We start from the raw sequence: 57671 nt of genomic DNA, 5'->3' as shown, positions 1-57671 counted from the left end.
GGATACTCATCACTGTGAAGACGTATCCCAACCCATCGCTGAAATGCGACGAGACCGTGTGCGTTGCGGGCGTTCGCATCGATCGTGGTGTACCGGAGTGGATACGGCTGTATCCGGTGCGGTTCCGCAATGTCGATGAAGGTGCGCAGTTTGAGAAGTACGAAGTCATTGAGGTCGACGTGGTGCCACATGGCGCGACTGATTCGCGCATCGAGTCTTACCGACCTGACCAGCAAAGCATCGAGCACATCAGAAAGATCGGGACGAAAAACGACTGGGCCGAACGCCGGGAGCTGATCGGACAGCTACGCGGCGCCACCACGACGTGCGCGCTGGCGGCGGCAGCCACAAAGAACTCGATGAATGTTCCGGCCCCGTCGCTGGGTCTCATCAAGCCGATCGTCTCAGCGGTGAAGGTCAGTCCCGGCAAGCCGTGGGATGAAGATCAGCAACGCAAGATCGAAAGGGCAAGCCAGCCCGACCTATTCGGAGAAGGACTGCGTCCACTTGAACCGATGCCGTTCGAGGTCCGCTACGACTACCGATGCACTGAACCGAAGTGTCGTGGTCACCTTCAGAAGGTCCTCGACTGGGAGCTCGGCCAAGCCGGCCGCAGTTGGCAACGCAAATACGGCCCGCAGGCGATCAACCACATTCGCAAGCGGTGGGCTGAGGAGATGACGGCGGCTGAGCGCGACTTGTACTTTTTTGTTGGCAACCAGCACCAGCACCGTGGTTCATTCTCGGTTCTCGGCACATGGTGGCCTAGACGAAATACCGAGCAGCTCAGCTTGTTTCGTGCCTCACATGTGAATCACGCAGGCGTCCGGCCGGACCTCGAGTAAGCGTCGGGCGAGGATGGCGCGGTGGCATTCGGTGTGATCGCGCTCGAAGCACAGCAGCGCAACGACTCCATCGTCGAGTAGTTCGGCGACGTGCTCGAGGGCGGCACTTGCTGCATCGCCGTTAAGCACCTTGCAGTAGCGCTGGATCGCCGCAGGGTTTCCTGCACGGAATCCAGCGCGGTTGTCCTTGGGATTGCCGAGCGCACGGTGGTGGATGTAGCTGATGCCGGCGGCCGCGAGCGCGTGGGCGAGCTTGGTCTTCGAGAACCCGGGCTTGCGGCTTAGCGGCGTCAGGCGTACATCAACGAGAATCTGCACATGTTGGGCGACAAGCCGTTCAACGAGGTCGTCGATTGACTTGCCTTGATACCCAACGCTGACAAGAGAAGGTGTCTGCGTGCGCATGGCGAATATCATGCCTCATCAGAAGGTTGGGCGTGAACCGGTTCCGCGGGATTAATGTCAGGAACGCCTTGGCATGACGACGATTAGAGGCGCCACCCGACCGGGGTTAGCGCAGCGGAAGCCATGCAACCCAAGGTCATCACACCGACCGTTAAGTCTGCGACTACCCGGAATAAGCGCTGGCACTTAGTGTCTGGACCTGCCTGGTCATCGTTCGAGCGGCTGGGATGCCCAGTACTCGCGCAGGCTGGCGATGCGATCGCCGTCGAATTCGAGGATGGCGACCTCGCGCATGAGCTTGCGGTGGCCTTTGACGAGGTCGTCGAATCGCGCTTCCCACTCGGCGATGGCGGTAGTGCCATCGAGATAGAGGTTGAGTAGGCGGGCGTCGATGTTGGCTTGCTCTTTGACGACCTTGGTCTGCCAGTACTCGCGGATGCCGGCGTGTTCGCGGATCGGCTCGCCGAGGACGCGTTCATGGTAGGTGGCGGTGGGGGTGAAGACGGTCAGGATCAGTTCGGGGTCTTGGCTGGTCCATGCCCGCAGATAGGTGTCGATGACCTGCTGCACCTGGTGTTTGGACAGACTCACCGATTAGTCCTCCGTTAGTTGGTCGAGCGGGATCGCCCCGTCGAAGCGGGTGTGTGCGGCAATCGCATCGTAGAGCCGGCGCGGGTCGGCGAGTTTGACGGTAGCCAGGTCGACGCCTTGGGTGGAGCGCGGATCGACGCGCACCCATCGCCACGGTTCGGCCACGACCTGGGTGTCGGAGACGAAGGCGGTGCAGTAGCCGTCGAGCACCGTTTCTCCGGGCAGCACTGCCAGATGGATGCAGCCGTAGAAGTAGGAATCGTTGATGTTGCGCCAGTGCCCGATCACGTGGCGGCCGAACACGCCTGCCTCGATGTCGTTGCGGAACCCCGAGGAGTGGTTTTCCGCGCGGGGCTCGGGCGGGTAATTGCGTGCGGTCAGGCCATTATCGGTGACCGTGATGGCCGACAAGTCGATGTGGCGCTGGTTGGCATCGAAGATGAAGCCGGTGACCCACAGGCCCTCGAGGATCGCGGGGGCCACGCTCGGCGCGACCGAGGCCAATAGTCCGGCGCCGGCTGGGGGCGCTTGGTCGTTGTCGGGGCAGGGGGCGAACAGCTGCCGGGCTGTCCAGCCGGGAAACATCTTCTCCAGCACCTGGCAATGGTCGCCGCGCGGAAGGTGGTGAATCTGGCCGCCCACCCAGCGGTAGTACTGGGCTTTGGTCGGCGGGGCCGGGCGGCGGGGCAGGTCCAGTTCTTTTGCCCGGCGCTGGTATTCGGCAACGAACGCCGGGTAGGCGTGCAGGTGGCGCTGCTGCAGCAGGGCTTTGAGCGCGATGGCCACCCCACGACCCTAACCGAAAGTGAGACCAAACGAGACTTGAGTGAGTGCGAAACGATACCTCGATGGGGTCGCAACGCGACGCGGATTCCGCGCAGGATTGGTGTCAAAGTCTCAGCCGCCAGGAGGGCTGCGATGCAGACCGGGGGAAGCCGGGGTCAGCGAACCCGCGGCAAACGCTGTGTGCATGCGCAAAGCCTTGGTGACCAGCGTATTTCAACCACTGGTGATGAATTGGGATGAATTTCGGGCAATGTTGGCGCTAGTGGTTGGCGGGCTGCAATGAGCGGTTTACGCTCTTATTTGACGTACGCCGATACGGGAGGGTGATGGCAATGTTATTTGTGGATGCACCGCTGGTTGCGGCTCAGGGCGCTACCGAGGCTGCGGGTGCGGCGGTGACCGGGGCGACGCTGGCCGGCTCGGCTCCGGCGATGGCGGTGCCGGTGCCGATGGGTGGGGAAGAGGTGTCGGCGATGTTCGCTGAGGCGATCACCGCGCACGCCGCCCAGTATCTGGCGGCCACCGGGATCGGTGTGACCCAGCGGGGTTTGTTCGCCGCGACCGCGGGTGCGTCGTCGGCGGCCTACGCTGCCATGGACACCGCGGCGGCCGCGCAGCTGGCTCTGTAAGCACCAGGGCGAGGCGACGAGGGACACCGGGCATGTATTGGGGGATCCCGCCGGAGGTCAACGCTTTTCGGTTGACGCTGGCCGGGGCGGGCCCGACGGCGCATGTTCCTCATGTGACGGGGTTTGAGACTGCCGCCGCGACCCATATGAGCCAGGCCACGCAAATGGCGGCGACCGCCGTGAGTACGGCGACATCGTTTGTGGGTTTGGGCGGTGCGGCGATGATGGAGGCCGCGCTGGGGCACACGGCGTGGATGATGACCGCCGCGGCGCACGCCGAGAAGGCGGCGGCGACGATCGGGGCCGGTATCAACGCTTACGGGGCGGCGGTCGCGGCCACGATCCCGTTTCCCACGGTGGTGGCCAACCGGATGCGGGAAGCGGTGTTGGAGGCCACGAACATTCTGGGCCAGAACACCCCGGCGATCGCGGAGACGAACGCCGAGTACGGCGAGTTTTGGGCGCAAAACGCCGGTTCGATGATGGGCTATTTGACTGCGGTGACCGGACTGTTGGGGTCGTTGTCGATGCCGCTGCCGGTGATGCCGACCGCGGCGAATCCGGCTGCGGCGATGGCCGCCGGCGCGGCGGCGATGGGAATGTCGCTGGGCCTGCAAGGCGCGGGGATGGCGCTTGGTGCCGGTACTCAGGCAGGTACCTCGGTGGCCTCGACGGGGGCGGGTGTTGCGACGACCGGGGCCGGGGTGGCGGCCGCGTCGGCGGCCTCGGCGGGTCAAGGCGCGCAGGCCGGCCAGGCCGGTTCGAGCCCGGCGCCAGCGGCTGGGGCGCCCGGGCCGGGCGGCGGCCAGCAGCTCGATGCGGGGCAGGCGTTGGGGCCGGCGCAGGCGATGATGGGGTCGGTGATGTCGGCGCCGTCGATGGCGTCGTCAAGCGCGGGATCGATGCTGTCGCAAGCCCAGTCGCTGCCTTCGGCGATGGGTGGGCAGCTCAGTGGTCTGATGTCGCCGGCGTTGTCGGCGGCCAGCGGTGGTTTCGGCGGCGGCGGCACGCCTGGGCTGGGGGCGTGGCCGATCTCGGCGGCGGGCTCGCCGTGGTCGGGTTTGAGCGGGGCCAACGGCGGGTTCGCCGGCGGCGGTTCTGCGGTGAGCGCGATGCTGACCAAACCCTCGGCCGGGGCAGGGATGGCCGGTCCGATGGGCGTGCCCTCGTCCTGGTGGTCGAACACCGGCGCGAGCGATAAGGCCGTGGCCGGGGTGCGCGGTGCCGGGAGCGCGCCGGGGGCGGGGCCGATGGGAAGCGGCATGTACGGCATGCCTTTTGGGGCCGGCGGCTCGCAGCAGCGCAAGAACCGCGACCCGGGGCAGGCGGATAAGAGTGTGCTCGTCGACGACGGCGTCGGCGACGCAGTTCCGGTGTACACCGACGGCGGAGTCGTCTACGTGCAAGGGCAGGAGGTGTGATCCTCGGCGGGGGTTTTTCAGCGCAGCAACACGGCTGCTTACCAAACAGCGGAATACGCAAGTTGTCCACGGTGGCGAAGTGACATTCCCACGGTGGCGAAGTGACAGAAGGAGATCTTAGCAATGGCTTTGTCCACTGATACCGAACGGATGCTGGAGGCGGCCGCACGGCTGGAAGGCATCCGCGACGAGGTGGTGTCCTCGTTGGGCCGGTACATGCAGATGAATCAGGATCTGACGAGCGGCCCGTTTTCCGGGGCGGCTGCGTTGGCGTCGATGCGCACCACCGAGGACATCGCGGTGACCGGCAAGCAGGTGTCGGCGCGCTTTCAGGCGTGCATCGACCAGATCCGCGCTTCGGCGCATCAGTACGCGCAGATGAACGAGCAGAACGCCGCCCAGCTGGGCAGCATCGCCTCGACCTAAGCGCAGCTGCCCCAATCCAATTCGACAATTGAGGAGAACACTGCAATATGTCCGGAATGATGCGCTATGACCATCTGCGCATGGTTGACCACGCGACCCAGCAGGCCAGCCTTGTCACCCACATGCAGGGCTTGCAGCAGGATTCGCAAAACCAGATCGCGAGCATCGCCGAGATCTGGACCCAGCACGGCTCGAATGCGGCCCAGGAGTGCCACGCCCAGATCGGGTTGGCGTTCAACCAGGTTTTCGACACCATCAATCGGCACGGCACCGCGATCGCGGGCGCGTCGCAGCATGGGGAGATGACCGACCTGGGGGCCGCGGCCGGTTTCCGCTCGATTTGAGCATGTCGGTCGACAGCCCAGCGCGGCTGTCAACCACTTCTGAAGGGTTGTGGTTGACAGCCGCGCTTGCTGGGGTTACCCGGCTGCCGGCGGTGTTGAAGATCCGCCCGGTGGGCGGTGTCGAGGACCTCGGCGGGCATCCCGGCCTGGAAGTACTGCAGCAGGTCGGGGTGTGCAGTGTGGCCGGTGTGCTCGATCCCGACGTCGCCGACTGGGTAATGACCTTGGGCCGCCCCGACATTGAAGTCGACATCACCATCAGCGCCCCCACCGCCAGCAGCGCCGGGCGGCTGTCCGGCCCGCCGCCGGCCTTTGTGCCGCCAGATGACCCCATCGAAGCCTACGAGGCGCTGGCGCGCTGGCGGGCCCGTCAACCGGTGCAGCGCGCGGCCGCGTTGTGTCGCCGCGACGGCTGGTGGATAGGTGCCGCGCGGGTGTGGCAGATCGACAACCCCGACGAAACCGACGAGCAGGCAGAACAACTGGATGAGGTTGTGGTCTCCCCTCTGGGACAAACACCGATCAGCTCGGCCGTAACCGACTTGCTGGGCGCGGTGGAGCCGGCCCAGTTCCATGGGGTGAGCATCGAAGCCGACGTGCTGGATTCGATTGTGACCCAATGGCAATCCCACCCGGATTTGAACGTGGTGGCGATGCTTACCGAGACCGGGATGAGCGTTGAGCAAGCCCGCATCGTGGAGGTGGTCGGGGATGCCACCGCGGCGCGGGCCGCGGTGAGCGCGATCGAACACCGCGTCGAGGGGCCCGCGATCTCGTCGCGGGCGCTGATGGTGGCCGACACAGTGCTTGGCCGCGTGCTGATTTCGTCGAACGCCGGCCCGGACGGGCGGGTGTGGACGATGTTGACCTCGGGCACCGAGCAACGCATCGCCGCCGCACTAGATGACGTGCTCGAATCGCTGCCCAGCGGGGCGGATTGGCACACCCACCAAAGACTCCGTAAATAAATTACGCATGAAGTTGGCCAGCGTTGTAGACGTAAAAAACACGAGGTTGTTAGGCTCTCGGCGTGACTAGGAACCCTCGCTTCGCCAGTGCTCAACACCCAGGGCCGGGGCACCAAAAATAGGGGGCAGCAGATGAGCGAACGCGATTTCTTCAACCAGCTCGGCGCAGCCGAACCTGCGTCACCCGATCGACAACAAACCGACTATCCACCGGCACACGATGCGCAACCCAATGGCGCGTCGGGAGCGCACCACCGTAGCCCCGAATCGCGCGAGGAGAGCGCAGCATCCGACGCCGGCGCGGCGGCGCCCGAATTTCCAGCACCGGCACCTGGACTGAATGGCAGTGAGGGTCCATCATCGGGGCCGCCCGCGCCGCCGCAACCGGCGCCGCCGCCGGTGTATGACGGCCGCACCGAAGAAATCCGCATCACGCCCGAAATCCGTGCCGCCGCAAAGGCATATGAGGCGCGTCGCGACCAAAACCGAGTCCGGTTCGACAGCGCGGCGCGACGGCCCGACAATAGCGAGGGCCAGCATTGGCGCGCGCCTGCGCGGGCGCCACAACACGACACGCCCGGCGGCTATCCGGGCGGGCAGCCGCAAGGTACGGGTGGGTTCGTGCCCTCGGCGGGCAGCGGGGAGCTGCTCGGCGAGCAGCTGCGCGCCACCGACCTTGTTGCGGCCAAAAAGATTCCGTCCTCGCGGGGGTGGCGCAAATGGCTTTATCGGTGCACATTTGGGGCGATCAATACCGGCGAGTCCGGCGACGAGCAGGCGGTGCGCTGGATGCGCGATCAGGTCGCCGCCCCGATGGCGGGCACGTTCTCGGTCGTCGTCCTGGGCGGAAAAGGCGGGGTCGGTAAAACCACGGCGACGGTGGCGCTCGGGTCGACCTTCGCTGCGCTGCGGCCCCGCGAGCAGGTGATCGCCATCGACGCCGACCCGGGCCAGGGCGCCAATCTGGCCGCGCGCATCGACCGGGCCGCGGCCTCGTCGTACACCGACATCGTTGCCGCAAATGATCTGGTGCGGTATTCGGATATGCGGGCGCGGGTGGGCCACAACAAGATTGGGCTTGACGTGCTGGCCTCTCCCGCGCACCGGGCGGCCACCGCCCAGGGCATCGTGGACGCGCAGTTGTATCAGCGGACCCGGGCGCGGCTGGAACAGTTCTACAACATTTTGCTGACCGACTGTGGGGTCGACATTGCGCATCCGGTGATGGAGGGGGTTTTCGCCCAGGCCAATGCCGTGGTGTTGGTGACCTCAGCGATCCCGGATGGGGCCGAAGGCGCGGCCAAGCAGATGGACTGGCTTTCGAACCATCCCAGCCACCGGCACGTGTTGTCGCGAATGGTGTTGGTGATTAACCACATTCGCCAGCCCAGCGGGCGCAAGGACCGCAAGGAAACCGACAAGCTGGTCTCGACGCTGGTGGAGCGGTTCGGCCGGTGGGTGCCCGAGGAACGCATCTTCGAGGTGCCGTTTGACCGCCATATCGCCGCAGCCGGTGTGATCGACCTCGACGAGTTGCGGGCCGATACGCAGCGGCGGTTTTTGGAGGTGTCGGCGTCGCTGGCGACGAACTTCGCGGCGGGCCGGCCATGACGCGCGCCGATGCCGCGTCCGCGGCCGGGGTGCGGTTGACGAGGGTGGCGGTGTTCGTCGGCGACGATACCGAGGTCGACTATGTGTTGCCGGCCGGGGTGGCGTTGATCGCGGTCGTGGAGGACCTGATTTCACGCATCAACGAGCTGCTGCGCCACAAGGGCCGCCCCTTGCTGGATGCCGACCAGACCTATCAGCTGTGCCGCGCCGATGCCCGGCCGTTGGATCCGCAGAAGTCGCTGGATGAATCCGGTGTGCTCGACGGTGATGCGTTGTGGCTGTTGCCCGCGCAGGCCAGCGAGAAGTTCGAGCCGGTGACCGAGAATGTGTCGACGGCGATCGCGCGGGCGGCCGAGCAGCAGTTCACCCGTGTCGACCACGACACTGCGCGCCGCGTGGCGGGCTGGCTGTGCGCGGGCCTCATCGGCTGGGGCGAGCTGATCGTGGTGCGGCTGTGGTGGCATGGCGGCGGCTGGGCGCCGGCCGCGGTGTCGTGGTCGATCGCGGCGGCGCTCATCGTTGCGGCGTGGATGGCCGCGCGGTCAGCCGATCGGCAGTGGCGCGCGGCCAGCGACGTGCTGGCGTGGACGGCGCTGATCCCGCTCGCGGCTGGCGCGGCGGTGTCGATCCCGGGCAAGCCGAGTGGCTGGCACGCGGTAGCGGCGATCGCCGCGGCGCTGGCGTGGCTGGTGGTGCTGGTAGTGCTCACTGATCGCCACCACTGCGCGGTGGCGGCGCTGTTGACGGCCGGGGTGTTCGCGGCCGCGGCGATGCTGGTTGCCGCGTCAGGCTGGCAGGTTCGCCCGGAGCGGGTTGCGGTGGTAGCGCTGCTGGCCGTGCTGGTGATCGTCACCTTCGCCACCAGCATCGGCGTGATCGGCTCAGGGGTGCCCGGGCCGTGGTTTCCGTCGGTGACCGGCGCGGGGGTGTTCGAAACCGTCCCGGGCAGCCCGCGCGACACGGTGTCGCCGGTTTTTCCGGCCGGCACCGAAAAACCGGAGCAGATCGCGGCGTGGGCGCGCCGCGGCAACAACATTGTCACCGGAGTGCTGCTGGGCGCCGGGGTGGTAGAGGTGGGCGCCGCACGCTACGCGGTGGTGCCCAGCCAGCCTGGCGGGTGGAAGTTTGTGGTGTTCACGTTGGGGATCGCCGCCATTTTGCTGCTGCGTGGCCGCTCGTTTGTCGACCGCTGGCAGTCGGTGACGTTGACGGTGGCCTCGGTCGCGGCCGTGGCGGTGGTGATTGGGCGCTACGCCGCGGCGTCCACACCACCTGCGCTGGCCACAACTCTGGTCTGCACCGCCGCCACCCTTGCGTTGGTGGTGCTCGCCCTGGTGGGGGCGCTGGTGGTTCCGGGCGCCAAGATCAGCGCACCGGTGCGGCGAGCGGTGGAAGTCAGTGAGTACGTCCTGCTGGTGTTCGTGGTGCCGTGGGCGGCGTGGCTGCTCAATTTGTACTCGGTGGCCCGCAACCTGGTCAGCGGGGGCTAACGATGAGGCGCCACATACGGGGATCGGCGGCGGTGCTGGTGGCCGTGAGCGCGCTGGTGTGGTCGTCGGCGGGCTGGGCTCAGGCGATCGATCCCCCGGCCGTGCCGCCCGGGCCCGCCCCGGCCGACGGGGAACCGGGCCCTGACATGCCGATGAAGCAGGTCGCGGGCTGTGTGCAGACGACGGTGATGCCGGGCAGCGACCTGCGCGAGCTGCCCTCGGCGCTGCAGACGATGGACATGCGGGCGGCCTGGAAGGAATCAACCGGTGCTGGGGTGGTGGTCGGCATTATCGACACCGGTGTGGCGCCGCAACCACGGCTGCCGCATCTGATCGCCGGCGGCGACTACGTGATGGGCCGCTACGGCGACGGATTGTCCGATTGCGACGCGCACGGCACCGTGATCGCCTCGCTGATCGGGGCGGCTCCGTCGGGTGCGCCGTTGCCGACCCGGCCGCGGTGGGCGGTGGCCCCGCCGCTGCCGCAAGCCGCACCGGCGCCGGCCCCGATCCCGCCACCTCCGCCGCCGCCGACCGTGACGGTGACGGCCACAGCCACGGTCGCCCCACCGCCGCCACCGCCGCCGCCTGCGCCGGAGGACGCGCCGGCGTGGGGGCCGCCGGGCGGGCCGCAGGTGCCAGTGCCGGCCGCGCCTCCGCCCGGGGGTGGCCCGGATGGGCTGATCGGGATCGCCCCGGATGCGGTGTTGGTGTCGATTCGCCAGTCGGCGCAAACATTCGGGTTCGCCGAACCACCGTTGGGCGACAACCCGCAGGATGTGCGCCGCGCCGGCGATATCCATTCGCTGGCGCGCGCGGTCGTGCACATGGCCAATCTCGGCGCGAAGGTGATCAACATCAGTGTGGTGTCCTGTATTGCGGTGGGTAAACCGAGCGATCAGGCCGAGTTGGGGGCTGCGCTGCGGTTCGCCGCTGTGGACCGCGACGCGTTGATCGTCACGGCCGCCGGCAACGCCGGCACAGAAGGATGCTCACAAAACCCCGATCCCGCTCCCGCTGACTGGGCCGATCCGCTGGGCTGGAAAACGGTGCAAACGATCGCCACCCCGGCGTGGTTTAGCGACTACGTGCTGGCGGTCTCGGCCACCGATGCCGCCGGCGTTCCGTTGACGGGGCAGGCAGCCTCACTTCACGGGCCGTGGGTCGGTCTGGCCGCCCCGGGCACTGACATCATGGGATTGTCGACCGACGGCAAGGTGATCAACGCCTCGGTGGATAACGACAAACTCAAGCCGATCGCGGGAAGCTCGTTCGCTTCGGCGTTCGTCGCCGGCACCGCCGCCCTAGTGCGCGCGAAATACCCCGAACTGTCGGCGCATCAGGTGATCCGCCGCCTGGAGGCGACCGCGCACCCACCCGCGGCGGGCCGCGACCCAGTAGTCGGGTTTGGGGTGGTTGACCCGGTTGCCGCGTTGACATGGGATGTGCCGCCAGGTGATTGGCTGGCCCCCGGTGTGCAGATGCCGCTGCATCGCGCGCCGGTGCCGCCGCAACCTGATCAGCGCCCGAAGTGGGGCGCGGCAGCGGTCACCGGCGCGGCCGCCGTTCTGGTCGGTGCGGTGATCTGGATCGCCACGGTGATGCGGCGGCGAGGACGGTCGGCATGAAACACCTTGTGGTGCAACACCCGTGGTCAGTTGGTGGCGTGGTGGCCGCCGAGCTCGTCGCGGCCGCCGTGGCTTGGGTGCTGGTGGCGGCCGGCGTTGGGCTATGGCCTGCTGTCGGGGTCGGCGCCGTACTGGGTGTGCTGGCGTGCGTGGTCACGGTGCGCGGGTTGTGGATCTGGCAGTGGGCTGCCCGCATGCTGGTGTGGGCGCGGCATCGCCAACGCCGGCTGGAACTCGGCGAATTCGGCGATGTCCAGATCGACGGGACGACAATGGGTGTGCTCATCGACGGGCACACCGTGGTGACGATGGTCAGTGTGTGGGGCAAGCCCTACATGCCCACACTGGTCAAGCCGCAACACACGCAGACACCAAATACTTTGCCCATCAGCGTTATTGCCAACGAGATGCGCCGGGCCGGGTTGGGTGTCGATGTCGATGTGATCTGCGAGGGCAGGCGCAGCTCGTCGGATAGCTACGCCGGGGTGTATGCGTCGTTTCTGGCCAACCGCGCGGCGGTCGGGCAGCGCAGCGCCACACTGGTGGTGCGGTTAGACACCCGCGCCGCGGACACCACGGCGGGCCTGCTGTGGCGGGCCAACACGGTGATGGCAGCGGCGGCGGCCACCGCGCGGATCGTCAAGGCGCTGCGCCAAGCCAACTGCCGCGCCAAGATTTTGACGGCCGGGCAGATGCGGGAAGCCGCCGCAGCCAGTGTCGGAGGGTCGGAGGTCGCCGCAGCCACCTACGACGACCAGTGGAGCTCGCTGCATCAACCCGGCCACGGCTACGCCAGCGGCTACTACTTCACCGGCGACATGACGCCGGCAACGTTGGAAAACATGTGGGCCTACCCCGCCGAGCACACCACGTTGGTAGTGGCGTTGCGGCGCAGCTCATCTGGCGTGAACGCATCTGCGGCGGTGTGGTTCACCACGGTTCAGCCGATCACCACCACACCCGCACCGATGCTGAACCGCTTCACGGGCCGCCAGTGGCACGCGCTCGCGGCCACACTGCCGGGTGCGGCCCGGCTGACCGGGCTGCCGTCCGCGCCGGTCAGCAGCGACCTCGATAACGCGGTTGCGGTCGGGCCTTCGGGAATTCTGGTCGGTGGTGTTCGGGACGGCATGGTGCTCATGCCGCTCTCAGATCCGGCCCAGCCCACCCGCGTCACTCTCAATGCCGAATCCGACGTGCTGGTACGCCAATTGATTCGCCGCGCTGCCGCGACCGGTGAACAGGTCGCAGTCTACGACCGGACCGGTCGCTGGGAGATGAGTGCCGCATCGTCACGAATCTGGACCACCCGCGACCTGGGCAGCCAGCCACCGCGACCGCCGACGATGGTCGTGCACAACGGTCAAACCAACCCCTACCCGGGGGCGTGGATCTCGGTCGCCGTGGGCGCCAACTCGTCGTATGACCCCGACGTCACCATCGAGCAGTGCGGCAACGAAATCCGCTTAAGCACCAAGCGATTCTCCGCGGTCCTCGAGCCCGTCAGCGTCCGCAACGAACAGCCATTCCTCAACTGAGACCAACGAACACGGGTTGAACAATTCACGAGTTATCCGGGCCGTTCGTCCACCTGGGGCGGGGCGGTTGATTCATACCGGGATCGTGGCTGATGTGGGCGTAGTGTTGGACGAACTCGGTTGAGGCCATGCACGATTACTGCGTGTCTGAATCGCTGATTAACGCCGATTTCGAAGCGGCGGCCGCCGAGGACGATCACAACCGGCGCGCGGCACTGTTCTTCCGAGCCGTATTGATTGTGGCCAGTTCGGCGTCGATCGCTGGCAACGCCGCCCACGCAGTGGTGGCAGCAAATCTCGGTGTGCCAGCGCCATTGGCCGCTGCGGTCGCTGTGGCGCCTCCGATCATCCTGATGAGTTCGATTGAGGGGTTGTCCCTGCTGATCCGTACGAGCCGTCGATCGAAGGCTACGTTTTGGTGCGCGTTGGCGATGACCGCGCTGCTCGCCAGCTGTGCTTTCATATTGTCGTTTGAAGCATTGCGGGACTTGGCGATCCGCTCGGGTATTCCCCAGGAACTGGCCTGGCTTTGGCCGGTAGTCGTTGATGTGACGATCGCCCAGGCCACGATGGCATTGCTTGCCCTTTCGCGCTCACGCAGCGCAATTACGTTCTTGCCGAGCTTATTCGATGATGAGAGCGACGTAGAAGACGTGGAGTCCGACATCGCCGCCGGCGCGCAGGATCGCTGGGTCGGGCCCGGCGCGATCACCGACGACCATGCCCAGCGCGCCCTTGCCATCGTGCAATCGGGCCGTATCCGACAAACACCGGAAACGGTCAAAACGGTGCTCGAACTGGAGGCTTCGGGAGCCAAGGCCAACGAGATCGCAACACAAACCCGTCTACACCACAGCACTGTGCGGCGGATCCTTGTCACCGCCGCGCGCTCACGCGCCGTCGATGAAACACCATCTAACGGTGTTGAGCGACACCAACGGCAGGAGCTAAGGCTTGCACGTTCGAATTAGCTCGTCTGATCCACTTATGTCGCTTAGGTGGCCTGAGATGGCGGTGTACGGCCGTAGTTCGGTGATACGGCACAAACGCTTCGATCCAAGGGGCAAGGATGCATCGAAGCTGGAAAGGCCGTGCGGCCGAATTGTTGTGCTCGTATACGCATTCTTGGTGATGTAGAGGAGGCAAACCGTGGCGCTGCTCGACGTGGTGCTCTTTCCGTTCAGCTTGCCGTATTCACGGCTCGCATCTTCACCGGAACCTTCGCCCGTGTACTGGTTCTTCACGTGGATCTGTGGCGCTCTTTTCTATCTGCTGTTGCTGATCATTGCGCACCTCACCGTCTTCTACGCTTGTGAACGAATCGCCGACGCAATCGTCAAGGTGCGCGTTATCGCGGATCAGGGCGCGACGCTTGAGCAGCGGCGACGCAACGCTTGCTGGCTTATTCGTGTCGACAGGTGGCGGCGTGTAGTTAAGAGCCGCACTTGGGTGCACTACGGTTTCGGCGACGAACCAAACAGAACTGAACGCCTCACTCGCGGCACGCGACGATCAGCCGTGTCCCGGTTTCTTATCGGTGTGGGATTCGGGGTTGGTGAGGTGGCCAACTCGGCGAAGACCGCTGTCCTTTCCTGGCTGGGTGCATTGAGCGCTCTTGCCGCCACGTGGGTGGTGTACGAATCGCAGGTGCGGCACGCGTGGGCAGCGATCGCCGCTTGGCTTGACAACCTTGATCTCCCACAGTTGGCGCTGGCTTTCACAATCGTGACGTTTTTCGTGGTTAATGCGGTGAATTGGAGGCGGCGAGGATTGAGTAAGTGGCGTTCCGATCACTCCTCCGGGGCTTACGCAGACCTCGCCCGCATCCGAGTAATTGTGTTGGGGGCATTGAAGGTGATCAGCCCGGCGCTCACCGCGTGGCATTCCAGCATGGCGCGCTCGTGGGATATCGCAGCCTCGCCTGCGCGGATGTGCCCCTCCCTAGTCGGGCCGCCCTATCGTGGGCCGTGGCGGTCTCAGTTCGACTGCGCTCATAAAGCGTGCGAAGACGCCCTGCGTGACATCGAGGCCATCACGGGCGACCCCGATCGGCGCGACGGGATTTGGGCCGCCGTTCCCTGGTATGTCCGCGGCCCCCTGTTTCTCCCCGCCGACTACCTCGAGCTGAAGATGTTCGCACCGGCGGTTCACCAGCGGGTTGATGAGTTCCTCGCTGGTGCCACAGATCGGCAACGGCTCTACTGCCAAATCGTCGAAGCCGCGGCCAGCGCAGCCGCACACCAAGCGCAAGCCGCGCTGCACCAACACCTTGACCGCCCGGTACTGGAGCTGCTTGCAGGCGGCGAAGACGACCCGCCTAATCGTTACCCGGAAGTCGTCGAAGCGGCGGCCAGCGCAGCTGCACATCAAGCGCAAGCCGCGCTGCACGAAAACCTTGACCGCCCGGTGCTGGAGCTGCTGGCAGCCGGCGAAGACCAGGCGCCGCAGCATTACCGGGAAATCCTCGACAGCGCCGCCAGCGCAGCGGCAGGCCGAATACAGGCTGCAGTCCACCAAAACGTTGACGAGCGCTGCCTTCGTCAACTTCATCGAGGTGACCAAAAGACACATGAGGAGCTCTGGGCGCCGCTTGGCTTAAGCGATGATCCGCCACAGCGTCCGGAGTGAGTCCGCAACATCGCGATTGGCCGCGCGGCCAGAGCCATCGAGCACAGCGCGCAAGCCGAACTCCACCAACACTTGGACACACTGATCGCCGACGGCAAAGACGCTCTGCACTACCACCAGCTACTCGACAAGGTTCTGCGCGACGGATGCCGGGCAGAAGCCGAGCTACGCGAGTTCTTCGACATCGTTGAACAAGGCGCTGTTTCCACAAGGGTTATGGCAACGCGTCCTAGCCGCGTTCGGCCGCTAAACGGTTAACGCGTGGTCGGGATCGGCGAGGTGTGCTACCTCGCCGTGACGGCGACCAGATCGGCATTCGGGCACACTTGGGGGACACTCGGCGCGCTACCGCGCCGCGTCAACGGCTGGGATGTGGATGTCGTGGGCGGTCAGAACCTCGTCGATGGCTGAGCGCATGTCCTCGATGGTGACCAGCCGCAGGGTGGCGGGGTCGGCGGTGAGCATGTCGATGGTGGGGTCGGATGCGATGCGTGACTTCATTTTTTTGGCGCATGCGGATAGGACGTTGCGTGCATAGCGGCCGTTGGCGGCGATGTCGATGAGCAGACTGTCGTCGCCGTGGGTTTGTCCGTGTTGGGGGCCGGTTACGGGTGTGGTACAAAGCCATTTGGCAACCTTCGCGAAGTAGTGGCGGGCCTCTTGGGCGATTGTGACGTGTGATTTGGCGGCGAAGAGGTCTGCAATGCCGATGATTTCGTCGGGTGTGTTTGAGGTGAATTCGAGCTTGTGAGGGAAGCGGGAGCGTAGGCCGGGGTTGGCGGAGAGCATTCGGCTCATGGGGGTGGCGTAGCCGGCGAGGCAGATCATCATGTCGCGGCGGTGGTCTTCGGCGTATTTCATGATGGTGTCGAGGGCGATGCGGCCGAAGTCGCGGTCGAGGTCCTCTTTGTAGAGGGTGGGGGCTTCGTCGATGAATAAAGCGCGCCCGTAGGCGCTTTCGAGGATCTTGGTGGTCTTTGCTTCGGTTTCGCCGATGTGTTCGCCGAGCAGTTGTTCGCGGGAGACTTCGATGAATTCGGGGGATTGCAGGATGCCCAGGCCGAAGTACATTTGGCAGATGATGCGGGCGATGGAGGTTTTGGCGGTTCCGGGTGGTCCGACGAGGATCATGTGCAGTGAGCCGTCTTGGTCGCCGCCCAGCCCGCGTTGGGCCATGATCTGGTCGTAGTGTTGGACGTTTTTCAGTTCGGTGACGTGTTCTTTGACTCGTTGCAGGCCGACGAATTCGGTGAGGGCGCCTTCGGCGGCTTGAAGGACTTGTTGGGCTTTTTCGCGGTCGTGTTGGCGTTGCAGTTCGTCTGTGCTGGGGCCGGAGTCGGGGTTCCAGCGGTCGGTGCGGGCGGCGATGGCTTCGGCGGTGGTGACGATGGGTCCGTAGGTGGGGTCGGCGAGGGCGGTGGCGGCGGCGGGCCGCAGTTGCCCGTCGATGGTGGCGGCCCGGAATTGGGTGCGGGCTGCGGGTTCGTCGCCTTGGGCGCGGTGGCATAGACCGCGGTAGAGGGCTGCGTCGGCGGCGATGGTTTCCGGCACGCGCGGCGGGGTCAGCGGTTGTAGCACTGAGAGTGCGGTGTCGAATTGGCCGAGTCCGGTGTGGGCGATGCCGGCCAGCAGCGTGGTGGCGTCTTCAATGATCGGCGCGGTGTGTGCGGCGGGCCGGGATGTCCAGGACAGGACGTCGGGCCAGCGGTGGGTGACGAAGTGCAGGGAGGCGCCGATGAAACGGTGCAGGGCCTGTTGGGCGGGTTCGCGGGTGATGTCGATGTCGTCGAGCGCTTTTTCGGCGCTGTCGTAGTCGTTGGCGGTGATCAGGCCCGCGACGTGAGCAAGGGCAAGCCCGATGGGGGTGGTGGGGTAGAGGGCAAGGTAGCCGCTGGGTGCGGGGATGACGGGGCGTAGGTCGTCGTCGGCTAGGCCCAAACGGCGTGTTTCGCGGTGCAGGGTGGCGCTGGTGTGGTGCGCGTTGCGCAGGGTGGTGACGCTGGTGTCGCCGGCGGCGGCCAGTCCGACCCAGGCATCGCACATGGTGGCGTCGAGGTCGATGGCCCGGCGGAACGCGATGCGGGCTTGGTCGGGGTCGGCGGGCTGGCCGTCGAGCAGGCCGAGCGCGGTGATGCCGGTGTCGAGGTAGTCGCGTGCGTTCACTGTTCGCCTTCGCGGGTCGCTGGGGTGCCGGGCCGGCGCACTGACCCAAATTCTAGGGGCGCACCATCATCGTCGCGGGCGCTCCGGGATCTGCGGTTGTCGCCGTCAAGGGGTGGGGCTTCGATTCCGGTTGGTGCGACGTCCGTGGCGGTGGGTGTGACGTCGCGTCCGTGTCCCCGGTCGGTAGCGGGGCGGGGGGAGAAGGTGCTGTGGCCGATGTCGGCCGCAGGCTGATCGGTGCGCTCGGGCGAACGGTTGTTGTTGCGCCGCGAGCGTGATGACGTGTCGGTGCCGGGGTGGTTGTCGGTGGCTGGTGTGTGGTGTTGGCGGTGTTTGTGTGCGGCGTGGCCGGCGGCGGCGACAGCGGCGGCGGGGATGGCGATTTCGGGGGCTGCGACGTCGGCGGCGGCGCGGGCGGCGGTTCCGGCAGCGGTGCGGGTGGCAGCGGCGGCGGTGGCCTCGGCGGTCTGGGCGGCACCGGTTTTCGCGGTGGCCCGGGCGCCATCGCGGGTGGCGGTGCCCGGTTTGGCGATGGTGGAGGCGCCTGGGGTGGGTTGGGTTTTTCGGGTGGAGCTGCGGGGTTTGAAGGTGTCGAAGCCGGGCGTGGTGGTGCTCGACGTGTCGTCGGTGTCGTTGTCGTCGCTGTCGCGGTTGCGCCGGTAGCGGTCACGCAGGCGCCCGGACAGGGTGCGGGCTTGGTCGATGTGGGCGCGTGCCTCGTTGTATTGGCGGCGGCCTCGTCGGGCGGTGTCGCCGGCGGCGGTGTGGATGGTGCGGGCAATGGTGCCGATGCCGTCGGCGTGGAATTGCTTGTCGATGTAGCGGAATAACAGCAGTGCTGCGATGGAGGCGAGCATCATGATGAGCATGCGTGGGGCGACGGTGATGGTGCCGGTGCCGAGCATCGGGGTGGTCAGGGTCCAGGCCAGCCACACCACGACGATGCCTAGAAATGCTGTGTAGACGGCCATTTCGACGGCGTGGATGAGGAGTTGCCAGCCGCAGTGTTTGGCGTAGGCCAGGGAGCGTTCGGCCAGACCGGTCATGCCGACCATGAATGAGGGCGCCAGGACGGTGCCGTAGTAGCCGGCTTTGAGTCCGACGAGGAAGGTGCTGATGGCCACGTACCAGATGAACAGCGAGAACACCGCGCCTGCGAGCAGGAAGACGATCGCCAGTACCGCGTCGCCGCCGCCGAGCTGTTGGGCGTGAGCGAGTGCTTGGGGCGCACCGCAATTGGCCATGGCGTGCGCGGGTCCGGGTCCTTGACCGTTGGCGGCGCTGATGGCTCGCGACCAGGCGCCTGCACAGGTGCCGACGTCGTCGACGACGAAGCCGAAGTTGACGACTTGCAGTGGGTGGCGCACGCCGGCGGTGACGAGTTGGGCCAGCATGGCGCCCAGTTGGGCATCGAGCGGTTGGCTGGGGGCGTAGGGTCCGCCGCGGGTGGCTTGGGCGATGGAAAATCCGGTGGCGCGCCCGATCGCCAGGAGCCCGTGGTCGCTGTAGAGGTCGGTGATGGGGTCGGCGAACACGGTCAGCAGCAACACGGTGAACAGCACGCCGGTGCCGATGATGGCCCAGCCGCGGCCGCGGTGGCCGCGCAGGATGTTGATTCCGCCGATGATCGCGCACAAGGTGATGGTGATGGGTCCCAGGTAGAGCTGGTTGGCCACGGTGGTGACGGCGTTGTAGACGGGCCGGGTGATTTGGGCGACCGTGACCAGCCAGGTGCCGGACAGGGCGAAACGCAGCAGCCACAGCGCGACGCCGACGATGAAGATGTAGAAGCCGGTGGTGGTGGTGAGCCACCATGCGGCGGTGGAGTGGGTGATGCCGGTCTGGATTGCTTGGCCGGCCCACTTGAGCACGGAGGACGGTTCGAGCAGCGATACCCCTTGTCCGTTGTTGGTGACGGCTTCGGGGGTGTCGACGACGGACAGGAAGTAGTCCTTGAGCGGCACACCGTAGCTGTCTTTGAGCCCGGTCCAGCCCAGGGCGGCACCTCCGGTCGCGGCGGCGGCTGACGGCGCGCTGACCACCGCCCACAACGCCAGGGCATGCATGGTGGTCACGAGGGTGACGAGTTGGCGGGCGCGGGGGTGTTCGGCCAGCCATGCGGCGAGCAAATCGGTGCGGGCGGGCTGGCTCATGCCGCCACCGGCGGGGTGCTGTCGAGGTCGGCGGCGAGCTGGGGTGTGGGGGCGCCGAAGAATTTGGCGCGGGCGTGGCGGCGGAATTCGTCGACGATGAATCCTTCGCCGCGCCGGTGTGGTTCGACGTAGCCGATCTCGTCCTCGTCGCCGGCGGTCAGGGAGGTGTTGGCGGGGCTGGTGTCTTCGACGTAGGACTGCACGACGTCGGGGTAGAGCTCGGGATCGATGCCGGCCCATTCCAGCGTTTGTTCGGCCAGGGTTTCATTGGTGATACGGAATAACCATTTCTGGGTGATGAACTCGCTGCCCATGCGCTGTAGGTGATGAAAGTCTTGGGTGATGAGCCAAATGCCGGTGTTGTGCTTGCGTCCTTGGGTGGTGACGCGGTGGGCGGCGCGGGCACCGGGTGGGTATGCCAATAGTTCGGCGCACTCTTCAAAGATGATGGTGCCGAACTGGTCTGGGCGCGCAAACAGTTGCTGTTGCTCGAGGTCGACGAGTAAGCCATAGATGGCCATGGCCGCTAGTTGGCGGGGTTGCAGATCTAATCCGCCGTTGACCGCGGCGCGGATGTCGTCGGCGTCGGGCAGGGCTAGGTTGCGGGTCAGCCAGATGGTGACCTGGGAGTCGGCCGTTAAATAGGGTTTGCGGTGCGGATCGAAGAGTGCCTGGGTGTAGTGGGAGGCGGCCGCGGCCTCGAGCCGCAGCAGCAGCTCGTTGTCGTGTGGGTTGGGTTGGGCTCGCAGGTATTCGATGAGGTCGCGCATGCGCCGGATTCCGTTGCGTTCGCGGTTATCTGGGCGCAGTGCGACTTCGAATTGGGCGCGCATGACGCTAAGTGGGTTGACGCCGATGAGGGGCAGGATGTGGTCGGCGGCTTTGCTGGCTGCTTCCTCGTCGGGGAAGATCACCAGCGGGTCCAGGGATATGTCGGCCTGGGTGGGGTCGAACGCGTGCGCGTCGGGGATGGTTCGCAGTGCCTTGGCCCATTCGGCGTGCTTGCCGGGATCGAACACTCTGACTTGGGCGCCGCGCAGGGCGAGTTCGGCGGCGGAGAGTTTGGCGCGGTTGGATTTGCCGCCGCCTGGCTCGCCGACAATGCCTAGGCCTGTGTTGTGGTTGCGTCGAGCGGTGCCTTCGGGATCGTGCAGGATGATGCGCGGGCGCATGGTGTTTTGGTTGACCGCGAGGGGGCTTCCGGTGGAGTTGCCGCATTCGTCGGAGGTCAGCGGCATGAAGCGGGCCCACCGGTGTGCGGTTGTGGGGTTGCGGTATTCGTCGAGGGGGCTGGTGGTTTCGCTTCCGGGGTTGAAGGCTTTCCACAGCGCCCGGTGTGATCCGCGGCGGCGGCTGAATGCGATGGCAACCGAGTCGAGTTCTTGGCGGATCTGTTTGACCGCGTCTTCGATCACCTCGATGGAGGCCGCGCCGACGGCGATGACGGGGGTGCCGTCGAGTTCGCGTTCGGTGGGGTTGGCGTTGAGTTCGCTGGAGTAGTCCAGGGTGGCATCGAGCTTGTTGGCGAGGTCTTCAGCGTCGGCGGCGTCGCGTTTGGCTGCGCGTTGGCGCTGCTGGTCTTCGATGTTTTTGGCGTTGCGGCGATTGGCGGCCAGGGCTTGGTCGGGGGTGCGCAGGTTCAGATGCTGAACCCAGTCGATGGTGGCGAGGGTGTCGACGTTGTCGAGGGCGCGCAGATATGCGGCTTTGGGGAAGCGCACACCGCGGGCGGGGAATTGGTCGACGGCCAGCATTGCTTGGTAGCTGACCGGGCCGACAAGGTTGGCGTGTTCGTCGAGTTCTTGAATGCGCACCACCGAGTGGCGGCTGGGCCACCAGCGCAGCTGGCGATCGAGGTTGGCGCCTTCGTCGAAATGCCAGCGCCCAAATGCGCTGCCGGGCAGGGTGTGTGGGCCTTCGAAGGGGTGGGGCAGGGGCGCGGTGAATACGCCGCGCAGTGCGATGTGGCGGTGGTGCCAGCGGATCTGGGCGGGGGTGGCGGCGGTGGTGTGAAATTCGTCGGGCAGTGCGGCGATGATTTCGTGGGCCAGTTGTGTGTAGGCGGCCACGGAGGCCTCGGAGTCGGGGTCGCGGCCGATGATCCATTTCCCGAGTTTTTCGGCTTTACCGGTGACGGTGCGGCCGAGCCGGCCGGAGTCCACCGGGATGGTCAGCCAGTGCACTCGCTGTTGGGGTCCGGTGTGGTGTCCGGTCTGCAGCGGGTCGGCGACCATGGGTTCCCAGCGGCGGCAGTGTGAAACCCATGCGGGCTTGTCGTCGTGACGGCCGAGGATGTTGGACAGGATGCGGTCTTGGTCTTCGCAGGCCAGCAGCCCGAATAGCTGTGACCCAGAAGGAAGGTTGCGGCCGAGGTTGCGGGTGAGCCGGGCCCCGCGTTCCCATACGGGCAGTGGTCGCATGGTCAGCGGCAGGCCATGGATCAGATAGTCGGCGTAGACGCCGGTGCGGGTGTAGCGCAGGTTACCGATCACCTTCTGTGGCGGGTCGAATGAACGGTCAACGCGGGGCGGCATGGGGTGTCCTTGGCATAGTCGCGGAACCAACTGGCTTTGGCCTGGCCGTGGGTGTGGGCGGGGCAGAAGTGATCACCGCTCGCGGTAGCCAGGCGTTGTAAAGGAATTGGGCTCGGGTGGATAGCCGGGGGCGGGCCTTGGGAAGCAGCACCCTCATGGCCAAGACGATGGCCGCAGTGAGCAGGGGCGCTCCCAGCAGCACGATCAACACGTGCGGTGATTGGGTGTGATGGGTGACCCAGAAGATCGCCGGCACGTTGATGGTGCCGATCGCGACGAGTTCTGGTGTGCGGTAAGGGCCGAGTGGCAGTTGGTTGCCCGTGGATGACTCGCCAGCCCAGATCGGGATGTCACGAATTCCGGTCCAGACCTTGGCGTTATCGCCAGTGTGGACCGGTGCGTTTTGCTGGGTCATCGCCCGGAGTAGATGCCTGGCGAGTAGCCGGTGCGGTCGCGCAGCTCGTGCACGCCCATGTCGCGGAATCCGACGGCGTTGAGGATGCACACCGACAGCCCCACCCCCATGAAGAAAACAGCGATCGCCGTGCCGAACCCAAGTTTTACGGCCGTCTTAAGAGAGACAAGGATTCCGGCGGCGAGTGCGCCCAGCCCACCGAGGCCGGCGATGAGCAAATACATTTCTTGGCCCATGCCCATGAGGCCGGATGCCGCCATCACGGATGTGTTCATTGCGTTGGTTCTCCTTTACCTGGGTTCGGTTGGGGCATTGAGGCTTTCGCGCCTAGTGCTTTGGCGGTGCGGGGGTTGGTGGTTCGGGGTCGGCGTCGGCGAGTGCGGGAACCGGTTGGATGGCGGCGACGAACCAGTTGCCGCCGGTGGCTCGGATGGTGAGGGGATAGGACAGGTCGTAGGGGGTGTATTGGGCTGATCGGGCCGAAACCGTCACTCGCGCCGACAAGGTGAAGTTTTCCGCCGGTATGTCGGGAGGGTTGGCGATCGATTGCACACCGGTCACCGTGACGCTGGCGTAGGGGTGTTTGACGGGTTTGATCCGCGAGTCGGTGGTGATGTAGCGATCCAAGCTACCGACGGGCTGGCACGCCGCGGCTTGGCCCTGGCCGGTTCCTGAGATGCAGGGACTGTTGGTCAGGTAGGCGGTGATGAATCCCGATAACAGGGTGGCGATCGGGTGGTTGGCGGGGATGGTGGCAGGGTAGCCGAGTTCGACGTCGACGCCAGCGGGTGGTTCGTCGAGGCGGGCCAGGTTGTCCAGTGCGCGCACGGCGTCGCCGCCGTAGACGCCGAGCGGGATTTGGTAGTAGTTGCGTTCGGGAGTGGCTGTGGCGTAGGGCTGTTCGGTGACGCCCACCAGCACTCCGTAGGTGCGAAGATTCGCGCGGTCCGGGCCGGTGCGTTTGGCGTAGGCGGCGGGTGCGGTGACGATCAGCCCGGGGGTGGATGGCACGGTCAGCCTCGAGGCGTTGGGAAAGCATCGCGAGAGGTCTGTGCCTTGAGCGCTGGCTGCGGTCAGGTAGGTGGTGACGCAGTCGATGGCGAAAGCTTTGACCAGGTCGGTTTGGTTGATGGTGTCAAACGAGATGTCGGCGATGGGCGGGGGCGGGTCGGGCAACAGCCATCGTTTGAGCGTTCCCGCGCCGCTGACCGATGAGGTGACGACGAGGACGGCCAGGATGACTCGGCCGGTGCCGTGTGTTGCGGCCTTGATGCGCCTACGCCAGACGTTGCTGAGTTTGGGCATTATTTCACCTGGTGGCCAATGACTTTGATGCTGGTGATGGCGAAGGTGCCGTCGCTGGGGTCGGGTCGATCGGGTTGGCCGGGCAGCACCGGCGCGGTTGAGGCGTCACCGCCGGAGGGGCCGCCGAGGATGGGGCCGAGGATGCCGTCGCCGGAAGGGGCAGAGGTGGTGCTGGTCGGCGCGGCTACCAACGGTGGGCGGCTTGTTTCCTGGATGATGATGGTGATTTCGGAGGCCAGCACGCTGGGCACCGCCTGCACCGCTTCTCCGTGCACGTTGCCGGTCTTTTGCGGTTTGATCGTGTTGGCGGTGTCGTTGAACTGCCATTGCAGCCGGGTGACGACGCGGTGCAGCGGCCAGGGGTCGCCTTGGTCTGTGGTGCTGGTCTTGTTGACCGCGCCCGGCACGATCGAAACCGCGGTGATGATTTCGGGCCGATCAAGGTAGATATGCAGTACTTCTCCGGCGGCCGAGCTGGCGCAAATCCAGGGAGCTTTGGCCTGGGGGTCGGCCAGCAGTTGGGCCGGGGTGGAACCGGGCAGCCTGTCGCAGTCGGAAGTGGCGGTGAAGCGCAGCGGCTCGTCGGTGACCGCCGGCGAAGTCGAGGCAGGAGCCGGAGGCTGTGGCGGCCGGGCCACCACGCTGGGCGGAGCCGGGGGTGCAGGATCGTCGTGTGAGGTGATGGCACCGGCCGCGAACGTGACGACGGTGGCAACCACGGCTACTGCGCCGAAACCCGCTGCGACCCAAGGGTTAAAGCGGCGCCGGGCTGCTGGCTTGTCGTCGGGATCAGCGGGATTGCCGGAACACTCGCGATCGTCGTCAAGGTCGACCATTGGTCGATCACCGGTCGCGTCGCCGCCAAACGGTTCGGGCCATGAAGCGCCGTCCAGACCCGATGCTTCGCCCCTGGCCTCTTCGTCGTCAGGTTCGACCGTGTTAGCCGCATCGATATCGCCGGTTGCACTGTTGGTGTCGTTTCCTGCGCGGATGCGTGCCACCCACGCGGCGTCCTCGTCGGCGAGTTTGGCCGTGCTCATGGCCGCACCCGACCTCGGTGGCGCCGCTGCGCGGCCGGGAGAGCGGCCGGTGTGCGCACCAATCGATGGCTCGAGAACACGGCGCTGTCCGTGTCGAGTGGAGTGAGCGGGGGGCGTAGCCCGCGGTGATCGCCAGCGACCAAGTACACATCGGGGTAGCGGTCAGCGAGGGTGGGGGCTGGCAGGGGCCGCGGTTCGGGGACCAGCACAACAGGAGCGGCACCGTGTGCCGTGCGTCGGCGGGCGCGCCACACCCGCCAGCCAGCCCAGAGCAGCCCAGCGATGATGAGCAGCGGCAGGCATCGCGCGACCAGCTCGACGACGGCGACCACCGCCAGGCACATCATCGCGCAACTCATACCGATCAGGGCCAGTAGCGCCTTCATCCCAGCCTCCCTGCACAGACGATCAGCTTTAGTCGTCACGGTAGCCATCTGCGCCCGATTCTGTCGACATGTATAGACGTTTTTGGTTGATTATGCTTAATTTTGTGAGCGTGAACGCATCCCAGGGCGCCTTGGCGGAGGTTCCGGACTCGGGGCCGGCCCGGCTGGACTACTTCGTGCGGAAGCGGATCAGCCAGATGCGCATCAGCGGCTATGAGGTAGCGCGCCGCGGCGGGCCCAACCGCACGACGCTGTACAAGGCGATCAACGGGACGGGCCGGCTGCGGGAATCCACGTTGGCGCGCATCGACTTGCCGCTGGGGTGGGCGGCCGGATCGTCGGCGGCGATCCTGGCCGGCGGGGTGCCGCACACTCGGATGGCGTCACGTCCCGAGGATGAGCACGCGCTCACGGTGCTGCGCGCTGCGAGCACGCTGCTGGATGAGGCAACGGAGTTGATCAGCACCGTCAAGGGTTTGGTACGTGAGCTGGTCGACGACGGCGCCGACGGGACGGTGGCCGGCGTGACCGAGGGGAAGGGTCAGTGATGGCGGCCGCGGTCGATATTTTTGCTGAGGAGCGCCGGGCCTGGATCGCCGCGCATGCCGGGGTCTTGCTGTTTCAGAAGCGGCGCGCCGAGCTGCTGGGTAAACGGATCCGGGCCCGCGACCGCGCCCGTGTGGGTGTTCGGCCCGATCCGCACGACGATGACGTGACACCGCCGTTGATGTTTCGGAAAACCTCCACTGCGACAGGAGGTTTCGAGACGGCGATTGTTGCGGCGTGCGCGGTGACCGCCCCGATCGGTTGGCCGATCGGGCGGTTGCTGTATGGGTGGATTACCACGTTGATCCCGGATCGCTTGTTGGGCTACCCGATTCCGGCGCTACTGGGCACGGCGGTGCTGTGCGGGATTCCGCTGCCGCTGCTGTATGACCCGTCAGCCAGTGTGTGGTCAGTTGTGGTGGCGCCGTGGCTGTTGGCCCAGATTCCGGCGATGTTTCTCGCCGCCGGGATTTACGGGATTCTTGAGGGCTGGCTTGCCATCGAGGGATCCAGCCACTGGTGGCCGCTCACACCAGTGGCCGCGGAGTTGGACGACGAGCTGTTCCTGGGTGGCCGCGACGTTTCGATGCCCACCATTCTTGATCGGCCGGCGCAGGAACCCGAACCGTTAGCAGTGCCGCGGGTCAGTTCGGCGACGATCCGGTGGATTCCCCTACTCTGCAGTGGCGTCCCGGCCGCGCTGGGGATTCTCTGGTTGTGCTGGCTGATCTTCGCGGCGCTAATGCAGTTGCCCAGCGAGTGGCTCAACCAGACGGGAACTGGATCGGGATACTCGCAGCCCGTTGTCGGCTGAAAATGTTTCGTTAGGTGGTTCCGGGTGTGGGCCAAAAGAGTCAGTCGATGCAGGTCTGCTCGTCGCTGCACACGTGGTGCGTCCAGGCTTGCCCGTCCCACCAGCGATAAGGGAATCGGTGGGAGGGATCGGGATACCAGCCTCGAGTCGGCGCAGAATGTATCGCTGCCGGATATTTGGATAGGTGGCGCTGTGCTCGGTTGAGGGTGCGTGCGTCGATGGTGGCGTCGATGCCTGTCTGGCCGGTATGTGGGTCGCCGATGTAGAGCACGTTGGGGCGGTTGCTGTGTGGACCCCATCCTTCGTTGAGGATGCTTACGGCGACAACCGAACCGTTCTGGACCCAGGTCCACCAGAACCAGGCGTCACGTCGCTCCGTCGGGGTATCGCCGTTGTAGAAAGAGACGTAGGCTTTGCTGCCCCTTCGGTCGTGCTCGTAGACATCGTGAATGTAAAGCACGTCCAGATGGTGGGCATCGGCGTCGCGACGTAAAGCCAGCCAGGCTTGGGCTGCCGCCGCGTCACGTTGTGGTTGTTGCTGCCGATCCACTAGCCAGCCCACGCCAGCCAGCGCGATAAACCCCAGCACGATGAGGGTGGTCACACCCCGGAGCCTAACTGCGGGGCCTGACGCTTCCCACCCGCACCGCTAGCCTGGCGTGGCGGTGTTGCGGTGTTCGGCAGGGTTATTTGACCGCTTTGAGGCGGTGACTGTTTTTGTGGATGCGTTGTCGAACGACGCGATCCCAGATGGACAGGAAGTCGCTCCAGTCGGGGATATGGACTCGTTCTCCGGCCGTGCCTCGGCGCAAGAGTTGGGCTTCTTCCCGGTTTCGGGGTAGAAGGTCTTGCCAGTAGATGGCGGGGCCGAATTGTGAGGATTGCGAGCGGCTTCCGCTGTTGGGTTCATAGGATTCGGTGCGTCGGGTGGCCAGTCCGTGCCAGTCGGAGGCTTGCTCGAGTAGGTGGCGTTCGTGCGCGCCGTACATGACGAGGGTGCCGGGGAAGACGTCGCGCAGCGCGTCGGCGTATTTAGGTCCGTAGACGACGTCGAAATGGCTGGATGCCTGCACGGTGGCCATGATGTTGACTCCGAGGCCGGCAGATTCGCCGACGTAGTTGAGCAGTGCGGGAAGTGGGCATGAGTTGCACACTTCGTCGAGCTCGAGCAACAGCCGGTGGGTCAGGAGGTGGTTGGCGGTTTTCTTGCGGAAGTACTGCACGATCGAGTCGATGAGAGCCACCGCGGCCCCGGCGACCGTGCCGGTGTTGGGGGCGATGACAAACAGTGTCGCTTCGGGATCGTCGAGCATAGTGACGTCGAACGATTCGATGCTCAGGCAGTCGATGGTGCTCAGCTGCGTTTCGGGGTCACTAGCCATCAGTCCCAGACGAATCCACGGCGTGATGGCCTTTTTCATCGTGACGGCCACACTGTCACGTAAGCGTCCGTCCATGGCTGTCAGCTCGATCAGCGGCTCGCGGAGATCGGCATGCGGGCACAGGCCGTACGCGGTTTTCCATGAGGGGTAATCGATTTTGCCGGCATGGTTGTCGTCGTCCTGTTTGTCTCCGCGGGTGCCGACGGCGCGCAGCACCCAGGGCATTCCTTGGCGGTTGCCCAGGGGGCTGGCCGCATACAGCAGGCACGCCAGTGGGGCGGATGCGCTGTTTTCCCACAGGCCGCCGGCGGCGACGGTTTGCCCGCTGGACGCGCCTCCGAAACCGACGCCGGACGTGGCGAGCATCGTTTCGGCGACGGTGAGGGCTTCGTCGGCGGTGGTGATTGCCGCGGTCGGGTCCGTGACCATTCGACGCACGTTGGCCGGCCAGACCAGGGTCTTCTGCGGCCGCAGGTCGATCACCCCGGTGGCGCCGTTGTAGCGGCGAGTCAAGACCAGCTCAGCCAGATCCTCCTTCGAGGACACGCACACGACCGGACCGGGGTGCACTACTGCGGCAGGCGCCAGGATGCGGCGGGTCTTTCCGGTACGGGTAGGGGCGCTGATCGCCAAATGCGGTGCGCTCTCAGGCATGTACGGCTGATCGTTGCGGTATGCCAGGCCACAGTAGGGCGTGTAGGGCACATGGACAGGCACACCGATGATGATCGGCGTGATGCGAGGTCGAAGTCCAACAGTAGGCGCAGATTTCGTGTTGAAGTAAAAGGACCGTCCATTAGCGCCGGGTGGGTGTCACGTCGACCCCAGGTGGTCGTTAGTGATGGAGTGCTTTCATCTGCTCCCAGTTGCCGTGGCTGTCTTTGATGTCGTCTTCGCTTAGCAGTAGGTAGGTCCAGGGTCCGTCAACCTTGCCTGAGTTGGTTACGGTGTTCGACCAGGTGATCGCTGCGCTCCTCTTGGCGGCCACGTCCTCGGCCTGCAGTTCCCTATTCATTTTGACTTCGACCAGCCAGTAGTGTCGCTTGCCGTTGATCTCCTCGACTACCACGAGATCCGGGTTGTATTGACGTCCGCTGGATGTCCACGTGATCGGGATGTCGTTGCGATGTACTCGCGCCCACACGACGACGTTTGGCGCGTCGTCGATTGCTTTTGCTGCGACATATTCGGGCGCGCTGTCAAACCAGGCATACTCGTAGAGGTTTCGTTTCCAGCCGTTGTACGGGATGTATTTCTCGAACGTCTCCACGCGCTCCTTTTGGTGGGAGCGGGAACTTTTTCGAACCTTGGTGAGCGGCTCCAGCTTCACGTCATCGAGGTAGGTGATTCCGCCCTTAGTCACCGACGCGAGCTTGGCAGCGATCAGTTGCGAAAGGCGACGTTTCGCGGTGTCGAGATACGCCGACAGCCACAGACCGGCATTGTCGCCCATGGTCGTAATGATGGTGTTGACTATGGCGTTAGCGGCGTTCACCTCGCTGATGCGCCGGTTAACGCCGGGAGCATCTAGTACTGCATCGACAAGGGCCTCGCGGGACTGTTCGAGAGGAATATCGAGCCTGGCGGCCTTTACATGGTCCTCGGCGGCCACGCCGGTGATCTTGGTTCCGTTGGCTTTGAGCAGTGTGCGTTTGAGTTCTTCGTCGGCTTCGACCGCTAGGCCCTGAGCCAGCTTCACGAAATCGGCGTCTTCGTGGATCTGATTGAGTGACACCACGATCGGCACCGGAATATGTTCGATGTAGGGCAGCATGATCGGCTCACGGCCGGGTAGCGGTTGATGCTCTCGGGTATCCCCTTTGGCCTTCTCGGCCTCCGCCGCCGCTTTGGCGGCCACCTGGTCCATGTCTTGCACCGGCATCGCCGATGGTTCGGCGTCCTCGCTCTCGGGCAGCGAGGTGAACCCGCTCAGTTCAGGGGGCAGGAACACGGGTGCCGGAGCGGGATCGCTGACGTGTTTCTCCGCTACGGTCTGTCCGGATTCGGTGACATGGGTCTGCATCCACACCCCGTAGTCGACAAACTTTTCGTTGAGCGCCTCTCGTTTCTTGAGCAACTCCTCATACCGTTCATGTGCCAGCACCTCGACGGTGTCTAGCATCTGGATGCCGGTGTAGCCGCCGAACGGCAATCGCATCCCGCGTCCCAGCGTCTGCTCGGTCAGCACGTCGGAGACCGAGGCGCGCATGGAAGCGATCACGTAAACGTTCTTGACGTCCCAGCCTTCCTTGAGCATCCCGACGCTAATGATGATGCGCACCGGGCAGTCGGGATGCTCCACCGCATCGAGGTCGGCAAGTGCCTTCTCCTTTTCCTCACCGGTCAGATTGGAGTGCACAAGAAGTGTTCTGCCGACCCACGCGCCGCCATCGAAGCCCTCGGAATCGAGGATGTCGCGAAAGGCGTTGGCCTCCGTGGTGTCCTTGGCGATCACCAGCATCACCGGATTTACCGGCGGCAGATCGTTCTCCTCACAGTAGGCATGAGCGATCTGCTCTTTGTACTTAAGTAGCGTCACGCCGTCGAGCAGCTTGGTGTGGTCATCTTTTCGGTCGTCCTTGCGCGCGACGAGCACGGGAGTTTTGACGTATTGGTCGCGGATCGCATAGGACAGCGGATAGCGGTAGACGACGAGCGCCTCATCTCTGCGGTCAGGGGTCGCCGTCAAGCCGACGACCACTGAAGGGTTGAGATCGGCGATCGTCCGCGAAAACGCCTGCCCCCGGTAGCAATGGTGCTCGTCGGCGAGGATCACCAAGTCTTGGCGCTTGGCGAGCCACTCGAAGAACGAACCACCCAGTGTCTCTTGGAATTCGTGGGTGGCGCGTCCCTCACCGGTTGCTGAGGTCAACGCCTGCACCGTGAAGATGTACAGCTTGGTTTTCGAGTCGTCCTCCATGATGGCGTGAGTCGACTGGTGTTCGAAGTTTTCCGCGGTGACCACGGCGGGGCGCGACTTCATTGCTGCTGTCAGCGATTTGCGGTGTCCAGACGTGAAGTTGTTGATCGACTTGTCTCGAATCGTGCGGCCAGGTGCGAGCAGTAGGAAATTGCGCGCAGGGCTCTCTCGCCCAGCGAAGTATTCGATCAGCCCTGCGAGCACGTAGGTCTTTCCGACTCCGGTGGCGGAATCGACGATGCATTCAAATGGTGGGGGGTTCTCCTCCACATCGAAGTGCTGGCTAACAACCTTCGCCACCGAATCGATTGCTTCCGCATTTGGCTTGCGTAACTCCAGACGGTGAGTGATCTCGGCCAGAAGATTGGTGTCGATGTTCAGGTCGGCCATCAGCTCTGCTTTCCGGTGGCCGCAAAGGGGGTGAATGGGGATCGGGATTGAACTTTTCGTCGGTAGGAATCGAGTACTGATGCGGGGATCGCCGCCAGCTTTGAGCCTGGGCATGCCTTGCGAAGTGCTTCGGCGGCAGCCGGATCGACCTGCGTGGCCCACACTTCGACGATCTGGCCGTCGGGGAGCTGATCGAGGATTGCGTCTACGGTTGATGGTGTGACCATGCCGTCGAGAATCACGTAACGCACCCGGCCGCGCTTACCCGCGAAGATGCCGTCAGGGCGGTGGCGGATGCCGAGTTGCGCGCACATGGCAGTGGCTAGCGCGCTGTTGGTGGCCCAGTCGGCGAGGAATACCCTGCCGCCGGCCTCTACGAACATGGAGTCTCCAACTCGCAAGTGGGTGAATCCGCCGCCGCCGTGCCAGGTGACCGTGGTCTCGTCTCGGGTCTTGGTCGCATCGCGCAGCGCTTTGATCGTCGCGTCGTCGGCGCTCTCAACGTGTTTAAGCACCTTGCGTAGCAAGCGATTGAACTCCTGGGCTTCGTCCGGGGTCATTCCGTCAGGAAGCTCAACCTGGTCTGCTGCCACGCGGGTTGTCACCGCCGTTATTCCGCCGGGGTCGTTGCCGTCGATCACTTTGAGCAACCTTGGCAGGGTGAAGGTCTCGACTGTGCTCGAACGAAGTTCGCAAGTCACCCATCGGCGACACATCTTGTGTGCCACGGCTGCTGTCGTGCCAGAGCCGGCGAAACAATCGAGGACAATCTCGCCTGGGTTGGTGGCGATCTGGATGATCCGTTGGAGCAGCCGTTCGGGCTTGGGAGTGGAGAATGGCTCGATGTCTGGGAACAGCTTCCGCAGATGGTCTCTTCGTGCCTCCTGGTTGCTGCCGACTTCGTGATTGGGCCACCAGGTTCCGGGTACGACGCCTTCGGCGATCTCCGAAAGGTAGGTCTTGATAACTGGGAGCGCGTCGCCTTTTTTGCCGAACCACACGCGGCCCTCGGCGCGAGCGACTTCGAGTGTGTCTTTGGAGAAGCGCCAGTAGTTGCCTTTGGGCGGTGTTACAACACGCCCCGAGGGTGTGATGACCTCGTACCGCAAGTCGTCGTTTCCGCTTTTGGCTGTCCCGTCTGCTCCCTGTCGCCACGGACCGCGGGGATCGTTGTCTGGATTTGCGTACCTTCCGGCTTGTCGTTGCGACCGAGGTATGCGGTTGCGCAGCTTCTTCCAATTGGGTTGCTGGACCGCGTAGATCAAGATGTAATCGTGGTTAACCGCGATGCCGGCATCGCCCTTAGCTCCCGGTGACTTCTCCCAAACAATTTCGGCGACAAAGTTTTTCGCGCCTATGACCTCGTCGAGCACCATTCGGCAGCGGTGCACCTCGGTGTCGTCGAGGTGCACCCATACCGACCCATCATTGGAGAGCAGCGGCTTGATTTGCCGGAGTCGGTCGCGCAGCATGGTCAGCCAGACCGAATGTTCAATGTTGTCTTCGTAGCTGTCGAAGGCCTGCCCGGTGTTGAACGGGGGGTCGATATAGCAGAGCTTGACCTTGCCGAGGTACTTATCCGCGTAGTCGGGGATTTGAGCTAGGGCGTCCAGGACGTGCATCGCATCACCGGTAACGAGCAGGTTGTCACTCGTGGGCTCTAGTAGGTCGGCGGGCCGGTCCTCGGGGGTCTCAGCGTCGAACCGGTCGACTTCATGCAGTAAACGGACCTCGGACACCCGATAGTCGGAGGGGTCGACGAACGTGTAGTCGTACCTGCCGTCGCCGGTTGATAGCAGCGCCTGTTCCTTGTTGGTCCAGGTCAGCTCCAGTTGACCGCGGTGCTTGCCCACTCGATCCCTTCCCTGGTCGGTGTCTGGGAGCCTATCGAGTGGAACATCCTGAGGTGCCGAAGTCGCCAGGGTTAGTCGCAGCTATGCACGCGTTGCGCCTGGCTCGGCGACTGGGTTCGCCCGGCCGCAAGCGTCTACAGGTCGATGCCGGGGTCGGGTGTGAGGTCTTCGGCGGCGGAGCGGTCGTGGGTGCGTATCCAGCGCGCCGCGGAGTGGGTGTCGTGGGCGCGCTGGTGCTGTTGGCGTAGTTGGGTGCGTTGGTGGAGGGCCTGACGGAGTTGCTCGGTGAGCATCTCGGGAGGCAGGTGAGCGGCTTGGGCAAGGACAGGTTGCAGGTCGGGGGCAGTCGGCGACTCCCTGCGCCGCGTGTCGGTGGCGGGTGGACCAAGTGTGGCGGTCCAGGACAGGTCGGTGTATAGGAGCTGCAGGAGGCGGGCGCTGGGTTGAGGCGGCCAGCGCGTGCTGGTGCTGGTGTCGAGCAGGATGAGTCTGGCGTCGTGTTGGGCGGCGTGTTCGGCGAGGTCGGCGAGCATGGACGGGTCGGCTTTGGCGGCCTCGTCGATGATAATGAGGTTTCCGGGGTCGACTTGCCAGTTTTCCTCGGTGAGGTTGCGGTGCAGTTCTGCGACGGTTGTGGTGGTGTGCCCAATGTGCTTGCGCGGCGGCACTTTGCCGCTGGGTGTGCACCAGTGGATGTGGCGATCGGCGGTGTCGGCGGCCTTGCGCAGGGTGTGCAGTGCGGTGTTGAGTTCGCGGCCAGGCTGAGCGGCCACGACGCTGACCGTGAAGGGAAGTTCCGCGACGGCGGCGATGGCTGCGCGCCCGGAGGCGCCGCTAGCGGGGACGGCGACCGGCAGGGGCCGTTGTGGGCTCTGGTGGCCGGCGACGGCGAGGATGCGTAGCTCGGCGTCGAGTTCGGTTTGTTGGGCCAGCACGTGTTCGAGGGCGCGGTGGTCTGCGGCCGCGAACGCGGCCGCGGCGGCCAGTTCGGCACGGTCGAGGTCGCGACGAATCTGGTTGCAGTGTTGGCGGGCGGCCTTCACGGCGGCGTCATCGGCGGCACGGGCGGCCGCGATCGCCTTGTCGACGTCGGCGGAGGTGACGATGTTTTCCACTGCGCCGACCGCCTCCGCTCGTGCGGTGAGTGCCTCGTTGAGTGCTGGGTAGAACTGTTCTGCTGGCGACACCTGGGGCAGGCACATCTGCCGCAGATCGAGGTCGGCTTGCGCGGAGGTGATGTCGAGCGGGTCGGCAGCCGGGTCGGCGCGCAGTTGGTTCAGGCGTGATTGTGCCCAGTTCACTTGGGCGAGGGCGGATTCGTAGTGTTCTTCGGCGTCAGCCCATTGCGCGATTACTGCTTGCAGCGCGTTGTGGTAGGGACGGTCTGCGTCGGCGCGTTGGCGTAGTTCGAGGATTTGCGGTGTGGCCCGGCGCATCTCGGGGCCGTCGCCGATGAGCACTTGTGCTTGCAGCTCGTCGAGCTGGCTAAGGGTTTGCTGGTATTGGGTGCGCAGGGTCCAGACGTCGAGTAAGGCTGCTGGCAGCGGCGGAGGCGGCACGCGGGTGGGGGAGAGGTCCTCGAATCGCAGGCTGCCGAGGTCCTCTTCACCGATGGGCGTGCTGTCGGGGTCGAGGTCTGCGCCGTGCGGTTCCTCGTCGAGTGTTTCGTGTCGCGGTTCGAGCTTCTCGCCATCGACACCGGGGGCTGGTTCGTCATCGTCGACAACTGGTACGTCGTAGTGGGGGTCGAGGGGCCGCAGCTGTTCTTCTTCTTCGGGGCTGAGCGGCGGATGTTCGAGTGTGACCTGGTCGTGGTGGGTGTGGGTGGGGTCGGCGGTGGTAACCATGTCGATGGTGTGGGTGATGAGCCGCGCGTACTCGTAGACACCGATGTTGTGGCCGTCGTCGGCGGCGTCGGCCAGGTGTTCGGCGGCCAGGTGGAGGAGGTCGCGGGGGGTCCAGCGGGCGGGGTCGGCGGTGGCGATCGCGGCGACGAGGCCGGGCCAGGCGGGGTCGGCGGCGATGGTTTCGGCGACAGCGGAGCCGAAAACCTGGTGCAACTCGCGGATCCAGGGTGGCCGGATGTGGGCGTTGGGGGTATCGAGGGTGGCGGTGTGGCTGAGTTTGCCGGAGAGGCGCCACCACAGCGCGGCTGCCGGGAGTTCGTCGGGCAGTGGTTGTTGCGCGGCGGCGTCGATGACGAGTTGGGCGAGGTCGGGGCGGCTGGGGGCGGCGTGGGCGAGGTGGTCGGCGAGTTGGGGCCAGTAGCTGTCGGTGCGGATGCGCGGGTCGATGGCGTCGATGAGTTGGCGGAAGCGCGCGGTTGCGGGGCGGTGGCGCCCGATGGCGTCGACGGCGCTGCTTTGCAGCAGGAGTTGGATGGCACGGGAGCGCGCAGGGTATTGCTCGGCTCCGAGCAGGCGGCTGTCTTCGGGGGCGACGCGGTGGGCGGCGCGGAATATCGCGATTTCGGCGGCCAGTCCGGGGGCGGTGCTGATGAGGGGTTTAGCCCAGGCGGGTGCGGTCGCTGGTGTCCACGCGCGGGCGGTGGCGCGGATCTGGTCGGCGAGGTCGGCGACCAGGGTGGCCCGGCGCTGGAGGTATTCGCCCCATTGGGGGTTGTCGCGCAGCAGTTTTGGGGTGGAGGGCAGCCAGCGCAGCGGGCCGATGCCGGCGGAGTGTCCGCCGGTGGGGTCGATGCGCCAGTCCAGGACGGCTGCCGGGTCGGCGGCGTTGTCGAGTGCGCCCTTGGCGACGGCGGCCTGCAGGATTTCGGCGGGGTGTTGGCCGGCACAGGACAGCAGGGCCAGGTGTTTGCGCAGAACGGGCCAGCCATCGGCGTGAGTCAGGCCGGGATGCAGGCTGTCGGCAAGGCGGGTGAGGATGTCGAGTTGTGTTGCGCCGAGGTGGTATTCGGCGGCGGTGCCGAGCGCGTCGTGGTACATGTCGGTGGCGGCAGCCAGGCGGGTGAAGGGGTCGGCGGCTTGGCGTTCGGCCGTGGTCGCCGAGATTTGGGCGCCGTCGCGAGCCAGGATTTTGGTGAGGACATCGACAGCGGTTTGGGGGTGGGTGGCTTTGGGGGCGAGGACCCGGTGCGGGTCGGTTTCGGCGGTGGACAGGTAGAGGTGGTTTTCGTTGCGGCCGCGGGTCAGTGCGACGTAGAGCAGTTGGCGGGTGAGGTGTTCGGCGCCGACGACGTGGCAGCTGTGGTTGGCGGTGAGTCCTTGGGCGCCGTCGATGGTGCTGGCGTAGCCGAGGGTGACGTGGGCGGCGACGTAGTCGGCGGGCAAGGTGATGCGGCGGTCGGTGCCGATGTGGCGGGCGTGTAAGGAGCCGTCCTTGCCGACTTTCGTGATTTCGAAGGTGTAGCCGTTGCGCACGTAGTCGGTTCGGCTCAGGCGCAGCCAGCGGGCGTTGTCGCGGGTGCGGATGATGTCGCCGGCGGATGCGGCGAGTTGGTCGGCAAGGATGGTTTCGCGGCCGATTTGGTAGTTGGGGTCGGTGGCGGTGGCCGCGGATAGGCGGGCGGTGCGGGCGCGGGCGTTGAGTTCATCGACGATGGTGTTGGTGGGGGCCAGCAGCAGGCTGTCGCGACCGGCGGCGATGTCGGCGAGCCATGCTTGGAAGGCCATGTCGGCGGCGGTTTGTTCGGCGCCGACATGTACGCGGTGGTGGTCGATGTAGTAGCCGATGCCGGCGGGGTCTCCGGCGCGCAGTGCCAGTGAGGCAGCGCCTTCTTCGGCGGCGCTGAACCGCACCAGCTGCGACAGTGTTAGGGCGTCGGTTTCGGCGGCGATGTCGCGCAGGATGCCGCCTGCGGAGATGGAGGCGATTTGGCCGTCGTCGCCGATGAGGCGCACGCTGGCGCCTTTGGCCAAGGCGTGGCCGATCACGGTGTCGAGTTGCAGTGTTCCGGCTTTGCCGGCCTCGTCGATGATGAGCAGAGTGGATTCATCGATATCGGAGAACCACTGCGGGACAATGGCGCTCAGCTCGGGGTGGATGGCGAGCTGGATGTACTTGTCGAGGGTTTCGGTGGGGGCTGACAGATCCGCGCCGAGGTTGATGGATGCCGCGGCGGTGGGTGCTAGCCCGATGATGCGGCCGCCGGAGTTGCGCCACGCGTGCGAAAGCGCTGCCATCGCGGTCGTTTTGCCGGCGCCGGCTGGGGCAAGTGCTAGCCCGAGTCGCCGCCCGTTGGTGGCCATTTCGTTGACGAGGGCGACTTGGCCGGGGTTGAGGTCTTTGCCGCGGGCGGCGGAGTCTTCCAGTGCAAGGTCGATGTCGGCGTCGGTGACGGTGCGGCCGTCGCGCAGGGTGGCGGCGTGCAGGAGTCGGCGTTCGGCGGCGCGCACGTCGGCGCTGGTGTAGAGCTCGGTGCCGTCGCGGGAGTAGACGCTGCTGCGGTCGCGGCGGCGCAGCGCGGCGGGCTCGCCCAGTTCGCCGTCATCGATGTGGGCCACCGGCAGCGAGAGCGGTTCGGCCAGGGCGGCTTCGGTGATGCGGTGGGCCAGCGTGTCATCGGCGGCGTGGCCGGTGGAGCGCACGATGCGCTGGGCTTCGGCGAGCAGGTGATGGCGTTGCCAGGTTGAGCGGGTTTCGGCGACGGTGGTGATGGCTTTGTGGGCTTGCTCGCTGATCCATTCAGCGGTTACGGCTTTGGCGCTGCGTTTGCGTCCGGCGGCCAGGACCGCGCCGATCATGCGGGTGAGTTCGCGCTGGCTGCCCAGGACTTCGATGGCTTCTTTGCGCCAGGTTTGGCGCTGCTCGGCGGGGGAGCGCGGCTCGTGTTTGGCTTCGCGGGATTCCAGGGTGGCTTGCTGGGCGAGTGCGATCGCTTCGACGTTGGTGGGTTCGCGGCCGTGGGTGGCCTGAAACTGTTTGGACAACTCGGCGGTGCGTGCTTCGATGGCCGCGCGTCGCGACGACCAGCGTTGCATCAATTCGGTGCTGACACCGACGATTTCGCGTACTGGGCGTTTACCGCGCCCGCTGGGCGGTACCTCTTCGAAAACCAGTCCGAGCCGCTGGCCGAGGTAGGCTTCCAGCCGCGTGTTGTACAGCTCGGAGGCCGCGACCATTGTCCGGTGCAGCGGTTGTCCGTCGAGGGCGAGCCAGCGTTGTACGCCGTTGGCGTCGATGGTGGCGACCTTGTTCGAGATGGCCACGTGGGTGTGCAGATCGGGGTCGCCGGCGCGCGAGTCGCGGTGGGTGAAAGCCGCGGCGATGAGCCCGGTGGTGTCGACCTGGGCCACCCCTCCCGCACCGGTGCGGGTGAACGCGGCAACCGACTCCTGGAAGGCCAACGCATCGGCGACAGCGGCGTCGTGACATTCCTCGATGACGGTGGCGATCTCCAGGGGTGCGACCGCCCACAGGGTGGAGACGGATTTGACCGGGCTGTAGACGGTGTCGTAGCCGGCGACGGCGGTGGTGCGGGCGCGGATGTTGCGCGCGATGTAGCCGGAAAGTTCGCGATCGTCGGCGGGGGCGCGATCGTATTCGTCGCTGAACCGCTGCCGCGCCACGGTGGTGCGGATCGTGGCGCGCGCGTCGTCGGCGATGGGCGCGTTCCAGTGCAGCCCGGCGCGCGCATTGTGTTCGCGGTAGGCGATCGCCAGCGCGCGCTGGAACGCGGTTTCGCCGCTGCGGATGGTGAACGGGCGGCCCAGGTGGGCGGCGCGCACCGCCGCGCGAGGGTGCGCGCCCCCGGCCAGCATGTGGTTGGTGATGTCGACCGCGTTGGGGTGCAACCCTTCTCCGAACAGCGCCGCCATCTGTGGCTCGCTGACCTCGGACCCGGTACGGACCGCCCAGAGCTTTTGGGCTGTCGGGGAGGAGGTGTGCTGCTGGCCAGTGTCGCCCAGTGAGGCCAGCCCGGAGCCGATCCAGCGGCCCGGGGATTCACCTTTGGCCGAGTAGTAGTCGGCCAGGCTGTTGCGGCCGCGTTCGGTGCTGTCGGCCGAGGCCACCTGCCGGGTCAGGTAGGTGTAGCCCGATCCGGCGGTGAGTTTGTGCAGTGTGGCGGTCATGCCAGGCGTCGCCTCTCGCGGTTCTAGGCCGGACGCTATGGATTTGACAGCCGTCAAATCCAACACTAGCCCGGCGGTCGTTACCGAAACTATTGGCAGAGGGGTCGAATTCCGAGTGGGGTGAATGCCCAAATCAGAGGTCTGTTCGAGGGCGAGTTTGTTCGCTGCGTCGCAAGCGCTGGCTGTCGGTGTCTCTTGATAAGACTGTTGCGAGCTGACTGCGTACCTGTGGTCAACAGGCAGGAGGATCCGATGTACTTCAAGGTCACGGTCACTGGTGACGCCAACCGCTATCCCACGTGGGCCTTGTACGGCGACAACCATGAGATGGTCGCCTGGGCAGGCGAAGGCTTCGAATCGCAAGCCAACGCCACCAGAGCGGCAAATGCCTTCAAGTCCGGCGGGTCCGCAGCACGGTATGAGACATTCCAGGACGTCGGCGGAAGCTGGCGGTGGCGCGCATGGCGGTCGAGTGACAAAGTTGCCGCCTCAGGTGAGTCGTTCGCCAGCTCTTACAACGCGGAGCGCGCCGCCGAGAACGTGCGGGCGAACGCGCCGTATGCGACTGGGCCCTGAGCTGCGTACATGGGTGACAATGACGATCTGAAGTTGAATCCACGGTTCCTGCGGCGAGCAGCGGAACAGGTGCGCGACTTTGAGCGGGCGTTCAGCGCCCTGCTCGAGCTGTGTCAGTTCACCGCTGGGCTTCGGGCGATGGCTGGTCCCGACCTGCCTGACGAGGTACTTGCCGGCTACGCCAGTCTGCCCGCCGTGACACCGAGATCTGATGTGTCAGACGACGAATGGGTGGCGGCGAAGGGCCGCTGCTCACGGACAGCTGGCCGTATTGCGCATCTTCCCGACATCACCGGTGTGCGGATATCCCGCCCGGGATTCGGCGGTCCGGTTAACCCGTTCGAGATGTGGATAACTGTCACCCAGCCGCACTCGCTCGTACAGCCGGACGACATCCTCGCCGCGTCCGAACACACCATCGGCATCCTTGAATCGATGGTCGACCGTGTCGATGTCACCGGCGACATCAGCATCGAGGATATGCACCCTTTGGTCTGGGGCGCGGCTCGAGGCCAATGGCGCATCGAGTTGTACCGCGAAGCGGTGTCATCCGCCGTGGGCGCTGTCATCGACCACGTCCGCCAGCTCACCCGAAGGACTGACCTCGACGACAAGGACGTTTTCACGCAGGCCTTCTCGCAGAGTCCACCCAAGGCTGGTGCTCCGCGATTGCGCTGGCTCGGAGGTAATCAAGACCAGACCGTCATATCGATGAACCGCGGCTTGTTGAGTTTCTCGACGGGCGTCCATGCTGCGATCCGAAACCCAACCACCCACGACCGGACGCAGCTATCGGCGCAGGAGGCCGCCGAGAGGCTCGCCGCTTTAAGCCTTCTGGCGACTTGGGTGGAGAAGTGCAGGCTCGACAGCGTCGACGCCACGCAGTGAACAATCACTCGCGAGAACTCAAGCGCTGGAACCGCCGCCGCGAAATCCATCTGAGGCACAGCGATACGGTCAGCGGGCTCTTTCGGCGATGTAGGCGGTCCAGTCGCGGGCAGCAAGTCTGGCCCAGTCGGCGGCGTTTTTGTCGGTGAGCCCGAGCAGTTCGGCCAGGACTGGTGCGGGCATGTCGCCGGAGAGGTGGAAGAGGGTCGCTTTGCGGTTCTCGTAGGGCTTGATCCCGATGGCGACGAGCTGGGAGCGGATGTTCTCGGTGGCGAGGTGCGCTGCAGGGTTGCCGCCGGGGAACAGCCAGCCGGTTCCGCGTGAGGCGTAGAGGCTTTTGCCGCGGTGCTCGAGGTGCTCACGGATGAGGTCGTCGAGGAGCGGCGGCATCTGGACTGGAATCTTGCTGAAGGTGACGTGCACGGCCCGGTCGTCGGTGATCGCGACCTGACTGGTGCGCATGGCGACGATGCGTGAAAGCGGCTGTGCGAACAGCAATGTGAGCAGGCCCGCAATTCGTGTATAACGGCGCACGGTCGTGTCGTGCAGCAGACGCTCTACGGCCGCCCACCGCTGCGTATCGGAGACGGTTACTGAGGGCGGTGACTGCGGGACGTCGGGGACTCGGAGTTTGGTGTTGGTGCGGGATTGGCGTAGCCAGACGATGAAGGCGTACTCATGGTTCAGCATCCTGCCGACGTGTTCTTGGTAGCGCTCCAACAGATCCTGGGTCGCGGTCGCCGCACTGGCGTCATGGCGGGCGAGGAAGCCCACGAACTCGATCGCGACGCGGATGCGCCGTCGACACGCATCGGCCATCGACTTGGTCAACCGGTCTTCACGGGCGGCCTTGCGCATTCCTCGCAGCACCTGCCAGTGCGCGAATCGGCGAATCAAGGCGGCGTCCTCGGCGGGCAGTTCGGCGACGATGTCTTCGATCCAGGGCAGCATCCGTTCGATGCGGATGTCGAACGGTTCCAGGACACCGACCGCGACGAGAAGACTGCGAAGGTAGTCGTGGGCACGATCCGAGGGCAGGGTGCGGAAGGTGTCGTGGCTGATGTCGACCGCGCCGCAAGCCATCTGCCCGAGAAGTTGGGGGCCGATGCCAGGTTTCTTGCGCAGCCACCACAGCCCTGTTTGTGGGCGTTCGGAGTTCACCAGCTCGTCGAAGACCGGCCGCAATTGGCGGTGAATCTGGCCGGTCGTCGGGTCGGCGAGCAAGTCGCTGAGGCGTTCACGCAGGAAGCATCGCGCGCACCGATTGTGCCCGTAGGGATGGTCTTCGCGCCCGCATTCGCGGCACCCGAAGATCGACTCGACACCGGCACATGACGCGCACACCACCGTCTCGCCGCGTCGCCATGCCAGCGGCCGCACGACATGGCAGCCCGGACAGGTTTCGGGGTGGTAGTGCCGCCTGCGACGGCAGCCGACACAAATGCGACACCCATGCGTCAGCCGGGTCAGGTAGTTGGTGCTTGCGCACTCCCAGCAGGCTCGTCGATTCACTCGTTGTCGCCGGGGCGGCGGATCCTGGCGCGGATCGGCCGCAGGTCGCCGATCCCGGGCCCGCTGTCGTTGACTGCGGGTGCCTCGCGGATCTGTTCTTGGGCGAGCTCGAACAGATCGTTGGGGGTGCACGCCAGGATGTCGCACAGCGCCGCCAGCAGGTCGAGATTGATGCGCTGTGGAGGCTTGGTAGCGATCCGGTGAACCATCTGTCGGGAGATCTCCACGCCACGTTCGTGCAGCGGTGCGACGAGGTCGGTGGTGGCGAACATGCCGTTCTCGGCCATCAGGCGGCGCAGGTTCCACCGGAGGACGGTTCTAGTGCTCATCCTGGCTCCCTTCAGTCGTCGCGGATCCGTAGACGCGGCGCAGCGCCGCCTGCAACGTTTTGGTCTTGAAGTCGTTGGACACCGAGGTGTAAATCGCGGTGGTCGAGGCGTAAGAATGTCCGACCTGCTCGGTAACGAACCGTTCCGGGTAACCGAACTCGATCAGGTGGGTCACATAGGAGTGCCGCAGGCAGTGCAGGGTGAGGTCTTGAGGCAGACCGGCCTGCGCCCGCAAGTAGGCGAATCGCTTGTCCATTTGCTTGGTCGCCACCCGCTGCCGACGCTCAGTCAGCCACAACTCTTGACGGCTGCCGGGACTCAGAAGCGGCCGGGCTTGATCGACCCATTGGCGCAGTCCGTCGATCACCCAGTCGAACTCGGGAACGGCCAGCACCGTGCGACGCCGAGGGGCGCTGCCGCGGCTGGACTTGGCATACCGGACGTGGACGGCGCCGAACGTTCCCCACGCCGGCATCCGCGGGTTGGGACGCAGGTCGGCCACGTCGAGGTAGCACAGCTCTCGACGGCGTAACCCGAAGGCGTAGGCCGTCTTGATCATCTGCGCGTCGCGCAACGCCGCCAACGCGCCTTTGCGACCCGAACGCGCAATGATGTCCACTCGATCGGCAAGGAACGCGAACAACGTTTCCACCTCGTCGTAGGTGAACGGCCGGCGGGCGGGCTTGCCCTCGTATTCGACCAGATGCGCCGCGGTGTTGAAGTCATGGCAGACCTGCGACGGGATCCTTTCGAACCGCTGCTCGCACTGCGAGATCCAGCCATAACGGCCATCGAGTAGGTAGTCACAAAACAACCGCAGCGTCATGTGGTAGCCGCGAATTGTCGAGGGCGCCTTGCGGTTGTTTCCCGACATCAGAGCCGCCGTGAAGTCCTCGACATCGCCGGCCGTCCAATCCCACGGATGCGTCTCGGCGAACGCAGCGAACCGTCGCACGAACGCCAATCGCGATTCGATCGTGGCCTCGGCAAGCAGCCGGGACTTCTGCTGGCGTCGCCACCCCGACAGCATCGCTTCAAAGACCGCGGACGGTTCATCAAGATGGACCACGCCCGCGGCGAGAACGAGGTGCGCCGAACCTGGAACGCTCAACTGAAGGCCTCCAGACGGTCAACTCACAGTTGTCAATGTCAACGGCAAGTTACCACGATCTGGGCCGAAATCGCTCATCAGCACAAACGGGAAATGGTTCAATGGCGGCTTGGCGGCTCTCGCCCCAAGCGCCACCCGCGTGCGTCAACTTTAAGTTGATTGGCGATCTTCGTGACCTAAGTGCAAGAGGTGTGTGGTGTTTGAGGGGGTCGTCGACGCGGTGCTGTCGGGGTGGTGGCGGTGGGTGTATGGCGGGGGGTGAGTAGTTCGAGTGTGTGTTGCGGTGGGGAGGGCGGGATCAGGTCTGGGGAAGTGACAAGCGGTAGGAGAGTTGGAGATTCGTTCGGGTGCAATGTTGGGGCTGGTGTTAGCGGCGGCAGGCCTGCCGGTCGTAGGTTGACGGCTATGGCGAAAAGGGAGTCGAAAGACGAGGTCCGCCGCAAGGTGCGGGAGGCGCAGGCCCAAGCCAACCGTGAACGGCTGCAGCGGGAGTCGGCGAACCGCGAGGACATGGTGGCGTTCTTGGTGGCCGAGCAAAAGCTGGCAGCGGTCGACGAATGGGAGGCCGAGCGCCACGAGCAGGTGCGCCTGGAGGCCGAGCAGCGCCGCGAAGAACAGCGACTGGAAGGTGCGCGCGCGTTGGCGCGTATGCGAGACCGCGGCGAAACGGTCGCGGGGATCGCGGCGCTGGGCGCGCGCAGCGAAAAACTTGTGCGCAGCTACTTGCGCAAGGTCGCCAGTTCGCGTGGCGCGGCAACAAGCGAGGCGAACGGTTCGCAGCCACCAGGCGGGGCGGGCACGGCACCGGCCGGCGGGTCGCACGCATCGGATGGGGCGGGCGGCCAGGTGTCGGTCGCGGCCGCCAGCTCGACGAGCGCTGTTGTCGGAGGCGCCCAGTAGCGTGTGCTGGCATGCAAATTGGGCGTGGCGCACCGGGACCCGCCGCGCCGCTGTGGGTTGACCCGGAACTGCATGCCGCTGAAAGTGCGCGGTTCCGAAGTTATGTGGTCACCGGGCCGAGTGACGAGGACTGCAGCATCTGGGTGGGCGGCGCCGATGGCTACGGCCGCTATTTCATCACGCGCGACGGTGTCGGGTTTTGTGCGCGGCCCAACCGGTATGCGCTGGCGCTGGAATCACCAACCGTTTTGGGCGGTGATGTGTTTGCGTTACACGAATGCGATAACCCGGTGTGCGTGAAGGTGACTGCGCCGGGCTCAGCGCGCCAGCACGTCGTGACCGGCACCCAGCAGGAGAACATGCGGCGGATGGCCGTGGCGCGCCGTGGCGGCGGCAGACCCACCATACGCAGTTGCGGCGGCCCGACGCGGCGGCGCGCGCGGTCGGTGGCGCTGCGCGAGGCCGTGCGAACGGCTGGGACGCACAGGCTGTGCAGCGAGCGTTGTTGGGCGCCGACCCGACGCTGTGGTGAGACCCGCGCGAACGCTCGAACGGTAGTTGGGCGATCAGATTGCGCGTGCGGCGGCACTGAGGTGCTCGTCGGCTCCGGTAATGCGGTCCCACGCCATGCGGATTGCCGCCCGCTCGACCCGATCGGCGAGCGGGTCGAGCGGGCTCAATGCGAGCTCGGTTTTCATGGCGCGCTTGGCCGAAGCGAATTGCATGTCGGCGGTCGGGTCCGCGGGCCGCAATTCGATGACCGCGACAGCCACGCAGCGGCCGTCAGCGGGGTCGATGAGGTCGTAGCTTTGGTGCTCGTCGGTGATCTGGTTGGTGATGGGTTCATAGCCGGTACGGGTCGCATAGTCGGCGAGGCTGGTTGCCGCGTCGTCGCGATCTGGGTGGATGCTCAGGGTTAGACCCAAGCGATGATGTTCGATCGCAAGCTGATACATGGCGTGATCCGGCAGAACTACTCGGCGGGTACGACGGTGACGGTGGCGATGTCGAGCCCGTCATCTTCGAGAACGTTGCGAACGCGTGCTGCGAGATCGAGTCGCTCGTAGTCGGTCGTGTCCGCGTAGTCGGCTGCGGGGATGGTGATGGTGATGTCCATGGTGTCTCCGGGATGGTTAGAGGGCTGCGAGGGTTGGGTGTGGCCGGTTGGCCAGGGTTTTGATCCGGTCGGGCCGAAAGCCGGCCCAGTGCTGTTCTGCGGCGATGACGATTGGCACCTGCTGGTAGCCGAGTCCTTGGACGAGCTCGAGGGCCCGCTCGTCTTGGGTGAGATCGACCAGGATGTAGGGCAAGCCGTGCTTGTCGAATTCGCGTTTGGTGGCGATGCATTGCACGCATGCGGGTTTGGTGTAGATGGTTGTGGGCTTGGTATTCATCGGTGGTTCCTTTTCGGGTGGTGTGCCGGAGGATTGGGGGCACAGGGGTTGAAGACGGGCGGTTGGTGCGGGCCGGTTAGAGGGGTGTCATGGCTGCTCCTTGCGCGGGTTGCAGTGGGGGCATGTGGGCGGGTTGTGCATGCCTGCTTCGAGCAGGCGGTGGTGGCACAGTTCGCCGACCAGCGCGGCGATTTGAGCGACGACTGTGTCGGTGAGCAGGTCGGGCGTGAACGTGTGCGCGTCGCGGGCCAGGCGGACGAGGCCTTCGAGTTCGGTGATGGTCATCCCCGGGTTGGGGATTGGTGGTCGAGTCATTGAGGATGCCTTCGCGGGTCTATGCGGCCTGGGTGGGGATCGGTTGGCCGGTGAGGCTTTCCACGACGACTCCGACGAGATCGCGGGCCGCCGGTGGGGTGACGGCGTTGCCGGCCAGGCGTACCTGGATGCGCCGGTTGCCGACCAGCTGGTAATCCTGCGGAAAGTCCATGGCGGCGGCGATTTCGCGGGGTTCGAGCATGCGGAACAACACGTCGTAGATGTCGATGGTGGGCCGCTCGGCGTCCAGCAGTGATTGGTGCCCGGTGGTGGTCACGGTGCGTGCGTATTCGGTGACCGGGGTGGTCATTTCCGCGCCGCCGTTGTTGTTGCGCATCAGCAGGGCGTGGCGTTCCACAGCGGTTACCGTCGACAGCGGTTCGCGGGTGGAGTGTGTCGAGCCGTTGCCGTAGTAGGCGGTTACCAGGCCGTGGTGGTTTCCAGAGGCTGTGACGGTGGCCAGGGGTTCACTGGCGAGGCGGGCATCGCTGCTGCCGCCGCGCAGCTCGGCGATGAAGGGGGGAGCCGATACCAGGACGTGGTTGGCTCCGTCTGCCACGACGGTGGGCAAGGGCTCGGCGCAGGGATCGGTGTGGCGGATGCGGTCACGGAACTGGGTCAGGAAGGGGGGCAATGCCAGAGCGTCGTTTTCGCGGGTGGTGCGAGTCGGTGCGGGTTGGTCGACGCTGACTGCCTCGGTGCGCCACGTGCCGCCGGTGGGAACTAACAGGCCGGTCTCGTTGCGGGTGGTCATGGTGCGGGCGGGCTGATCGACCGGGACGGCGCTCTTGCCGGGGCGGCCCTCGACCGGGACCAAAAGCGGCTGCCAATAGCGTTGGATCCCGGCCGCTATGCGTGCCATGGTTTTGGCGGCCAGCGGGCGGTCACGGTCACCGATGCGCGTGCCGCGCAGCGACCAGTCGATGATTTCGGCGGCGGGCCGAAACAGCGGTTCGATGATCTGGTTGCGGCACGCGACGTTTGGGCAGCGGTACACGTATTGGGAGCGGTACTTGCCCCACGGGCGGCGGTCGAGTTTCTTCCACGACTGCACTGCCCGCACGGGTCCGCAGCTCGGGCAGATCGCGGCGGGGGACACAACGCGGGACACGTTCGGGCGGGGGGCTCCGGCGCGGGTGAAGACCACATAGATGCGGTCGCGTGATTGCGGTGCGCCCGAGCCGTAGAGCTGGGCGTGCATGGAGTTCAGGTAGACGATCTGGCCGACGTAGCCGATGGATTCCATTGCCAGCATCCAGGATTGAAAGGGCGGCCAGAAGTAGACGTCGACGACGTTTTCGACGATGACGGCTAGGTACTGGTGGTATTCGGCGAAGCGAACGACGTCCCACATGGTTGCCCGTGAGCGCTCGGCGGCCGCATCGGGCAGGGTTTCGCCGAACAGGTCGGGCTGGGCGTCTTGGCGGCGTTTGCCTTGGGCGACGGAGTGTTTGGTGCAGCTTGGTGAGGCCCACAGCAGGTCGGTGCGCGGAAAGTATCGAGGGTCGATCTGGGAGATGTCTGCGCAGATGTGGTCGGCATCGGGGTGGTTGAGGCTGTGGGTTTCAATGGCTTTGTCCCAGTGGTTGCTTGCCGTCCTGACGGTGATGTCGGGGATAGCGATCGCGCCGGTGCTTGAGCCACCGGCTCCGCAGAACAGATCTGTCAAGGTGAGGGTCATCGCGGGTTCCTTTCCATGTTGTCTATAGTCTACAGGCAATGTAGCTTATAGACAACATTTTGAAGGAGGGAATCTGCACTGTGTTTGAGCTAGATAGGTTGGCCACCAGCAGAATTCACTGTCATCGAGGCACAACCGCCCGGCGTTGCAGCGCGCCGGTGCGCCGCCGATGGTCAGAGCGGTGGTGGGTCAAAGAGGGTGAGTTGGCCGGCGTCGACACCGAGGGCCTTGCGCAGCACCGCGGTCTCCCACGCTTGGATGCGACGCAGGTTGTCCAGGTGGGCCTGGTCTTCTGCGGCGGTGGGGTGGTAGCGGCGGCACGGCCGGCTGTGTGGATTGGGGCTGTGGTCTTTCCAGGGGCAGTGACACCAGCCCTCGGTGCGCATGGTCTCGGCGCTGCGGGCAGCGCGGCACTCGACGAGCTCGTTGCGAACGTCGGCGGGCAGGCCCGTGCCGTAGCGGTTGATCTGGGCTGCTGACACCACGACGCGGGGTTCACCGCGCCACGGGCTCACAACTTTTCTTGCGCGGGTCTGCCAGCCGCACAGCCATTCCGGGCCGCCCCGCGGCGGTGTGCCGCCGGTGCTCCCCGACATGGACTGCATCAGGTGGTCGGTGCCGGCGGGGGACAGTAGCGCGTCGACGATGGCCCACCCGCCGATGTGCAGCAGCAGCCACCGCTGAACGACCGTGAGGGCGCTCATCGCCGGGCCTCGCCGGTGAATATCCGTACCGGTCGGCGGCCGCGAGCCATGAACTGGTCGGGGAAGGTGCAGAACGCTTCGCCGAACACGCCGCGTTGGTTGCGGGCGCGCCCGATGTTGTCGGCGATCCAGTAGCCGAAAAAGTATCGGCGGCCCGAGACGTCAGGTCCGTTGTCGTGGAACACGATCAGGATTTCCTCGGGGTCTTGGAAGTCCTCGATGGTGGGGACCGGCCAGGCGCTCATTGACAATCTCCTTTGCTCCGAATTCGTACAGATGTTGCCTATAGTCTACATACTCTGTAGACTATAGGCAACGTCCCGAATGGGGAGCTGATTCAATGAATGCTTCTGCTGCAACACCTTTGACGCTGCCGGGCACGGGACAACGCGGGCGTACTGCGCCGCGAGTGGTTCTGTCTTACGGCATGGGCCTGGATTCGACAGCATTGCTGCTGCGGTGGATCACCGAACCAGCGTCGCGTGATTTCGACCTCGCGGACTTGGCTGTGTGCACCGCCATGACTGGCAACGAGTTCGCCTCGACCGGCCAGGACGTGCAGGCAGTCATTCTGCCGCTGCTGCGCCGCGAGGGAATTCGGTTCATTCAGGTCGCGCGCTCACAACGCAAGACCACGACCTCCGGTGACGGCGTAGTGGTCCTCGACGATTCGACATGCCCGCAGCGCCTGCACTTTTCTGGGGCCTACACTTTAGGCGAGGAACTGCTGGCGGCCGGAACATTGCCGCAGCTCGGCGGAATCCGGGCCTGCTCAATTCATTCCAAAGGAAATTGCTTGGATCCGGTCATCGCCCGAATCACACAGGGCCAGCCGTATCGGCACGCCATCGGTTTCGAGGCCGACGAACATAGCCGGGCCGCAAAAGATGCGCTGTATAACACGCACGTTCGGACCGGCTGGTACCCGCTTGTGGACTGGGGGTGGGATCGTGCCCGATGCCGGGAATTTGTGACCGCGTTGTTGGGCAGGCCATGGGAGAAATCGGCTTGCACCTTTTGTGTGTTCACGATGGCAACCGAGTCCGGCCGCGCCGCGTTGGTGAAGCGATACGGGCGTGAACCGCAGGCAGGGGCCAACGCGCTGTTCCTGGAAAGGGTTGCCCAGTCACTGAATAGCCGCCAAACCCTGATTGCGGGCAGCAGCGCTGCCGAACTCGTGGCGGGGGCGGGCCTCACCGAGGTGCAAAGGCTGTTCGCCGCCATGCTCGAGCGCGCCACCTACGCCGTGTACGAGGTGCGTCGCATCACCCGGCGGACCAGCCAATCGCGCAAGCCTCTGATCGCACGGTCGGTGACGACGGTGGCCCGCGGTTCCCGCCAGGCGATGGCCGACTACCTCGCGACACTTCCAGGCCGACGCGAGATCGGCCGCGATGGCATCGCCCGCCACATTCTGCGCGAGCGGTCGAGCACCCCACCGAGCCTGGAACACTTCTTTGTTGAGGCACCGGCCGGTGTGGAAAACAAGTCTCGGCCTGGTTTCGACGCCTGGTGGCGGGAGGCGACCAGTGACGCACTGTTCTGACCACTATCCCGCAGTAGGCGCTGTAGCCTATAGGCAACTACACGGATGGATGCGGGGAGGGGCGGCGATGACCGTAGTCGAGGTCGATGAAGCCGCAATCCTGTCTCGCGTCGGCGCCAACATCGCTGCTCGCCGTGCCAAAGCGCGGTTAACACAAACGGAGTTGGCGGCCAAGGCCGGCATCGACCGTGCGTTCCTCAGCGGCGTGGAGACCGGCAAGCGCAACTTGTCGGTGGTCGCACTCGCGCGGTTGGCGGCGGCGCTGAATGCCTCGGTTACCGACCTGGTGCGGCACATCTGAGGTCGGCGCGAGTGCGGGCCGAGTGCATACACGACCGGCCGGATAGCAGAGTCCGAATATCGAACATATGATCGGCAAGCGTGATCAGCTGGCTGCGCCGCACGAGGCGCGGATACGAGGAACCGCCGCCGCCAAAAACGTGTCCGAACGGCCATCCCCTGCGCGGCCCATACCTCGCTCTCGTCGGCAGCCAGCAATGCAGTACCTGCGGAGTTCATCGTTCCTTCCACTGCACAACCTGCGATGCCGTGGTTTTCCGGCCGGCTGCAGGTCCGGACTGCTCGTTCGTCAACTTCGACGGCCGCCCGGCCGGCCACCCGGACGACTAACACTAACCGGCGCTACTTGTGAAAGTGCCGATCGTTGTCGGGGCGCCGCTGCATAACGACGTCACGCTAAGCGGATGCGGCGAAGTCGCATGGCCTATCGGTGCGGTACCCCAGAACCCCCGTCATCCGTCGGGTCCATGAGATCGGCCGGCTGGCGGCAAAGGGCAGTTGTTTTCCTGCAGCGGAAATACGAATGGCTCAACCCACGCGATCACCCGGCGCCGCCTGCGAAGCGGGATTGATCAAGAGTACCCGCCCGGCAGAGTAGGTACCGAGGACAAGGACCTCCGAGCGCACGGAACCTATTTGGCGCGGCGGAAAGTTCACGACGCCAAGGACCATTCGATTGAGCAGTTCGTCGCGAGCGTAGTTCGTAATCTGTGCTGAGGACCGCTTGAGCCCGATCTCGGGCCCGAAATCGATACGCAGCTTCCATGCGGGACGCCGCGCTTCTGGGAAGTCGTCGACTTCAATCACCCGGCCCACTCTGATATCCACCGCCGCGAACTGCTCAAAGGCCACAGTCTCCACGGCCAGACAGTATCGCTACCGCGTCTCGAAACGAGCCCGCTGGGGCCATTCAGAAACGTTACTGAGGTCGCGGATAGCTAGTGTTGTAGTCCATGCCCGATCGCACTGTTGGCCTCAACACTGCCGCGCAGCACGCAAAAGCATTCCTCGACAATCTCGACGGGCGGCCGGTGGGCGCCCGGGTTGACGCGGCCCAAGTGCGCGAGGCGCTGGGCGGGCCGGTGCCAGAACGCGGCGAGGACCCGAGGACGGTCATCGATGCGCTGGTCGTCGGCGCCGACCCTGGTCTGGTTGCCAGTGCCGGGCCCCGCTACTTCGGTTTCGTAACCGGCGGCGCCCTACCCGCGGCGCTGGCCGCGGACTGGCTGGTCTCGGCATGGGATCAGTGCGCGGACTTTCATTCGCACTCACCGGCGGCCGCGGCCATCGAAGAGGTCGCCTCGGCGTGGACGCTGGACCTGCTCGGTCTGCCAGCCACCGCCAGCGTCGGCTTCGTCACCGGTGGCCAAGGCGCCAACACCACCTGTTTGGCCGCCGCGCGCCACGCGGTACTGGCCCGGGCCGGCTGGGACGTCGAAACCGACGGACTCACCGGCGCGCCGCCGGTACGCATCCTGTGTGGCGAGCAGGCACATGTCACCATATTCACCGCACTGCGCCTACTCGGATTCGGCGCGCCCATTTCGGTCGCTGTCGACGACCAAGGCCGGATGAAACCCGAAGCGTTGCGTGACGTATTGGCCGACGGCGGCGGGCCAGCGATCGTCTGCGCCCAGGCCGGCAACGCGGCAACCGGCGCCTTCGACGCGTTCGAGCCGATCGCCGACGCCTGCACCACCCATAACGCCTGGCTGCATATCGACGGCGCGTTCGGCCTGTGGGCTGCCGCAGCAGCGGCCACCCGACACCTGACCCGCGGTATCGAGCGTGCGGACTCCTGGGCCGTCGACGCCCACAAGTGGCTCAACGTGCCCTACGACGCGGGGATGGCCATTGTCGCCGACCCTGAAACGCACGTGGCCGCAATGCGGCTCGCGGCGCCCTACCTGGTGGCCGATCCCGGTCAGCGCGACGGCACCGACTACGTGCCCGAGTGCTCGCGTCGGGCCCGTGCGGTGCCCGTCTATGCGGCTATCCGGTCGCTGGGCCGTGCCGGTATCGCGGAGTTGATCGAACGTAACTGCGCCCAAGCCCGACGTATGGCCGAGCGCCTGGCCGCGATTCCCGGCGCAACCGTGCTCAATGACGTCGTACTGAGCCTGGTGCTCCTCCGGTTGCCCGGCGGAGATGACGCCAACCGGGCCGCAGTTACCGCCATCCAGCGCGACGGAACCTGCTGGGTATGGGGCACTACCTGGCACGGCCAGTACGTACTGCGTGTACCGTTTTGCAACTGGGCGACCACAAACGACGACGTGGACCGCTCGGCTGAGGCGATAACGGCTGCTGCACAAGCGCTTACGGCACACTGAAGCCGGGCCATCCACTGACACCACGCTTACCGCACTATGGTTGGTTAGGTGTAGCTAACGACCGGCGTGGGGTTTGTCTCGGTTGGTCCGATCAACGCGGGGGCGGTGGAAAAGCAGTGGAAGAAGAAGCACACCGCCTGCCAGGCTAGGCGCATGGCATTCGGGGACTACCAGTCCGAGATCTACCTGCAGGGGATGGCTGGGATGGTGCCGACGCTGCCGATGGCCTACGCCGATTTGGAGGCCAAGGCGTCTGCGGTGATGCCGCCGCAGGTGTGGTCCTTTGTCGCCGGTGGAGCCGGTGATGAACGCACTCAACGAGCCAACGTCGCCGCGTTCGAGCGCTGGGGACTGATTCCACGGATGCTGGCCGGAGCCCACGAACGTGACCTGTCGGTAGACATGTTCGGGATGAAATTGCCGGCGCCGGTGTTGATGGCGCCCATCGGCGTCCTCGGCATCTGCGCCCAGGACGGCCACGGCGATCTGGCCGCCGCCCGCGCCGCCGCCATCACCGGAGTGCCGATGGTGGTGTCCACGTTCACCGCCGATCCGCTGGAGGACGTGGCAACCGGATTCGGTGCTACGCCAGGGTTTTTCCAGCTATACGTCCCCAAGGATCGGGAGCTGGCTGCCAGCTTGGTGAAGCGCACTGAGGTTGCTGGGTATCAAGCTATCGTCGTCGCTCTGGACCAGCCGGTCACCGGATGGCGTCCACGCGACCTAGCTACGGCGTACTCTCCACCGCTGCGCGGAGATGGCCTTGCCAACTACACCAGCGACCCGGTGTTCCGGGCCGGCCTGGCCCAGCCGCCCGAGCAGGATCGCCAAGCTGCCATGCTGCACTGGTTGCAAATCTGGAGTAACCCGCTGAGCTGGGACGACCTGCCATGGTTGCGCTCGCTGACTAACCTGCCGCTGATCGTCAAGGGCATCTGTCACCCCGACGATGCGAGGCGCGCGAAAGACAGTGGTGTGGACGGCATTTACTGCTCCAACCATGGCGGCCGCCACGCCAACGGCGGCCTGCCCGCCCTGGACTGCCTGTCGGCGGTCGTGCAGGCCGCGGACGGGCTGCCGGTGCTGTTCGACTCCGGCATCCGCAGCGGTGCCGACATCATCAAAGCTCTTGCGCTTGGTGCGACCGCGGTGGGCATCGGCCGACCGTATATCTACGGGTTGGCGCTAGGCGGGGTCGACGGCATCGTGCACGTGCTGCGCTCGCTGCTGGCTGAAGCCGACCTGATCATGGCCGTCGACGGCTATCCCAGCCTGGGCGACCTCACCCCCGATGCACTACGGCGCATCGAGTAACACAAGCCCGGTCAATCTGCCACCTGGTACGGACTCAAACCAAGCCGCTGCAAACACATCCACGACCGCCGCAGGCGACGACCTGCTGAGCAGTGAAACCACAACTGGCAGTCCGAGGCCGGACCGCGATCAATCGTCACGGCAGGACACGGGGCTCGCCGCGTCGGGCGTGTGAATGACAATTCGCCACGGCCCGGTATATCGCATCGAGAATCGACGTACCCTGACGTACCGCTTCGCGGCGCCCAATTCCGGTATCCAGCGCCGGCAGCGCCTCCGAGAAACGGGTGACGCGTTGTGCGAGTCGGCGATGATCGTCGGGGTCACAACATGGTTCGGCTGCGGCGAGAGATTTGGCGAGGTCGTCTCTCAAGTGCTCCAGCATCATGCTGGGAAGCTACGGGCAGTGCGGCGAATGCTCAACTCACCCCGACCGTTGGGGCCTTTGCGATTAGACACTCTGGCAGGGTGCACAAGGTTGGAAACTATTCCGCCGTTTGCGTCACTGTGACGAAACATGCTGGGATGCAGACAGTTACAGGGTATCGGCAGAATGAGTACCTTCGCTAAGACTACCGGCGATACACGTCGGCGCGGTGGTCGACGCGCAGGATCCACACGACTAGCTGGTCGTCGTCGATGCGGTACAGCAGCCGGTACGGGCCGCGGCGGGCGCTGTAGTTGCCGGCAAGTTCGCGGCGCAGCGGCTTGCCGACGCGCCGCGGTTCTCGGGATAGGTCGCCGAAGGCGAACTCGATGACCGCCGAGAGCACACGGGGCGGCAGGCCGTTGAGGTCGCGCCGCGCGGTGGCGGTGAAGCGCACGGTGTATGACACGACTTGGCTAGTCGGTGTCAGTGGGGCCGGCGGGGGACGCCGAACTGGGCGCGGATCTCGTCTTCGCCGTAGGTGCGTCCGGCCGCGACGTCGCCTTCGGCCTGGGCGATCGACTCGCCGATGTTGGGCTGGGAGAGCCAGTAGAGCGTTTCCTGCAGCGATTCCCACTCGTCGGCGCCGACCAGCACCGCGGCCGGCGCGCCATTTTTCGTGATGGTGATCTGGTCTTGTGTCGATGCCACCGCATCGACGTACTCGCTGAGCTTGTCTTTGATCTTGGAGATCGACAGTATCCGCATACAGGTAGTGTAGCCGAAATATGGGCCGATAGCAGGCCGGAATAATAGCCGATAAACTATCTATGGTCAACTAAAGGGCGACAATGACTGCGCGCCATGTGGCCAGCGCGCCAAGACTCGGTCAACCCACAAGCGCACCGGTGCTCAGTGCGACACCTCAATGAGAAAACGCATGCTGATGTGGTGGATCAAATGAGAAAGCGCCAGATTGACATCGAGCACCTAGCGGCAGGCGCCAAATAGATGCAGACGCACGCGGTTTCGATCCGCCGACGTGTCTGACACCACCATTCGATACGTCACTGTGACGGTTCTGGCCGACCCGGCGTGCACTGCGTGCCAGCATCTCCGTGCATTTCATGGATAATCTACATTATCCATCACTTAAGTCTCCGTTTTCATCTGATGAATCAATTGATTCCCGTTCGTAGCCCGGTGCCCCCTACGCTGTAGCGGTAGACGTCGAGGTTGTAATGGCGGTTCTGCCAGTACATTTCGCGTGGGTCGACGGCCGGAACGGCGAATCGCCCTTGTTATCGAGGTAGTAGGTATTGGAACCCGCGCAGGTCGGGGTGAACAGGAAGTTCTTCTCCCGGCGTTTCAAGCATTTCTGGAAGTACTCGTCGTGGGCTTCCTGACGGATCTCGCACACGGTCGCTCGGCGGCGCTTCGCCTCGGCAATGGCGCGACTCAGGTGCGCCGATGTCGCCTCAATCATCCACAGATAGGGAGCCGAGCACAAATCCGTATGGTCCGGTGATCCCGAAGGCATTCGGAAAACCCGGCACCGAAACCCCTTGGTAGGACTGGCATCCCGCTCATCCCGATCTCGGTCGCGATAGTGCCCATCAACCGGATCACCGATCTGATGTGTCGCTGGCCCATGATCCATCGTCCGGCCGAATTCATCTCCATGTCGAGCTTGGGAAACGCCCAGATCGGCGTTCGCTGGAAGACCGTGAGATGCTCCACTCATCAACAATCGCCGGCACCACCTGCAGCGATGTCGCGCCGGTGCCGATGATCGCGACGCGCTTGCCGGCGAGCTCGACGTCGTGATCCCACAACGCGGTGTGCATCAGCGTGCCGCCGAAGTCGTCGAGACCCGGAATGTCCGGCATCTTCGGGCGCTCCAGTCCGCCCACCGCCAGCACGACGAATCGGGCCGTGATCTGCTGGCCGCCGTCGGTGCTCAACCGCCATAGGCTGTTGAATTCGTCGAATCTGGCCAACGTGATAGTCGTGTTCAGCCGCAACTTCTCCCGCAGGCCGTATTTGTCCACCATATCGTTGGCGTGTCGCGAAGCTCCTCCCCCGGCGCGAAGACCCGCGACCAGTCACCACGCTGCTCGTAGGAGAAGCTGTAGATGAACGTCGGAATATCCACCGCCACACCAGGGTAGGTGTTGGCATGCCAGGTGCCCCCGACCTGGCCCCATTTGTCGACGAAAATAAAGTCGTGAATCCCTCGCCGCTGCAAGGCGATACCGGCCCCCGATGCCCCGAAGCCCGCGCCGATGATGACGACCTCATGGTCGGGAGTCACGCGCTCAGCCGTCGGTGCCTGCTCGATGTCGACGGCGATAACTCAATTCAGATCCTCCGTTTACTTGAGGTGACCGACGAGGGCGCCCTCGGTACGGAACAGCTCCTGTCGCCACTGCTGCACCAGCCAGTCGGTGTCGATGTCGTCGGGATGAAAACCCGCCCGCATGTATTTGCGCAGATCTGCCATCAGGCCCTTGACCAGCGGACTGCAGAACAGCGCCCAGGTTTGGCGGGCCACCGTGATCGGACGCCATCCCCACGGGTCGGTCGCGATGGACAACAGCACCCCGATCGTCACCACCGGGATGGTGAGGGCATACATCACCGCCATCACCCGGATGCGGAGCCACTCCGGCCCACCGACCGCCCGGTAGACATCGAATGCCACCGACTTGTGCTCCAACTCCTCCACGGCATGCCAATTGAACAGGTTCCGCACCTCGGGATCCTCTGGGATCGCCTGGATCTCCGCACTGGACAGCACCCGCGCTGATACCCGAGATCCCGGCTCCCACCACCACAACATCAAAAAATTCGGACAATGACTTTCAACTTTCTGATAGATGATGGCTTCCGAGTCGATTATATTATTTCAGGTAACCGACGAGAGTTCCTTCCGAGCCGAACAATTCCTCTTGCCATCGCTCAAGTAATGCGCCGGTGTCGATGTCATCGGGATGAAATCCCGGCCGCAGGTACACCCGAAGCTCAGGAATCAGACCCCGGATCAGCGGGCCGCGGTACAGCCGGTAGGTTTCACGCACCAGTCGCAGCGGCTGACGACGCGCTTCAGGGTCTTTCGACACCGAGTACGCCAACACGCCGGTCAGCAGTAGCAGGAG

At 65.2% G+C, this 57671-nt stretch carries 51 protein-coding genes and 2 pseudogenes; 21 read left to right on the top strand and 32 right to left on the bottom strand.

Annotation, left to right across the window (positions count from 1 at the left end):
* Positions 1 to 14: 14 nt before the first annotated feature.
* The gene (locus tag MFM001_RS21490) at positions 15 to 845 is read left to right on the top strand and encodes a hypothetical protein (RefSeq protein ID WP_238159327.1); all 831 of its coding nucleotides are present in this window, start codon (positions 15 to 17) and stop codon (positions 843 to 845) included.
* Here the strand turns inward: MFM001_RS21490 and MFM001_RS21485 are convergent.
* From MFM001_RS21485 to MFM001_RS21475, 3 genes are all read right to left on the bottom strand, one after another.
* Positions 804 to 1250 carry a DUF488 family protein gene (locus tag MFM001_RS21485; protein ID WP_238159326.1) on the bottom strand — a complete coding sequence of 149 codons (447 nt, stop codon included), beginning with the start codon at positions 1248 to 1250 and terminating at the stop codon, positions 804 to 806. The two genes, MFM001_RS21490 and MFM001_RS21485, sit on opposite strands and share 42 nt — an antisense overlap.
* Before the next feature lie 207 nt (positions 1251 to 1457).
* Entirely contained in the window at positions 1458 to 1841 is a 384-nt protein-coding gene (locus MFM001_RS21480; RefSeq protein ID WP_238159325.1) for a nuclear transport factor 2 family protein, read from the bottom strand.
* Between the two features lie 3 nt (positions 1842 to 1844).
* Positions 1845 to 2627, bottom strand: a complete 783-nt coding sequence (locus tag MFM001_RS21475) for a hypothetical protein (protein WP_116377290.1) — start codon at positions 2625 to 2627, stop codon at positions 1845 to 1847.
* Positions 2628 to 2959: 332 nt separating this feature from the next.
* Between MFM001_RS21475 and MFM001_RS21470 the strand changes: the two genes are divergently transcribed.
* From MFM001_RS21470 to MFM001_RS24395, 11 genes are all read left to right on the top strand, one after another.
* Positions 2960 to 3256 carry a PE domain-containing protein gene (locus MFM001_RS21470; protein ID WP_238159324.1) on the top strand — a complete coding sequence of 99 codons (297 nt, stop codon included), beginning with the start codon at positions 2960 to 2962 and terminating at the stop codon, positions 3254 to 3256.
* Positions 3257 to 3288: 32 nt separating this feature from the next.
* A complete protein-coding gene (locus MFM001_RS21465) occupies positions 3289 to 4677 on the top strand; it encodes a PPE family protein (RefSeq protein ID WP_116377288.1) in 1389 nt (462 codons plus the stop codon).
* Positions 4678 to 4800: 123 nt separating this feature from the next.
* The gene (locus MFM001_RS21460; RefSeq protein WP_116377287.1) at positions 4801 to 5103 is read left to right on the top strand and encodes a hypothetical protein; all 303 of its coding nucleotides are present in this window, start codon (positions 4801 to 4803) and stop codon (positions 5101 to 5103) included.
* A gap of 80 nt (positions 5104 to 5183) precedes the next feature.
* Positions 5184 to 5447: a hypothetical protein gene (locus MFM001_RS21455; protein WP_142760720.1), complete on the top strand. Its 264-nt coding sequence runs from the start codon at positions 5184 to 5186 to the stop codon at positions 5445 to 5447.
* A 53-nt stretch (positions 5448 to 5500) separates the two neighbouring features.
* The gene (locus tag MFM001_RS21450) at positions 5501 to 6415 is read left to right on the top strand and encodes an ESX secretion-associated protein EspG (RefSeq protein ID WP_238159323.1); all 915 of its coding nucleotides are present in this window, start codon (positions 5501 to 5503) and stop codon (positions 6413 to 6415) included.
* A gap of 132 nt (positions 6416 to 6547) precedes the next feature.
* Complete coding sequence (locus MFM001_RS21445) at positions 6548 to 8026, top strand: MinD/ParA family protein (RefSeq protein ID WP_142760719.1); 1479 nt, start codon at positions 6548 to 6550, stop codon at positions 8024 to 8026.
* Positions 8023 to 9516, top strand: a complete 1494-nt coding sequence (eccD, locus tag MFM001_RS21440; protein WP_116377283.1) for a type VII secretion integral membrane protein EccD — start codon at positions 8023 to 8025, stop codon at positions 9514 to 9516. Before MFM001_RS21445 ends, eccD begins: the two co-directional genes overlap by 4 nt.
* 2 nt (positions 9517 to 9518) lie before the next feature.
* A complete protein-coding gene (locus tag MFM001_RS21435) occupies positions 9519 to 11144 on the top strand; it encodes a S8 family serine peptidase (RefSeq protein ID WP_116377282.1) in 1626 nt (541 codons plus the stop codon).
* Positions 11141 to 12682, top strand: a complete 1542-nt coding sequence (gene eccE / locus MFM001_RS21430) for a type VII secretion protein EccE (RefSeq protein WP_116377281.1) — start codon at positions 11141 to 11143, stop codon at positions 12680 to 12682. The genes MFM001_RS21435 and eccE overlap by 4 nt, the downstream gene beginning before the upstream one ends.
* Before the next feature lie 143 nt (positions 12683 to 12825).
* On the top strand, positions 12826 to 13653 hold the full coding sequence (locus MFM001_RS21425) for a DUF2637 domain-containing protein (RefSeq protein WP_160118032.1): 828 nt from the start codon (positions 12826 to 12828) through the stop codon (positions 13651 to 13653).
* A gap of 178 nt (positions 13654 to 13831) precedes the next feature.
* Positions 13832 to 15310 carry a hypothetical protein gene (locus MFM001_RS24395; RefSeq protein ID WP_142760718.1) on the top strand — a complete coding sequence of 493 codons (1479 nt, stop codon included), beginning with the start codon at positions 13832 to 13834 and terminating at the stop codon, positions 15308 to 15310.
* Between the two features lie 345 nt (positions 15311 to 15655).
* Here the strand turns inward: MFM001_RS24395 and MFM001_RS21415 are convergent, their stop codons facing one another.
* Genes MFM001_RS21415 through MFM001_RS21385 form a run of 8 tightly spaced genes read right to left on the bottom strand, consistent with a single transcriptional unit; the run spans position 15656 to position 25306 of the window.
* Positions 15656 to 17473: an AAA family ATPase gene (locus MFM001_RS21415; RefSeq protein WP_116377278.1), complete on the bottom strand. Its 1818-nt coding sequence runs from the start codon at positions 17471 to 17473 to the stop codon at positions 15656 to 15658.
* The gene (locus tag MFM001_RS24520) at positions 17470 to 19626 is read right to left on the bottom strand and encodes a hypothetical protein (protein ID WP_160118031.1); all 2157 of its coding nucleotides are present in this window, start codon (positions 19624 to 19626) and stop codon (positions 17470 to 17472) included. The genes MFM001_RS21415 and MFM001_RS24520 overlap by 4 nt, the downstream gene beginning before the upstream one ends.
* Positions 19623 to 22160 (bottom strand): ATP-binding protein, encoded by a 2538-nt coding sequence (locus tag MFM001_RS21405; RefSeq protein ID WP_116377277.1) that lies wholly within the window; start codon positions 22158 to 22160, stop codon positions 19623 to 19625. The genes MFM001_RS24520 and MFM001_RS21405 overlap by 4 nt, the downstream gene beginning before the upstream one ends.
* Complete coding sequence (locus MFM001_RS24390) at positions 22144 to 22575, bottom strand: hypothetical protein (RefSeq protein ID WP_142760717.1); 432 nt, start codon at positions 22573 to 22575, stop codon at positions 22144 to 22146. The genes MFM001_RS21405 and MFM001_RS24390 overlap by 17 nt, the downstream gene beginning before the upstream one ends.
* Positions 22572 to 22850: a hypothetical protein gene (locus tag MFM001_RS21400; RefSeq protein WP_116377276.1), complete on the bottom strand. Its 279-nt coding sequence runs from the start codon at positions 22848 to 22850 to the stop codon at positions 22572 to 22574. Before MFM001_RS21400 ends, MFM001_RS24390 begins: the two co-directional genes overlap by 4 nt.
* A gap of 52 nt (positions 22851 to 22902) precedes the next feature.
* A complete protein-coding gene (locus MFM001_RS21395; RefSeq protein WP_116377275.1) occupies positions 22903 to 23880 on the bottom strand; it encodes a hypothetical protein in 978 nt (325 codons plus the stop codon).
* On the bottom strand, positions 23880 to 24920 hold the full coding sequence (locus MFM001_RS21390; protein ID WP_116377274.1) for a hypothetical protein: 1041 nt from the start codon (positions 24918 to 24920) through the stop codon (positions 23880 to 23882). The genes MFM001_RS21395 and MFM001_RS21390 overlap by 1 nt, the downstream gene beginning before the upstream one ends.
* Positions 24917 to 25306, bottom strand: a complete 390-nt coding sequence (locus tag MFM001_RS21385) for a hypothetical protein (RefSeq protein ID WP_116377273.1) — start codon at positions 25304 to 25306, stop codon at positions 24917 to 24919. Before MFM001_RS21385 ends, MFM001_RS21390 begins: the two co-directional genes overlap by 4 nt.
* A 110-nt stretch (positions 25307 to 25416) precedes the next feature.
* Here MFM001_RS21385 and MFM001_RS21380 point away from each other — a divergent pair, with 110 nt between their 5' ends.
* Entirely contained in the window at positions 25417 to 25854 is a 438-nt protein-coding gene (locus tag MFM001_RS21380; RefSeq protein WP_116377272.1) for an XRE family transcriptional regulator, read from the top strand.
* Positions 25854 to 26666 (top strand): hypothetical protein, encoded by an 813-nt coding sequence (locus MFM001_RS21375; protein ID WP_116377271.1) that lies wholly within the window; start codon positions 25854 to 25856, stop codon positions 26664 to 26666. The genes MFM001_RS21380 and MFM001_RS21375 overlap by 1 nt, the downstream gene beginning before the upstream one ends.
* Before the next feature lie 40 nt (positions 26667 to 26706).
* Here the strand turns inward: MFM001_RS21375 and MFM001_RS21370 are convergent, their stop codons facing one another.
* From MFM001_RS21370 to mobF, 5 genes are all read right to left on the bottom strand, one after another.
* Positions 26707 to 27270, bottom strand: a complete 564-nt coding sequence (locus MFM001_RS21370) for a DUF2510 domain-containing protein (protein ID WP_116377270.1) — start codon at positions 27268 to 27270, stop codon at positions 26707 to 26709.
* Between the two features lie 82 nt (positions 27271 to 27352).
* Entirely contained in the window at positions 27353 to 28753 is a 1401-nt protein-coding gene (locus MFM001_RS21365; RefSeq protein WP_238159330.1) for a type IV secretory system conjugative DNA transfer family protein, read from the bottom strand.
* Between the two features lie 130 nt (positions 28754 to 28883).
* Positions 28884 to 31358 carry a DEAD/DEAH box helicase family protein gene (locus tag MFM001_RS21360; RefSeq protein WP_160118030.1) on the bottom strand — a complete coding sequence of 825 codons (2475 nt, stop codon included), beginning with the start codon at positions 31356 to 31358 and terminating at the stop codon, positions 28884 to 28886.
* Entirely contained in the window at positions 31358 to 33211 is a 1854-nt protein-coding gene (locus MFM001_RS21355; RefSeq protein WP_116377268.1) for a site-specific DNA-methyltransferase, read from the bottom strand. Before MFM001_RS21355 ends, MFM001_RS21360 begins: the two co-directional genes overlap by 1 nt.
* Before the next feature lie 134 nt (positions 33212 to 33345).
* Positions 33346 to 39243 carry a MobF family relaxase gene (mobF, locus tag MFM001_RS21350; RefSeq protein ID WP_116377267.1) on the bottom strand — a complete coding sequence of 1966 codons (5898 nt, stop codon included), beginning with the start codon at positions 39241 to 39243 and terminating at the stop codon, positions 33346 to 33348.
* A 252-nt stretch (positions 39244 to 39495) separates the two neighbouring features.
* Between mobF and MFM001_RS21345 the strand changes: the two genes are divergently transcribed.
* Positions 39496 to 39819 carry a DUF1508 domain-containing protein gene (locus MFM001_RS21345; protein ID WP_030133890.1) on the top strand — a complete coding sequence of 108 codons (324 nt, stop codon included), beginning with the start codon at positions 39496 to 39498 and terminating at the stop codon, positions 39817 to 39819.
* Between the two features lie 9 nt (positions 39820 to 39828).
* Positions 39829 to 40707 carry a TIGR02391 family protein gene (locus MFM001_RS21340; protein WP_082974191.1) on the top strand — a complete coding sequence of 293 codons (879 nt, stop codon included), beginning with the start codon at positions 39829 to 39831 and terminating at the stop codon, positions 40705 to 40707.
* A 69-nt stretch (positions 40708 to 40776) separates the two neighbouring features.
* On the opposite strand, the gene MFM001_RS21335 is transcribed toward MFM001_RS21340, so the two are convergent.
* From MFM001_RS21335 to MFM001_RS21325, 3 genes are all read right to left on the bottom strand, one after another.
* Positions 40777 to 42087, bottom strand: a complete 1311-nt coding sequence (locus MFM001_RS21335; RefSeq protein WP_067215230.1) for a hypothetical protein — start codon at positions 42085 to 42087, stop codon at positions 40777 to 40779.
* A 128-nt stretch (positions 42088 to 42215) separates the two neighbouring features.
* On the bottom strand, positions 42216 to 42548 hold the full coding sequence (locus MFM001_RS21330; protein ID WP_064403599.1) for a helix-turn-helix transcriptional regulator: 333 nt from the start codon (positions 42546 to 42548) through the stop codon (positions 42216 to 42218).
* A complete protein-coding gene (locus MFM001_RS21325; protein WP_030133894.1) occupies positions 42538 to 43659 on the bottom strand; it encodes a tyrosine-type recombinase/integrase in 1122 nt (373 codons plus the stop codon). Before MFM001_RS21325 ends, MFM001_RS21330 begins: the two co-directional genes overlap by 11 nt.
* 405 nt (positions 43660 to 44064) lie before the next feature.
* Between MFM001_RS21325 and MFM001_RS21320 the strand changes: the two genes are divergently transcribed.
* Positions 44065 to 44559, top strand: coding sequence for a hypothetical protein (locus MFM001_RS21320; protein WP_116377266.1), 495 nt, complete (start codon positions 44065 to 44067; stop codon positions 44557 to 44559).
* A 566-nt stretch (positions 44560 to 45125) separates the two neighbouring features.
* Here MFM001_RS21320 and MFM001_RS21310 read toward each other — a convergent pair.
* From MFM001_RS21310 to MFM001_RS21285, 7 genes are all read right to left on the bottom strand, one after another.
* Entirely contained in the window at positions 45126 to 45485 is a 360-nt protein-coding gene (locus MFM001_RS21310; RefSeq protein ID WP_142760715.1) for a hypothetical protein, read from the bottom strand.
* Between the two features lie 47 nt (positions 45486 to 45532).
* Positions 45533 to 45676 carry a hypothetical protein gene (locus MFM001_RS24515; protein ID WP_160118029.1) on the bottom strand — a complete coding sequence of 48 codons (144 nt, stop codon included), beginning with the start codon at positions 45674 to 45676 and terminating at the stop codon, positions 45533 to 45535.
* A gap of 16 nt (positions 45677 to 45692) precedes the next feature.
* Positions 45693 to 45953 carry a glutaredoxin-like protein NrdH gene (gene nrdH / locus MFM001_RS21305; RefSeq protein ID WP_116377264.1) on the bottom strand — a complete coding sequence of 87 codons (261 nt, stop codon included), beginning with the start codon at positions 45951 to 45953 and terminating at the stop codon, positions 45693 to 45695.
* Between the two features lie 87 nt (positions 45954 to 46040).
* A complete protein-coding gene (locus tag MFM001_RS21300) occupies positions 46041 to 46268 on the bottom strand; it encodes a hypothetical protein (RefSeq protein WP_142760714.1) in 228 nt (75 codons plus the stop codon).
* Between the two features lie 19 nt (positions 46269 to 46287).
* On the bottom strand, positions 46288 to 47949 hold the full coding sequence (locus MFM001_RS21295; RefSeq protein ID WP_116377262.1) for a DNA cytosine methyltransferase: 1662 nt from the start codon (positions 47947 to 47949) through the stop codon (positions 46288 to 46290).
* 173 nt (positions 47950 to 48122) lie between these two features.
* Positions 48123 to 48653, bottom strand: coding sequence for a hypothetical protein (locus tag MFM001_RS21290; protein WP_116377261.1), 531 nt, complete (start codon positions 48651 to 48653; stop codon positions 48123 to 48125).
* The gene (locus MFM001_RS21285) at positions 48650 to 48898 is read right to left on the bottom strand and encodes a hypothetical protein (RefSeq protein WP_116377260.1); all 249 of its coding nucleotides are present in this window, start codon (positions 48896 to 48898) and stop codon (positions 48650 to 48652) included. Before MFM001_RS21285 ends, MFM001_RS21290 begins: the two co-directional genes overlap by 4 nt.
* A gap of 182 nt (positions 48899 to 49080) precedes the next feature.
* Here MFM001_RS21285 and MFM001_RS21280 point away from each other — a divergent pair, with 182 nt between their 5' ends.
* Positions 49081 to 50199, top strand: a complete 1119-nt coding sequence (locus MFM001_RS21280; protein ID WP_116377259.1) for a hypothetical protein — start codon at positions 49081 to 49083, stop codon at positions 50197 to 50199.
* Positions 50200 to 50266: 67 nt separating this feature from the next.
* Positions 50267 to 50500, top strand: a complete 234-nt coding sequence (locus MFM001_RS21275) for a helix-turn-helix domain-containing protein (protein WP_192887016.1) — start codon at positions 50267 to 50269, stop codon at positions 50498 to 50500.
* 527 nt (positions 50501 to 51027) lie between these two features.
* On the opposite strand, the gene MFM001_RS21270 is transcribed toward MFM001_RS21275, so the two are convergent.
* Entirely contained in the window at positions 51028 to 51360 is a 333-nt protein-coding gene (locus tag MFM001_RS21270; protein ID WP_116377257.1) for a tRNA-binding protein, read from the bottom strand.
* A 92-nt stretch (positions 51361 to 51452) separates the two neighbouring features.
* Between MFM001_RS21270 and MFM001_RS21265 the strand changes: the two genes are divergently transcribed.
* Together MFM001_RS21265 and MFM001_RS21260 are read left to right on the top strand one after the other, a co-directional pair.
* Positions 51453 to 52832: a pyridoxal-dependent decarboxylase gene (locus MFM001_RS21265; protein ID WP_116377256.1), complete on the top strand. Its 1380-nt coding sequence runs from the start codon at positions 51453 to 51455 to the stop codon at positions 52830 to 52832.
* Positions 52833 to 52985: 153 nt separating this feature from the next.
* Positions 52986 to 54146, top strand: a complete 1161-nt coding sequence (locus MFM001_RS21260; RefSeq protein ID WP_116377255.1) for an alpha-hydroxy-acid oxidizing protein — start codon at positions 52986 to 52988, stop codon at positions 54144 to 54146.
* A 572-nt stretch (positions 54147 to 54718) separates the two neighbouring features.
* Here the strand turns inward: MFM001_RS21260 and MFM001_RS21255 are convergent.
* The 5 genes and pseudogenes from MFM001_RS21255 to MFM001_RS21235 all read right to left on the bottom strand — a co-directional run.
* Positions 54719 to 54982, bottom strand: a complete 264-nt coding sequence (locus MFM001_RS21255; RefSeq protein WP_116377254.1) for a type II toxin-antitoxin system RelE/ParE family toxin — start codon at positions 54980 to 54982, stop codon at positions 54719 to 54721.
* Positions 54983 to 54999: 17 nt separating this feature from the next.
* The gene (locus MFM001_RS21250) at positions 55000 to 55281 is read right to left on the bottom strand and encodes a type II toxin-antitoxin system Phd/YefM family antitoxin (protein WP_116377253.1); all 282 of its coding nucleotides are present in this window, start codon (positions 55279 to 55281) and stop codon (positions 55000 to 55002) included.
* A gap of 410 nt (positions 55282 to 55691) precedes the next feature.
* Positions 55692 to 56866 (bottom strand): annotated as a pseudogene (locus tag MFM001_RS21245) (flavin-containing monooxygenase).
* 21 nt (positions 56867 to 56887) lie between these two features.
* On the bottom strand, positions 56888 to 57313 hold the full coding sequence (locus tag MFM001_RS21240) for a metal-dependent hydrolase (protein ID WP_238159322.1): 426 nt from the start codon (positions 57311 to 57313) through the stop codon (positions 56888 to 56890).
* Between the two features lie 103 nt (positions 57314 to 57416).
* A pseudogene (locus tag MFM001_RS21235) lies at positions 57417 to 57671 on the bottom strand (metal-dependent hydrolase); the annotation flags it as partial.

This window comes from Mycobacterium sp. MFM001 (genome assembly GCF_003402475.1).
GTDB lineage: Bacteria > Actinomycetota > Actinomycetes > Mycobacteriales > Mycobacteriaceae > Mycobacterium.
This window is presented reverse-complemented; position numbering and strand designations above follow the sequence as displayed.

Bases quoted from the DNA above. Each gene is read 5' to 3' on its own strand.
- MFM001_RS24515 (WP_160118029.1), bottom strand. From the start codon at position 45,676: ATGGACATCACCATCACCATCCCCGCAGCCGACTACGCGGACACGACC.
- MFM001_RS21460 (WP_116377287.1), top strand. From the start codon at position 4,801: ATGGCTTTGTCCACTGATACCGAACGGATGCTGGAGGCGGCCGCACGG.
- MFM001_RS21485 (WP_238159326.1), bottom strand. From the start codon at position 1,250: ATGCGCACGCAGACACCTTCTCTTGTCAGCGTTGGGTATCAAGGCAAG.
- MFM001_RS21395 (WP_116377275.1), bottom strand. From the start codon at position 23,880: ATGCCCAAACTCAGCAACGTCTGGCGTAGGCGCATCAAGGCCGCAACA.
- MFM001_RS21275 (WP_192887016.1), top strand. From the start codon at position 50,267: ATGACCGTAGTCGAGGTCGATGAAGCCGCAATCCTGTCTCGCGTCGGC.
- MFM001_RS21390 (WP_116377274.1), bottom strand. From the start codon at position 24,920: ATGAGCACGGCCAAACTCGCCGACGAGGACGCCGCGTGGGTGGCACGC.
- MFM001_RS21375 (WP_116377271.1), top strand. From the start codon at position 25,854: ATGGCGGCCGCGGTCGATATTTTTGCTGAGGAGCGCCGGGCCTGGATC.
- MFM001_RS21455 (WP_142760720.1), top strand. From the start codon at position 5,184: ATGGTTGACCACGCGACCCAGCAGGCCAGCCTTGTCACCCACATGCAG.
- eccE (WP_116377281.1), top strand. From the start codon at position 11,141: ATGAAACACCTTGTGGTGCAACACCCGTGGTCAGTTGGTGGCGTGGTG.
- MFM001_RS21280 (WP_116377259.1), top strand. From the start codon at position 49,081: ATGGGCCTGGATTCGACAGCATTGCTGCTGCGGTGGATCACCGAACCA.
- eccD (WP_116377283.1), top strand. From the start codon at position 8,023: ATGACGCGCGCCGATGCCGCGTCCGCGGCCGGGGTGCGGTTGACGAGG.
- nrdH (WP_116377264.1), bottom strand. From the start codon at position 45,953: ATGAATACCAAGCCCACAACCATCTACACCAAACCCGCATGCGTGCAA.
- MFM001_RS21330 (WP_064403599.1), bottom strand. From the start codon at position 42,548: ATGAGCACTAGAACCGTCCTCCGGTGGAACCTGCGCCGCCTGATGGCC.
- MFM001_RS21470 (WP_238159324.1), top strand. From the start codon at position 2,960: ATGTTATTTGTGGATGCACCGCTGGTTGCGGCTCAGGGCGCTACCGAG.
- MFM001_RS21250 (WP_116377253.1), bottom strand. From the start codon at position 55,281: ATGCGGATACTGTCGATCTCCAAGATCAAAGACAAGCTCAGCGAGTAC.
- MFM001_RS21290 (WP_116377261.1), bottom strand. From the start codon at position 48,653: ATGAGCGCCCTCACGGTCGTTCAGCGGTGGCTGCTGCTGCACATCGGC.
- MFM001_RS21260 (WP_116377255.1), top strand. From the start codon at position 52,986: ATGGCATTCGGGGACTACCAGTCCGAGATCTACCTGCAGGGGATGGCT.
- MFM001_RS21300 (WP_142760714.1), bottom strand. From the start codon at position 46,268: ATGACTCGACCACCAATCCCCAACCCGGGGATGACCATCACCGAACTC.
- MFM001_RS21465 (WP_116377288.1), top strand. From the start codon at position 3,289: ATGTATTGGGGGATCCCGCCGGAGGTCAACGCTTTTCGGTTGACGCTG.
- MFM001_RS21295 (WP_116377262.1), bottom strand. From the start codon at position 47,949: ATGACCCTCACCTTGACAGATCTGTTCTGCGGAGCCGGTGGCTCAAGC.
- MFM001_RS21405 (WP_116377277.1), bottom strand. From the start codon at position 22,160: ATGCCGCCCCGCGTTGACCGTTCATTCGACCCGCCACAGAAGGTGATC.
- MFM001_RS24390 (WP_142760717.1), bottom strand. From the start codon at position 22,575: ATGACCCAGCAAAACGCACCGGTCCACACTGGCGATAACGCCAAGGTC.
- MFM001_RS21400 (WP_116377276.1), bottom strand. From the start codon at position 22,850: ATGAACACATCCGTGATGGCGGCATCCGGCCTCATGGGCATGGGCCAA.
- MFM001_RS21445 (WP_142760719.1), top strand. From the start codon at position 6,548: ATGAGCGAACGCGATTTCTTCAACCAGCTCGGCGCAGCCGAACCTGCG.
- MFM001_RS24520 (WP_160118031.1), bottom strand. From the start codon at position 19,626: ATGAGCCAGCCCGCCCGCACCGATTTGCTCGCCGCATGGCTGGCCGAA.
- MFM001_RS21340 (WP_082974191.1), top strand. From the start codon at position 39,829: ATGGGTGACAATGACGATCTGAAGTTGAATCCACGGTTCCTGCGGCGA.
- MFM001_RS21320 (WP_116377266.1), top strand. From the start codon at position 44,065: ATGGCGAAAAGGGAGTCGAAAGACGAGGTCCGCCGCAAGGTGCGGGAG.
- MFM001_RS21265 (WP_116377256.1), top strand. From the start codon at position 51,453: ATGCCCGATCGCACTGTTGGCCTCAACACTGCCGCGCAGCACGCAAAA.
- mobF (WP_116377267.1), bottom strand. From the start codon at position 39,243: ATGACCGCCACACTGCACAAACTCACCGCCGGATCGGGCTACACCTAC.
- MFM001_RS21285 (WP_116377260.1), bottom strand. From the start codon at position 48,898: ATGAGCGCCTGGCCGGTCCCCACCATCGAGGACTTCCAAGACCCCGAG.
- MFM001_RS21385 (WP_116377273.1), bottom strand. From the start codon at position 25,306: ATGAAGGCGCTACTGGCCCTGATCGGTATGAGTTGCGCGATGATGTGC.
- MFM001_RS21360 (WP_160118030.1), bottom strand. From the start codon at position 31,358: ATGGCCGACCTGAACATCGACACCAATCTTCTGGCCGAGATCACTCAC.
- MFM001_RS21435 (WP_116377282.1), top strand. From the start codon at position 9,519: ATGAGGCGCCACATACGGGGATCGGCGGCGGTGCTGGTGGCCGTGAGC.
- MFM001_RS21345 (WP_030133890.1), top strand. From the start codon at position 39,496: ATGTACTTCAAGGTCACGGTCACTGGTGACGCCAACCGCTATCCCACG.